Genomic DNA, 57471 nt, shown 5'->3' with positions numbered 1-57471 from the left:
TTGCCGCGCTTCCCAGATGAGTTCGGCGTAGAAGGACAGCCGCTTCACCTTGAAGGTTTCGGGGTCAACCTGTCCCACCAGATCGAAATCGACAAAGCTGTCATTCATCGGCGTGACCAGCGTATCGGCGCGCGGCGCAAGGTGGCGGGCAAAGACATCATCGCGCCCCGGCGTATCGGCGATGAAGAAATCCGCGCCTTGGCTAATCTCCGCAACTTTTGTGTCCAATTCTTCGACTGTAGTGCCGGTGAACACATCGAAAGCGGGGGTCGGCAAATCAATGCCGCGCCGTCCGGCGGTCGCCAGCCGGTTTTCCAGATAGCGGTAAAAAGTGCGCTGGCGCGGATCGAGGTCTAGCCCGACCACCTTATAGCCTTGCACCGCCAAGGCGACCGCGACATGGACCGCGCTGGTCGATTTACCGGTGCCGCCTTTTTCGTTGGCGAAGATAATATAATGTGGCGTTTGTGCTGTCATGCGATTCCGACTAGTGGTGCCCCCCTTGAACGAATTGGGCGTTCTTCTATCGGAGCCGGAACCTTGGTGCAAATCATCCGTGACGTAAAATCACTGCCAGCCGCCTTGGCGGGTCTTTCCCGCGACTTTGGCACGATTGCGCTGGTGCCGACGATGGGCGCGCTCCATGCCGGGCATATGGCACTGGTGAAAGAAGCCAAGCGCCATGCCGATGCGGTGGTCGTTTCGATCTTCGTCAACCCGACCCAGTTCGGCCCCAATGAGGATTTGGCAAACTATCCCCGGCAAGAAGCCGCCGATATTGCGCTCTTGGAAGCCGAAGGCGTGGCGCTTGCGTGGATTCCCGATGTCGCGTCCATCTATCCGGACGGCTTTGATACGATGATCCGCGTCGGCGCACTCGCCGACCGCTGGGATGGCGCGGCCCGCCCCGGCCATTTTGATGGCGTCGCGACGGTTGTGACCAAGCTTATCAACCGGATTGGCCCCAAGGTCGCGCTGTTCGGCGAAAAGGATTGGCAACAACTTGCGGTCATCCGCCGCACGGTTGCGGACCTCGATATGGCGGTCACGATTATCGGCGTGCCGACCGAACGCGCGGAAGACGGCCTCGCTCTGTCGTCGCGCAATGCCTATCTGTCCGACGCCGAGCGCGCCGCCGCGCCCGTTCTACACCATGCGATTCAGCAGGCCGCGCGCGCGATTAGCGACGGGGCGGGTGTAGCCGACGCGCTGGAGACGGCCCGCGCAGCGATCCTTTCCGGCGGCTTCAAGAGCATCGATTATGTCGCGCTGGTCGATGCCGATAGCCTTGAACCGCTCACCCGTTTTGCCGCCCCTGCACGCATGATTGCCGCCGCCCGGATAGGCACGACGCGGCTTATCGACAATATCGCGGTCGGCTGACGGGATTAATCCATGTTTTTTTACATTGGCTAAATAGCTGATTTTCAACGATTATTTGCATAAGCAAAATTAGTCACGCGCTTGTTAACCCTTTGTTGACCATAGATGGATGAATTTCATCCCATCGAAACGCAACAGGGAACAGGTTCGATGGGTAATAGCATGAAAAGCGCGGCTTTTTTGATGGAAAGCCGGATTGCAGAAGCGGGACAGGGCAAGGTCTCGGCATGTTTCGATTTAGGGGTCGCTTATTCGACCGGCTCGGGCGTCGATTATGATCTGGTCGAAGCGCATAAATGGTTTAATCTGGCGGCACTTGGCGGCAGCAAGGAAGGCCAGATATGCCGCGCGGAAATTTCGGGGGAAATGACGCGCGAGGAAATTTCGGAAGCGCAGCGTCAGGCGCGTGCCTGGCTCGACCAACTGGCCCGTCCGGTTGCGCAGCAACGCTACGCGGCCTGAACCGGCCTTCCAAAACGACCACATGCGCGGCCACATGCGCCGCATAACATATCGTCACGCCCTCCCCCGTCAGCGGGTGGGTGGACAGGGTGAGGCTTGTCTGCGGGGGCGTATAGAGACGCCTCACCCGATTTATTGCTGATGGCGGGCGGGGTAATTAACCACGGCCGTCTTTTTTATATTGCGTTGCTGGCGCGCATGAAAAAAGGCTGCCAACGCTAATCGGCAGCCCTTCTCCAGACCCAGTTGCCCCAAAAGGCAGCCTTTGGTCACGATTAATTTATTATTCCTCCAACGGGCGCTCGCGCATCCGGCCAAAGCCACGGCCTTCGCGGTTGGGACGCTGGGCGGGTGCCGCGCGTTCTTGACGCTGTTGCTGCGGTGCGGCCTGTTGGCGCTGTTGCGGCTGAGGACGAGCCTGCGGGGCAACCTGCTGACGCTGCTCCTGACGCCAGCGGCGTTGGCCTTCCTGCCGTTGGCCCTCGGGACGCTGGCCTTGCCATTGCGGACGTGCGCGCGGGGTGCCGTCGGGGCGTTGCTGGCCCTGCCATTGGCGCGGCTGACCATCCCCACGCCCTTCCCCGCGATTACCGCGCCAGTTGCGCGACGGCTGCGTTGAGTCAGGCTGGCGCTGCTGGCGGATCACGCGGCGCTGTTCGCGCTCACGGTTGCGTTCAGCCTCACGCGCGGCAGGCGCAAGATGCCCGAAACCGCGACGGTCCTTATCATCCCGGCGGATATGTTCAGGGCGCTGCACCATATTGGGCGGGCGGCCTGCGGTCGGGCGGTCATAGCGGTTCTTGTCGCGCCAGTTGCGGTCATGATTATTGCCGCGCCCGTTGCGCATCCGCCAATCGCGACGCCAGTTACCCCAATAATTGCGGTATTTCTGGTTCATCGGATAATAGCGGCCGCCACGGTCGTAAACATAAACGCCATAGCCCGGATAATAATAATTATCGTACCAGCCGCCGCCATAGCCTATGTTGGGATAGCCCAGACGGTAATCGTCATAATAATAATCGTCATAGCCGCCATAGCCATAACCGTCATCATAGCCATAGCCGTAGCCATCGTCATAATAGCCATAATCGCTGGCACCATAAATGCCGCCATCATACATGCAGCCCGACAGGCTGAACGCTGCAGCCGCAGCCAATCCTGCGCGACCCATAAGCTTGCGCGAAACCGGAAGCTTGAAAGACATTGTCATTATTCCTTCCACAAAAACCGCCCCGTGCCTCTTATTAACGCGCAAGCAGGCTATCGAATCGGCTCACTTTATCGTGACTTAATACCATATCGACTTGAATTGCGGGTGAACACAGATGTAAATCCGTATAAATTTACGCTTGTGTCAGTAAGCAGGTCCGGTAAGCTTCAACACCGGTAACAAGGCGCGAATCCGTCCTGCGGCACCTCCATCGCGCCGCTACCCGTTGGAGAGCTGAAACCCATGAGCGAACGCACGGCGATGCTGGCCGCCCATCCGCACTGGCCCCCTTTTCACAGCCGCGACGCGCTCGCCCATATCCCCGGCGAAGACGGGATGCCGTTTCTGGGCACCACGCTGGAACAGCTTAAAGACCCGCGCGCCTTCACCGCCAAAATGGTCGCGCGCTTTGGCAAGATTTTCCGGACACGCGGCTTTGGCGGCTATCAGGTGGCGCTGCTTGGCCCCGAAGCCAATGAGCTGATGCTGTTCGACCGCGACAAGATATTTTCCTCCGAACAAGGCTGGGGGCCGATTTTGTGGCGGCTCTTCCCGCGCGGGCTGATGCTGATGGATTTCGACCATCACCGCATGGACCGGCGCACCTTGTCGGTCGCCTTCAAGCCCGAACCGATGAAATATTATGCCGACAGCCTGAACGAAGGCATTGCCGCGCGCGTCCGGCAATGGAGCGAAGCGGACGGGGCGGAGATGCTATTCTACCCCGCCATCAAACAGCTAACGCTCGACCTTGCGGCGACCTCTTTCCTCGGCATTGCATGGGGGCCGGAAGCCGACCGTATCAATCAGGCTTTTGTCGATATGGTGGCGGCATCGGTCGGTGTCGCGCGCACGCCTTTGCCTTTCACCAAAATGGCGCGGGGTGTAGCGGGACGGCGTTATCTGAGCGACTTTTTCGCGCGCGCAATTCCCGAACGGCGCCAGCGCGAGGGCAGCGATATTTTCACCCAAATCTGTCATGCGGTCGATGAAAATGGCGCGCCTTTGTCCGATCAGGCGATTATCGACCATATGAATTTCCTGATGATGGCCGCGCATGACACGATTACATCGTCGGTCACATCGATGGTATGGCTGCTCGGCCAGCATCCCGAATGGCAGGAGCGGCTGCGCGCGGAAATGCTGGGCGTAGCGCAAGCGGGCGCGCCCTTGTCGCACAATGCGCTGGGGCAGTTGGAACTCACCGAAATGGCGTTCAAGGAAAGCCTGCGCATGATCCCGCCGGTCCCCGCCATCCCGCGCCGCGCGCTCAAGCCGTTCGATTTTGGCGGCTATACCATCCCTGCGGGCACCCATGTCGGCATCAACCCGACCTATACGCATAATATGCCCGAATATTGGCCGGAGCCGGAAAAATTTGACCCGATGCGCTTTACCCCCGAACAGGTGCGCGAACGCCACAAATATGCGTGGGTGCCGTTCGGCGGCGGCGCGCATATGTGTCTGGGTCTCCATTTCGCCTATATGCAGGCGAAAATCTTCTTCCACCATTTGCTGACCACACATCGCATCGTGCTGGACGAAGGCTATACCCCCGAATGGCAGGCCTGGCCGATTCCAAAACCCAGGGACGGGCTGAAAATAAGGTTGGAGAAGATTTGAGGATTTTAACGCTTATCTATTCGAAGATTGCGCATCAAAAGGTGTCTCTAATCCGATTTCTTTAAGCAACATTCTTCCCAAACCAGAAATTTGAACGGAATGTTTAAAATCGCCCTTTCGCGTATCAAATTCAGGGCTTTGGCCACGACTAGGCGAAGAATATTGTTTCTCAAGGAGGCCTAACTTCAATAGACTTTCTCGGCCTAGTTGATAAAGGTTATCTTGTTCAATCTCCTCTGGGGTGGAGCCTAAATGAATAGGGTTGGGCCGATTGATTACGTCGAATGCGTTTCGGTCTATGCCTGCAAATGATCGGCCATATGCGTTCAGAAGTGATACTTGGTCATCGTCCAGTTCACTCAACATTCTGAGCAACCTTTTTCGGCGGATTATATCGCTATCATCAGCCTTTAAGCCGCGACTTACTGCTTCAACAATTTGCTCAATTCGCTGTTGTGTTGTCGCGCGAGCTGCTTGATATCCACCTTCTTCTATAAGGTCTATCTTGTCAGCGTTCGCTGCAAGCCGGTCTTTCACATGGGCGTCAAGTTCATCTACACGACTGGCGAGCTTTCTTAGATACTCCACTATTCTGTCAGCTCGCTGCCCCGGCACAACAACGCCTATGATTTCCGCAAGTGGTCCGCCTACCAATGGAATGAGGCTCGCAACCCCTTTGCCGATTACTACAAGTTGGTCACGGAGTTGATCATCTAAATTGTCGTTCATCCGTTCACCACTAAACCGTAAAGCTTTCGCCGCAGCCGCAACTGCCGGTGGCGTTGGGATTGTTGAACACAAAGCCTGCGGCGAAATCATCTTCGACCCAGTCCATTGTGGAGCCGATCAGATAGAGGACCGACCCGCCATCGACATAAAATGTGCCGCCCGGCGTTTCGATTTTTTCGTCCATCGCGACTTCTTCGCTGACATAATCGACCGAATAGGCAAGGCCCGAACAACCGCGGCGCGGGGTGGAAAGTTTGACGCCTATCGCCCCTTCCGGCGCGCGGTCCATGAGCGCGGCAATCCGCGCTTCGGCGGCAGGCGTCAGTAAAATCGCGGCTGGGCGCGGTTTGCGGGCGGTGGTGGTTTCGGTCGTGGTCGTCATATTGGTCATCCTATCGGAGCATACTCTCTAAAGCCCCTCCTCCTTCAGGGGAGGGGTTGGGGTGGGGGCTGTCCGTCTGACGCTGCGTTTGCGGACGGCCCCCACCCCACTACGACTAAGAATTTTCAGCTTCGCTTCAAATTCCTAAGTCTCCGTTGCCCCTCCCCTAAAGGAGGAGGGGCTTATATGGTTTCCCCCTATCGTCATTGCGAGCGCCGAAGGCGCGCGGCAATCCAGAGCGGAGCTCACGCAACTCTGGATTGCTTCGTCGCTCCGCTCCTCGCAATGACGGAGGGCTTATTATCACAACATCCCCAGTTCCAACCTCGCCTCGTCACTCATCTTGGACGCATCCCACGGCGGATCCCACACCAGATTCACTTCCGCAAAACCGACGCCCGGCACGGAGCCGACGCGCAGTTCGACTTCGCCCGGCATGGATTCCGCGACCGGACAATGGGGCGTCGTCAAGGTCATGGTGACAACCGCATGGCCATCGTCCGTCACCTCGACATTATAGATAAGGCCAAGATCATAAATATTCACCGGAATTTCGGGATCGAAGATGGTTTTCAATTCCTCGATAATCGCTTCCTGCACATTGCCACCCGGCCCGCCCGCGTCGGGTTCTGCCGGTTTTTGGGCGAGAAAGCCGTCAAGATAGTCGCGCTTGCGCTCGACTTTGTCGGTCAGGCTTTCCGCTTCAAAGGGTGATGGCGCCATGACGCGCGCCTTGGGCGGGGCGGCCACTTCGGTGACTTCTTCAAATTCGATTTTGCGTTCTTCGTTCATCTGTTTTCACCCGAAAATCCGCGTGACGCGGGTAAGCCCTTTAAGCAGCGCATCGACATCGCCTTCATCGGAATAAAGGCCGAAGCTCGCGCGCGCGGTTGCCGGAACCCCAAGATGGTCCATCAGCGGCTGCGCGCAATGGTGGCCCGCGCGGATCGCGACGCCTTCTTCATCCAATATGGTGCCGATGTCGTGCGGATGCACCCCTTGCATCGCAAAAGAGACAATGCCCGCGCTATCTTCGGGGCCGAACAGGCGGATGCTATTGATCGCGCGTAACCCTTCGCGGGTCGCGGTGACCAACTTGGCCTCATGCGCGTGGATTGCCGCAACCCCGATATTTTCGACATAGCGGATGGCGGCTGCCAGAGCGATCGCGCCGGTGATATGCGGCGTGCCCGCTTCAAAGCGCGCGGGTGGCGGGGCATAGGTTGTGCGTTCGAACGTCACTCTGTCGATCATCGCACCGCCCCCATGCCAAGGCGGCATCGCGGCCAAAATATCAGCCTTGGCCCATAGCACACCGATGCCGGTCGGGCCGTAAAGCTTATGGCCGGAAAAGACGTAAAAGTCCGCATCGAGCGCCGCCACATCGACCGGCAAGCGCGGCACAGCCTGACAACCGTCAATCAGGATTTTTGCGCCGACCTTATGCGCCAAGGCGACCGCGCGCGGCACATCAAGGACGCTCCCCAGCACATTGGACACATGGGCAAAGGCGACCAGCTTATGCGCGGGCGTGAGCATCGCTTCGGCGGCATCGAGGTCGATGCGGCCATCTTGCGTCAGCGGACATACATCAATGACGGCTCCCCTGCGCTCGGCGAGCAATTGCCAGGGCACGATATTGCTATGATGCTCGAGCGTCGAAAGCAGGATGCGGTCACCCGCTTTGAGGGTCGCATTGCCCCAGCTATGCGCGACCAGATTAATGCCCTCGGTCGCCCCGCGCACGAACAGGATCTCGTTGCTCTGAGCATTAATAAAGCGCGCCACCGTCTCGCGCGCGGCTTCATAGGCGAGCGTCATATTGGCGGACTTGGCATAAACCCCGCGATGCACGGTGGCATAATCGACGCCCAGCGCCGCGAGTTCCGCGTCAATCACCGCTTGGGGCTTGAGCGCGGTCGCGGCGGTATCAAGATAATGCCAACCATCGGCAAGCGACGGGAAATCAGCGCGGTTCATCTTATGCCCCTCCCCTTTAGGGGAGGGGTTGGGGTGGGGGCTGTCAATCGGGTGCCGTCCTTTGCCGACATCCCCCACCCCACTTGCCTAAGGGCTTTCAGCCCTAAGGCGTCGTTGCCCCTCCCCTGAAGGGGAGGGGAGATTAGCGATTTGCAAACCATCACCCCAAAGCCTCCAATTTCGCCAGCGCCGCTTCCAGCATCGCATCGCCGCCATCGACCCCTTCAAACACTTCGGCGACGAACGCATGGAGCAGCAAAGTCTGCGCGATATGCGGCGGCAATCCGCGCGCCGCGCAGTAAAACAACGCGGTCTTGTCAAGCTCGCCCACGGTTGCGCCATGCGCGCACTTCACATCGTCGGCGTAGATTTCGAGTTCGGGCTTGCTGTTCGCGGTCGCGGTGCGGTCGAGCAGCATGGCTTTGACCGACTGACTCGCATCGGTCAGTTGCGCATCGCGCGCAACATGGACTTTGCCGAGCATATTGCCCACCGCCTGCCCGCCCAACACCGAACGCACCACCTGATTGCTCGTCGCTTCGGGTTCGATATGGTTCAAGGTGGTGATGATTTCGAGTGTTTGCTGGCCCGCGCCAATCTGCGCCGCCGCCAGTTCGAAATGCGCGCCCTTGTGGAGCGTCACATCGAACGTCACACGGCCAAGCTTGCCGCCAAGATTGAGCAAATGCACATCCATCCGCGCGCCCGCTTGCAGCACGATCTGATAATCGCGCACGACAACCGCGTCATCGGCTGCGTCCTGCACCAAGGACAGACTCTGCATCTCGCCCGCCGCTACGGTGAGCGTTTCGGGCGCAGCCACCGGCCACACGCTTTCCAGCGCCGAAAGGTCGGAATAACGCCATGCCTCGTCGCGTTTTGTGGGGAGGGTGAGGGTGCTCATAGCATACTCCTCCCCTGCAAGGGGAGGTGGCAGGCGCGCAAGCGACTGACGGAGGGGTACTGCCCTGTCGATAGCGTGATACCCCTCCGTCTCGGGCTCCGCCCGATCCACCTCCCCCTAAGGGGGAGGGTTTCGCGAGAAGGGATTATGGTGCGTGCAATATTCACCCCAAAATCTCCGCATAGCCTTCGCGTTCCAGTTCGAGCGCCAATTCCGCGCCGCCGGTTTTGACGATTCGGCCATCGGCCAGCACATGGACGAAATCCGGCTGCACATAATCGAGCAGGCGTTGATAGTGGGTGATGAGCAACACGCCCTTGTCGGGCGCGCGCATGATGCGGTTGATGCCGTCGCCCACGACACGCAGCGCATCAATGTCGAGGCCGCTATCGGTTTCATCAAGGATCGCAAGGCGCGGGTTGATGATGCCCATCTGCACCATCTCGTTGCGCTTCTTTTCGCCGCCCGAAAAGCCGACATTGACCGGGCGTTTGAGCATATCCATATTCATCCCCATCGCGTCGGCCTGCGCGCGCGCAAGTTTGAGGAAATCGCCGCCCGACAGCGGCTCTTCGCCGCGCTCCTTGCGCTGCGCATTCAATGCCTCGCGCAGGAACTGGACGTTCGATACGCCGGGAATTTCGACCGGATATTGAAAGCCCAGAAACAGTCCCGCCGCCGCCCGCTCATGCGGTTCAAGGTCGAGCAGATTAATTGCCTCATCGTCATTGCAAGCGGAGCGAAGCAATCCAGAGTCGTTTTGGCCGCCTTGGATTGCTTCGTCGCTACGCTCCTCGCAATGACGTAAGGGAGAGAAGATCACCGACCCTTCGGTCACTTCATAACCGGGGCGGCCCGCCAGCACATAGCCGAGCGTCGATTTACCCGCCCCGTTCGGCCCCATAATCGCATGGACCTCACCCGCATTAATGGTGAGCGACAGACCTTTAAGGATCGGCTTATCCGCAACCGTGGCGTGGAGATTTTCAATTTTCAGCATGGTATTTCCTTACACCCCCCGCGCGCGCATCAACTTCCGTGCGGTCCAAAAGGCCATGTCGCGCACGTCGCCGGGGGCGGGGAAGAGGGTGTCGATGTGGCGCTTGATCGGCATATAGGGCCACCAGTCGGTGCCGGGCGCGGGCGGGCCTTTGTCGAGGACGCCCGCGACAAATTCTTCGACCGGACCCATGCGGTTCAAGTTCGGCTCTTTCTGTTTGAAGAACGCCTTGTCGCTGTCGAGCTTGTCGGCAAACGCCTTGTCGCCCGTGTCGAGCGTCGCGCGACATTCGGCCTGATAGTCGTTCAAATCGCCAAAATCCCCGCGCGCGCGGCGCTCCAGCACATCGGCCTCGATTTCATAATCTTCGCTCAAAATGCGGATCGCCGCACTCCATGCCTGGCCATTGCTGACATCTTCCGCAAAATCCGCGAGGGCGTCCTGAATATCATCTTCGTCGTACAAGGTTTTGGTCCTGTTATTTTTGGTTTGGGTAATTAAAGCCCCTCCCCTTAAGGGGAGGGGTTGGGGTGGGGTCTATCAACATCAAGCAACGCTGCCGAAATAAACCGGAAAACACCGTCCATATTTGTCATCACATCATGGTTCGTCACATGAACGACCCGATATCCCATTTCGCCTAGCGCAGTATCACGGACACGATCGCTCGCTTCATCATGCGTGTCTCCATCCACTTCGATAACCAGCTTGGCAGACGGACAAACAAAATCGGCGATATAATATCCGATCACCTGTTGACGGCGGAATTTGAAGCCTTCCAACTGGCCGCCCGACAGGCATCGCCACAACCGCTTTTCCGGATCGGTCGGATTATTTCTCATGCTGCGCGCACGGCTCTGCAATTCATCCATTGCGGACGCGGATAGACCCCACCCCTTACCCCTCCCCTGAAGGGGAGGGGAATTGAGTTGCTTATTGTGGTCCTTGAGCTGCCAACTCATCTTGCAACTTTCTCTATGCTATTATCGCGTATCGCGGCTCTTTTCTATCTTCAGCTTTATTTGAACTTATGTTTTTTCCGCCAAGTGCCATTTTTATTTTTTGCACGTATTAATCCTTTGGTAGGCCCACTCTTCACACGAGGCCCCCCGCCGAACAGACGGTTATTGCCGTACCGGTCTGTTGATCCTTTCCCTCCGAATAAAAAAGAAAAAATACCCATTATCCCACCCTCCCTTCCAAGCTAATCCCCAGCAATTTCTGCGCTTCCACCGCAAATTCCATCGGCAGTTGCTGCAACACTTCCTTAGCAAAGCCGTTCACAATCAGCGCCACCGCTTCTTCCTGCCCCAACCCGCGCTGCATGGCGTAGAACATCTGGTCGTCGGAGATTTTGCTGGTGGTCGCTTCATGTTCGATTTGCGCCGAAGGGTTGCGCACTTCGATGTAGGGAACCGTGTGCGCGCCGCAGTCGCTGCCCAACAGCAAGCTGTCGCATTGCGTAAAGTTACGCACGCCTTCCGCATTCGGGGCCACGCGCACCAATCCGCGATAGGTGTTGTTCGACTTACCCGCACTGATGCCCTTCGACACGATGGTCGAGCGTGAGCCTTTGCCATTGTGGATCATCTTGGTGCCGGTGTCGGCTTGCTGGTAATTATTCGTCACCGCGACCGAATAAAATTCGCCGACGCTATTTTCGCCGTTCAAAACGCAAGACGGATATTTCCACGTAATCGCGCTGCCGGTTTCGACCTGCGTCCAGCTAATCTTGCTATTTTTGCCCTGACACAGCCCGCGCTTGGTCACGAAATTATAGATGCCGCCCAGACCTTCGGCATTGCCGGGATACCAGTTTTGCACGGTCGAATATTTAATCTCGGCATCATCGAGCGCGATCAGTTCGACCACCGCGGCGTGAAGCTGGTTTTCATCGCGCATCGGCGCGGTGCAGCCTTCAAGGTAACTTACATAGCTGCCCTTGTCGGCGATGATGAGCGTGCGTTCGAACTGGCCGGTATTTTCCGCATTGATCCGGAAATAGGTCGATAGCTCCATCGGGCAACGCACGCCTTCGGGGATGTACACAAAGGTGCCGTCCGAAAAGACCGCGCTGTTTAGCGCCGCGAAATAATTGTCATGGATGGGGACGACCCTGGCGAGCCATTTCCTGACCAAGTCCGGATATTCGCGAATGGCTTCGGAAATAGACAGGAAGATGACGCCCGCCTTCTTCAATTCCTCGCGGAAGGTGGTGGCGACCGATACGCTGTCAAACACCGCATCGACCGCGACCTTGCGCGCGCCTTCGACACCTGCCAGCACCTTTTGCTCTTCAATCGGGATGCCGAGCTTTTCATAAACGCGCAATATTTCCGGATCGACCTCGTCCAGACTCGACAGCGTTTTCTTCTGCTTGGGCGCGGCGTAATAATAAGCGTCCTGATAGTCGATCGGCGGAATGTCGAGCTTCGCCCATTCCGGCTCGTCCATGGTGAGCCAGTGGCGGAACGCCTTCAGCCGCCAATCGAGCATCCATTCCGGCTCCTGCTTCTTGGCCGAAATGAAGCGCACCGTGTCTTCGTTAAGACCCTTGGGCGCATAGTCGGTTTCAATGTCCGACGACCATCCATGCTCATAATCGGCAACGCGCGCGGCTGCTTCATGCGCGGCGGCGTCTTTTACGGGAGTGGTGATATTGTCGGTCATGGCTTGCAACTTTTATAAGGGGATAAGGCGGGAGGGGTATGGCGGATTGCGGCTTTCGGGCTTGCCGCTTTCAGGCCTGTCATGACAGCCTCGTCAGGGTTATGCCCTGAAGCGCCCCGCGCACCGCTTCGTTGACGAGCAGCATATGCGGCTGGGCGCGGCATTTATTTTCAAGCCCGCACTCGTGGCGGCCTTCTTCGATACAGGCGGTCATCGCAATCGGGCCTTCAATCGCTTCGATAATTTCGGCGAGCGTGACAGCGGCGGCAGGACGCGCAAGCTGGAATCCGCCGCCTGCCCCGCGCATCGAGCGCAGCAATCCGGCGGCGGATAATTTGCTCACCAATTTTTGCACGGTGGGGAGCGGAATCCCGGTTTCTTCGGCCACTTGGCCCGCATTCAAACGCGCCGCCCCGCAATGCCGCGCAATCGCGGACATCATGACTATCGCATAGTCGGCAAGGGAAGAGAGGCGCATATCGTCATTAATCCAGGCATTTAGCGGCAAACGCTCCGCCCGCATTAATCGGACTGATTCGTTCCACTTAGGGGGCATGTGGGCCGGAACGGACAGGATTTCAAGGAGAATTAGGGGTTATACCCTATAGTCTCTTGCTCGAAGGAAAGCGCGCCATGTCTCTACCCTCGCCTCCCCGCATGCCTTTCCTACTCACGGTAGGAATATTATTTTAGATAATAGTCGATCGTTGTCACCACGCGGACCTTTTTGTTGGGCGTGTCGGATACGCCATAGCCTTCGCCGGTGCCGTCGCGGGCGTTGATTTCGAAATATCCCTGGCTCGCCGATTTGATCGTGCCGACGCGCGCGCCGCTGTCGCGGGCAAATTGTTCGGCGACCTTGCGCGCATCGCGGGTAGCTTCGGCGACCATCGCGGATTTGATGTCGTTCAATTTGGTATAGCTATATTTCATCGACGAGCCTTCGGACAGGCTCACGCCCGCGCGGACCAGATCATATTGCCCGGCTGCGGCCTTTTGCGCGCGCGCAATGTCGGTGGTGCGGAATTGCATCCGCTGGTTGATGGTGATGCGCGGCACGCCTTGTTCGGTATAGCTTGACACATTGACGCCCGCCGGAATGAGCGCGTCGGCGGGAAAGCCTGCCTTGGCAAAATAAGCGCGGATGGCGGCGGTGTCGGCTTCGCTGTCAGCCTGTGCGCTCGCAAGGTCGGATGCGACCGAGGAATAGCTCAAGGTCCAGCTTGCAAGGTCGGCGACCACATCTTTTTCGGCCAATCCGCGCACCGTGACTGAACGGTCCACCGCTTTGGCGCGCACCAGCCCGTCGCCGAGCAGATAGCCGCCCGCGACCAAGCCGATCCCCGTCAGCGCCGCCGCTGCAAGGATGGTTTTGTTGCGGTCCTTGACCCAGCCGAAGCGGGCGGGCGGCGCAGAAGAAGGAGAAACAGCGGAAGTTTCGGGGAGCGGGGGAGCATTTTCGGCCATGGCGGGTTTCCCTGTAACGATGCTATTGGTAGATTTGTAACAATCCGGCCCGATAGCGGGCGCGATTGTCCTTCATTGCTATCGCTCGACCGCGCTGAATGAACGATGAACCGTGCATATATATAGACGAAACGAGGAAGTCCCCCTGTGACCAAATATCTCCACACCATGATTCGCGTCACCGACCCCGAAGCGACAATCGGCTTTTTCAAGCTAATCGGGCTGGAAGAAGTGCGGCGGATGGAGAGCGAACAGGGGCGCTTCACCCTCATCTTCCTCGCCTGCCCCGGACAGGCGGGCATCGCCGAAGTCGAGCTGACCTATAATTGGCCCGCCGAAGATGGCAGCGCGCCCGAAGCCTATAAGGGTGGCCGCAATTTCGGCCATCTCGCCTACGAGGTCGATAATATTTACGAAACCTGCCAGCGGCTGATGGACGCCGGTGTCACCATCAACCGCCCGCCGCGCGACGGGCATATGGCGTTCATCCGCACGCCCGATAATATTTCGGTCGAACTGTTGCAGGACGGCCGGCTTGACCCGCAAGAGCCTTGGGCCTCGATGCCCAATGTCGGGGAATGGTAAGATGAGTCTGGAAATCGTCCGCATCCCCGTCCTCAATGACAATTATGTCTGGCTCGTGCATGACGCGGCGAGCGGCGAAACGGCGGTGGTCGACCCTGCCGTCGCGGAGCCGGTGCTGGATGTGGCCAAGGCGCGGGGCTGGACGATCAGCCAGATCTGGAACACCCATTGGCATCCCGACCATACCGGCGGCAATGCGGCGATCAAGGAAGCGACCGGCTGCACCATCACCGGTCCCGCCGCCGAAGCCGACCGCATCCCGACGCTCGACCGCATGGTCGGCGAAGGCGATACGGTCCGCTTGGGCGAACAGGAAGGGGTGGTGATGGAAGTCCCCGCGCATACCGCCGGGCATATCGCTTATTATTTCGCACAAGACGCGGCGCTATTTTGCGGCGATACCTTGTTCGCGATGGGATGCGGGCGTTTGTTCGAAGGCACGGCGGCGCAAATGTTCGACGCGATGCAGCGGTTCATCATCCTCCCGCCCGAAACCGCGGTCTATTGCGCGCACGAATATACGCTCTCCAACGCGCGTTTTGCGGTGACGGTCGAGCCTGACAATCAAGCCTTGGCCCAGCGGCTTGCGGCGGTTGAAGCCGCGCGCGAACGCGGCGAGGCGACCGTGCCGACCAGCATCGCGCTGGAACAGGCGACCAACCCTTTCATGCGCGCAAATGATGTGGCGGAACTGGCCGAACGGCGCGCGGCCAAGGATGCGTTTTGAAGGCCACGCCTTTATAGGGCGCCTTTATAGGGATATAGCCGACAAGGAACTTTTCCCGCGATACAGCCTATATTAAGGCGAAGAGGTTCAATTTTAAGGTGGATGAGGCCTTTTGCGTTCGACAGGAGTTAGACAGATGAAACGCATTTTTCCTTGGAAAGCCGCCATCCTTGCAACGGGCGGCGCGCTCTTGCTTGCCGGATGCGCAAGCAGCGGCTGGTATGGCGGCGTCGATGGCGGCGCGGCGCAGCTTAGCGAAAAACAGGCCGCGACCATTCAGAAAGCGCTTGCAGGCAAAGTGCCGGGCGAACCGGTCAATTGCATCTCGCGTAGCGACACCGATAATCCGATCAAGGTTTCGGATGAAATCATCCTTTACCGCGCGTCGAGCAAGCTTGTGTACCGCAATGATCTGGCCGGAAGCTGTTCGGGCCTCGCCAATGGCGATGACATCATGGTCATCCGCCAGTTCGGCACCAGCCAGCAATGTGATGGCGACATCATCCGCATGGTCGACCGCATGACCGGTATGCCGCGCGGAAGCTGTTCGTTCGGGAAATTTGTGCCCTATCGCAGCGCGGCGGGATAAGGCGCATCGGCTGACAGGATTGGAAAGCCTCTCTTGCCAACGGGAGAGGCTTTTCTCTTTCGCCTTTTTTACTCTTTCCCTTTTCCAAGAAACGTGCCGCAATTATTGCGGCGTCTTGGTCGCCGCCGGTGCCGCCGGTTTTGCGTCCATCGCGTCGAGTTGGGCGAGATGGGCTTGGGCGGTGGCGGCTTCGGGGCCGGCTTGGGCCAAATCTATCGCGGCTTGCCAGTTTTTGCGCGCGCCCGCCTTATCGCCTGCACTGATCGCGATATTACCCGCTTCCAAAGCGATAGCAGGATCGCCACCGGCGATTTTGGCGGCGGTCGCAATATCATTTCGTGCGCGCGGCAAATCGCCTTCGCGCCGCGCCAAAGTGGCCGACAAGAGCCAGCCGAGCGGGTCTTGCGGGACCAGATTATGCGCCTGCTCCAAGTCCGCCTTGGCCTTCGCCATATCGCCCGCCGCTGCATAAGCGCGGGCGCGGTCGATATGCGCTTCGCCTAAAGCTTCACCGCGCAACTGGCCGCTTGTTATCGCGTTCCCCAGATAGTCGATCGCGCGCGGCGGCTGGCCTGCGAGCAAAGCTGCATTGCCCGCCTGCACCCATAATTTGCCGCTATCACCGGCCTTGGCTGTGGTCGCTTGCTGCGCGGCTTGTTCATAAGCCGTCAGCGCGGCTGCGGAATTACCCGCCTTGAATTGCGAAAAGCCCAGACATTGTTTCGCGCGCCAGCCGCCGCCCTTTTGCGCCCATTCATTGGCGCGCACGATCCCCGATTGCGCGTCTCCCGACGCAAGCCGCATACATTCGTTAAAGTCGACCTCGTCCATCGAGGGGAGGGCCGCAGGCGATTGCAGCAATAGCAGCAACGGGAAAAACATGAGATTATCCGATCAGCGCGAGCATATCCGAAACGGTCGCGAGCAAGAGCTTAATGTCCCCCTCCCGCGACAGGCGATGGTCGCCGTCCTTAATCAGGTGCGTCTGCACATCGGATGAACGCAAGGCCGCAGCAAGGCGCAGGCTGATCTCCCACGGCACATCGCTATCGGCTTGCCCGTGGAGGAGGCGCACAGGGACATCCAGCGCAATCGGGCCATCAAGCAGGTGATTGGCCTCGCCCGATTGCCAGAAGGCGGCGGTGGTCACATAAGGGTCGTCCGAATAATCGGACGGCTCTTCCAAAGTGCCGCCGCTTCGGAACAGGGCTTTTTGCGCATCGTCAAAGCCCCAACCGGTAAAGTCGGGCGCAGCGGCGATACCGACAAGTCCCTTGACCTGCGCGGGGCGGGCGAGCGCGACGAGCAGCATCAACCATCCGCCCATCGACGATCCGACCAATAGCAAAGGCGCGTCCGGCCCTAATACCGCATCGGCCACCGCCAGCACATCATCGCGCCAGCTTATGAGCGTGCCGTCGCGGAAATCGCCCTCACTCTCGCCGCATCCTGCATAATCGAGCAGCAAACAGCCCTGCCCCGCCGATACCGCCCAATCGAACAGCGCGCCCGCCTTGCTCCCCGCCATGTCGGACATATAGCCGGGGAGGAAGACGAGCGTCGGACGCGCAGGGCCGCCCGGCACATCGCTGGCGGGCGCGGTGTAGCGATAGGCCAGCTTCAGCCCGTCGGGTCGCGCGCTATAGTGGACGGGGGCAGGCGCGGTCATGCTTATCCGCCGACCGTCACCACCAGCTTGCCGATGGCGTTGCGGTTACCCAGCTCGCGGATCGCGTCCGCGCCCTGTTCGAGCGGATAGGTGGCGGTGATGCGCGGGCGGATATGGCCTGCTTCCCACATGGTGAAGAGGCGCTTCACATGGGCGCGGTTGGCTTCGGGATCGCGCGCGGCAAAGGCCCCCCAGAACACGCCGCAAATATCGCAGCTTTTGAGCAACGTGAGGTTGAGCGGCAATTTGGGGATGCCCGCCGGAAAGCCGACGACCAGATAGCGGCCTTCCCATGCAATCGAGCGCACGGCGGGTTCGCAATAATCGCCGCCCACCGCATCATAGATGACATCCGCGCCGGCAGGGCCGACCGCTGCCTTGAACGCATCGGCAAGCGCCTTGGATTGGTCCTTGTCGAACGGGGCGCGGCCATAAATCACCACTTCATCCGCGCCTGCGGATTTAGCGGCATTGGCCTTTTCCTCGCTCGAAACGGCGGCCACCACGCGCGCGCCGAACGCCTTGCCCAGCTCGACCGCCGCCAGCCCGACGCCGCCTGCCGCGCCCAGCACCAGCAAAGTCTGTCCCTGCTTCAACCGCCCGCGATCAAGCAGCGCATGGATCGAGGTGCCATAGGTCATGAGCAGCGCCGAGCCTTCTTCAAAGCTGCGGCTTTCGGGCAGTTTGAACGCATTGGCGGCGACCAGCACCGCTTGCTCCGCCAAGCCGCCATGCCCGACCAGGCCGATCACGCGGTCGCCCACTTCAAAGTCGCTCACCCCGTCACCGACCGCGCGGACAACCCCTGCAATCTCGCCACCCGGCGCGAACGGGCGCGCGGGTTTGAACTGGTATTTATCTTCGATAATCAGCGTATCGGGAAAGTTGATCGAGCAGGCTTTGACATCGACCAGCAATTGCCCCGCGCCCGCGACCGGTGCGTCCATTTCGCCGACCGCCAATGTTTCCGGTCCGCCCACCGCTTGTGACAATAAAGCCTTCATCCCGCGCCCTCTTCGCTAATTCAGTTTCAATCCGCAACCGGTGCCATAAAAGGCCTTTGTTTCGCAAGTGTTGCTTCATAAGCATCAATTGCGCCCGCATCGGCCAAGGTCATGCCGATTTCGTCCAGCCCTTCGATCAGGCAATGTTTGCGGAACGGGTCGATTTCAAATTCATAGCGGTCCTGGAACGGGGTCGTCACGCTTTGCGATTCAAGGTCGATATGGATGGGGTCGGTTTGCGCTACCTCCATCAAACGGTCGATGGCCTCTTGCGGCAAGACCACGGTGACAATGCCGTTTTTGAACGCATTGCCGGAAAAAATATCCGAAAAGCTGGGCGCGATGACCGCGGTGACGCCCATATCGAGGAGCGCCCACGCCGCATGTTCACGGCTCGACCCGCACCCGAAATTATCGCCCGCAAGGATGATCGGCGCGCCCTGATATTGGGGATCATCAAACACATTGCCGGGTTCGGCCCGCACACTTTCAAACGCGCCCTTGCCAAGGCCGGTGCGGCTGATGGTCTTGAGCCAAGCCGCCGGAATAATCACATCCGTATCCACATTCTTGCGCCCGAACGGATAAGCGCGGCCTTCAACCTGGGTAACGGGGGTCATGGTTTTTTCCTGATAGAATAGAAGATCGAAAGGGAAAGAAGAAAAATAGATACTGCGAGTAACATTAGAGTTTTTGATAATGAAAATACGTGTCTATTTTTTGATAAATATTGGGTGCGTTCCCACCATTGGCGATCCTTTCCATTTTTGATTACCAATTCGGTTTCTTCTTCGTGCAACGCTTTTTCTGCTAGTTTATTACATTTTTGCAGTGGTTTTCCGTCATTATTTTGACAGAGGGTCCAGTTAATTTCATCGGCAATGGCCCTATCTTCAAGGCTGGATGATTGGTTCAATATAGCAGCTTTTTCTGCCAGTGCCTCATTACGAGCATTTTGTGCTAAACCAAGAAGCGCAACATAAATTTTAACCGCACGAACCCATGGAGCATTGTCCGACGGTACATCCTCCAGACTTCGAGAATATGCATCTTGGATAACATGAAGGCCATCATTATCGTGTGTCACGAAAAGCAAAAGCTTCATCCCTCGATTGTAAAGTTTGCGCGTACACGATCCACCGCCCCCGTCAGGGTGCGGCGTAAGAAGATTCAAGGGATTGCGTGGCAACACCGCGGGAAGGAAAATTTTATTGCCTCCATTGTCGATGAGGCGCCCCGACAACATTCCTGATATGGTCAACTTTCCAGGCATATCCGGTCCTTTAAGCAGAGTAACCGGCTGAACGACAACTTTGTTACTGAACTCATCACCGGTCTCGCTTACAACCTGAGCCAAGACTATAAAATCCGATCTTTCGACCAATTGTGAGGTTGAAGGAGTTCTATATTCGTCGTCCAAGGAACAAGCGTGTGCAGGCAGATCTATAGCCCATAGGTATATCAAGAGTGCTGCCAGTTGCGATACGCGATTGATTATCACACCAATTCCCGCACATCGGTCAGCCGTCCTGTGACCGCCGCCGCCGCCGCCATCGCTGGGGAGACCAGATGCGTTCTTGCGCCCGGGCCTTGGCGGCCTACGAAATTGCGGTTGCTGGTGGAGGCGCAGCGTTCTCCGGCGGGGACTTTGTCGGGGTTCATGCCGAGGCAGGCGGAGCAGCCCGGTTCGCGCCATTCCAATCCGGCGTTGATGAAGATGCGGTCCAGCCCTTCTTCCTCCGCTTGCCGTTTGACCAAGCCCGAGCCCGGCACGACAATCGCCCATTTGATACTGTCCGCTTTTTTGCGGCCTTTGAGGATGGCGGCGGCGGCGCGCAAATCTTCGATGCGGCTGTTGGTGCAACTGCCGATGAAGATATTCTGCACTTCCACCGCATCCATCGGCGTCCCGGGTTCCAAGCCCATATAGGCCAAGCTTTTGGCGGCGGCTTCCTGTTTGGACGCATCGGCAAAGCTTGCGGGATCCGGCACCATGCCGGTGATCGGCACGACATCTTCGGGGCTGGTGCCCCATGTGACCGACGGCGCAATGTCGGCGGCGTTGATGACAACCACCTTATCATAGGTCGCGCCCGCATCGGTGGCGAGGCTCTTCCACCATGCCACTGCCGCGTCCCAATCCGCGCCCTTGGGGGCCATGGGACGGTCTTTAAGATACGCAAAAGTCACCTCGTCAGGTGCAATCAGTCCGGCGCGCGCACCATGTTCGATGGCCATGTTGGAGACGGTCAGCCGCCCTTCGATGCTGAGCGCGCGGATGGCGCTCCCCGTATATTCGATCACATGGCCGGTGCCGCCCGCCGCCCCCAAAACGCCGGTAATGTGCAGCACAATATCCTTGGCCGTAACGCCGGGACCGACTTCACCTTCGACGCGCACTTCCATCGTTTTGGAGGGCGCGAGCAGCAAGGTTTGGGTCGCCAGTACATGCTCGACCTCGCTCGTGCCGATGCCGAACGCCAGCGCGCCGAGGCCGCCATGACAGGCGGTATGGCTGTCCCCGCACACAATCGTCGCGCCGGGGAGCGAGAAGCCCTGCTCCGGTCCCACCACATGGACAATCCCCTGCTCGGGCGCGGTATCGTTGATATAGCGGATACCGAAAGATGGCGCATTGGCTTCGAGCGCCGCCAATTGCTGCGCGCTTTGCGGGTCGAGGATGGGCAGTTTATGCCCGTTGGCATCGAGCCGCGCGGTGGTCGGCAGATTATGGTCGGGAACCGCCAGCGTAAGGTCAGGACGGCGCACCTTGCGCCCTGACGCGCGCAGCCCTTCAAAGGCTTGCGGGCTGGTCACTTCATGCACCAGATGGCGGTCGATGAAGATAAGGCAGGTGCCATCGGGCCGCTGCGACACGATATGCGCGTCCCAGATTTTTTCGTACAAGGTGCGGGGTTTTTGAGTCATAAAATGGCCTTAATGCGCAGGCGTCACGCAATCAACCGTGATTTGTGCAAGTGCGAAGGGAAGATTGAAAGCGGCTGGTAGGGGCCGCTATATAGGACAATGAACTCTCGTCATTGCGAGCGCCGGAGGCGCGCGGCAATCCGGAGTCGCGTTAAGCCGCTTGAGGATTGCTTCGTCGCTTGCGCTCCTCGCAATGACGGGAGGGGACCACACTATCCCCTCCGTTTACGGGAGAGGCAACGGAGCCTTAATGACCCAGAGCGCAGCGAAGGGGAATTTAGGCGGAGTCGGGGAGGGCTTGGTTTACGTGACGCAAACGGACAGGCCCTCCCCCAACCCCTCCCGTAAACGGGAGGGGGGCAGTCGGTGCCCCGTCCTTCACCTCTATTTCTTCACTAGCGCGAAATCGACCTGCACGGCCACTTCGGCCTGTTCCATGCCCGGCCTTATCGGCGGGGCGGCGACGTTCGCGACCGCGTCGGCGGCCTGTTCCGCCACCGGATAGGGCATGGGCGGCGCGCCTGCCTGTCCGCCGTCGCGGATGATGAGGATGCGGTCGATTTTCAATCCTGCCGCATCGGCATAGGCTTCGGCGCGGGTGCGCGCGGCTTTATAGGCGGCGGCATAAGCAGATTTGGTCGCATTTTCGCGGTCGGACACCACCATATCCGGCCCCGACATGATGTTCGCGCCCGCCTCGGTCGCCGCGCCAATCGCCTTGGAGGCTTTTTGCCCATCCGCGTCCAATTCGCGGATACGCACCTCGATGATATTCTGCGCTTCAAACTTGCCTTTGTTCGGGCCCCAGTCGAGCCGGTTGACCGATACGTTGCGCGTGCGGATGTCGTCCTTGGCGATGCCCAGCGCCTCGATGGAAGCGACCAGCGCGTTGATCTTCCGCGCGCTCGCCTCGCTGGCCGCAGGGCCGCTGGCGCCGATGGCCGAAATGCCCGCAGTAAAACGTGCCTCGTCGGGGCGGGTTTCGGACTTGCCGCTGGCGCGTACCTGAAGCAAGGTTTCGTTGCGCTCCAGCCCGCGCGGGTCGACGACTTTTTCTGCGCAGCCGGCAAGAAAAAAAGGCACAACCAGCCATAATCCTGTTTTCATCCGCATAATCCGTCCTTTGCGTCTGGCGGGGGAAGAGACGGCGCATTTTATCGGCTTTCCTTCGCCTGTCCACCCGCCTATGGGCGGCGCCATGGAAGCCTTATTCGTTTCGACTCTCATCGTTGCCCTCGCCGAAATGGGCGATAAAACCCAGCTTCTCGCCATTGTATTAGCGACCCGTTTCAAGCGGCCCGTGCCTATTATCCTTGGCATTTTGGTCGCAACGCTCGCCAATCATGCGATGGCGGCGGGGGTTGGCATGTGGGCGTCGAAACTGCTCGAATCGGACTGGTTCAACTTTGCCGTGGCCTTCTCCTTCATCGCGATGGCGGCTTGGACGCTGGTGCCGGACAAGGAAGATGACGAAGCGGGCAAGAGCAACCGTTTCGGCCCGTTCCTCACCACCACCATCGCTTTCTTTCTTGTCGAGATGGGCGATAAAACACAAGTCGCGACCGTCGCCCTTGGCGCGCGTTTCGGAGATATGCTGTGGGTGACGTTAGGCACCACGCTCGGCATGATGATCGCCAATGTGCCTGCGGTATTTTTGGGCAACGAGCTGGTCAAGCGCGTCCCCATCCGCACCGTGCAGATTATCGCCGCACTGATCTTCTTTGTGCTCGGCCTATGGTTGCTCGCGCAGACCTTGGGGTGGCTGGGTTAAGGCCCGCTTAGACCGCGCGGTCGTCCGACAGGATTACGCCGCAAGCGGCCAGTTCCGCTTCATGGCCTTCCTCGCGCCATGTTTCGGCGAGCGCTTCGGCTTCCCATTGCTGCATCGCCGGATGGGCAAGGATATGATCAACCCACGCCTGACCCGCCCCGCCCATATCAAGACCATAAGTGCGCACACGATAGGCAACGGGCGCATAAAATGCATCGACCGCGGTAAATTCGGAGCCAGCAAGCCAAGGGCCGCCAAACCATTCAATCCCTTGCGTCCATAATTCGGTGAGGCGCGCAATATTGGCCTGAAGCGCTGGCGAGAGCGGCTTTGGCGCAACGCGCACGCCGACATTCATCGTGCAATCATTGCGCAGCGCGCCAAAGCCGCTGTGCATTTCGCACACCGCCGCATAGGCCCACGCCCGCACGGTTTCGTCCTTGGGCCAGATGCCAGGGTGGCGCTCGGCCAGATAGAGGGTGATGCCTAACGAATCCCAGATGCTGTGGTCACCATCAACCAGAACCGGCACTTGTCCGGTCGGCGAAAAGTTGCGGAACGCCTCATAGTTAGTCGCCTCTGTAAACGGCTCGATGCGGTCGTCGAACGGGATGCCAAGCGCCTTCATCAGCACCCAAGGCCGCAAAGACCAGCTCGAATAATTCCGGTTCGCGGTGATGAGGGTGTAGGTCATGATGCAATTTCCCTTTGTTGACGGATGCGCGGTCTTCAATCCGGTAAGGTCGTCACCCAAGCCGCAAGCGCCTCATGCGCGGCCTTCGCGCCGGTGCTATCTAGGATATCGGTGCCATCAAAGATAAGAGCGCAACACTCTATCTTGCCGATATCATCTTTACCGCCCGAAACCGGATTCAAACGAGGGTTGCCAATGAATCGATTGCGTCGGTTGCGCACCAGCCGGGCGGCGGCGCAGCCAGATCTCGACTTCAGACATATGGTCATCAAGCGCGATCCCGTTGGTGCCAAAATCATTGCGCCGCGCGAGCGTGCGTTTGACCTTGCTGCATAAGACCTTTTCCTGATCGTCGGGAAGTCCCCTCAGATTGACCGTACAGGCGTCATCACGCCAAAGCACGAGCGTAACCGCAAGCCCGCCCCCTTCCGGCATCAAGTCCAGCTTTGCGTCCACATCAGGCGTCATATCCGACCGCGCGTTGATGAAGAGATAGCCATAATCGGGAAGCTTGTCGGATGTCGTCCACGTAAAGCCCGCATCCTTGACCGCAAGCTTGCACATAGCGGCGCTAAAGGCCGTTGAATTATAGCGCGACGCCACGGTGCAATCTGCCACCCGTCCGTCAGGCCGGACGGTGAGCATCAACCGTGTGCCTGCATTTTCCTGTGCCGCCCAACCTTGAGCGCGTAGCCCCGCAAGATCAGGCGCAAAGCGAAGCGTCCCCATCTGGTTAATCTGCGGCCCTTCCTTGCCACGAGGCATTGGCGTGGGCGGCGGAGGCGGGGCCATTGGCGCGATGCCATATCGCGTCACGATAATCGCAGGCTCCCCCTTGACCGGCGGCGGGGGTTTTAACCCTGACCGCCCATTATCTTCGCCGATCGTCCGTTGCTCGGTCCGCACGGGCATTGGCTCAGGCAAAGGTTTGACAGGCGGCAGAAAGCGGCGCGGTGCCTTTTTAGCAGGCGCTTTTTTGGGAGCCGCTTTTTTCGCGGTCGTGCGCGCATCCAGTTGCGCTTGAGGGGCAGGCAAAGCCATACCCACGCCCAGCGCCAACAGCGCCCCTAAGCCCCAAGCCATGCGACATCGCCCGAAACCCGCCATCATTTTCTCTCCGCTCAGTCGACATATTCCGCCGTCGTTTTTTCCCGCACTTCTTCCTTGGTCACGCCCGGCGCGAGTTCGACCAGTTTGAACGGGCTGTCATGGTCGGGGCGCTGGAATACGGCCAAGTCGGTGATAATCATATCGACGACATTTTTGCCGGTCAGCGGGAGCGTACATTCGGGGATGAATTTGGGGCTGCCATCCTTGGCATTATGTTCCATCACCACGATGATTTTCTTGACGCCCGCGACCAAATCCATCGCGCCGCCCATGCCTTTGATCATCTTGCCCGGAATCATCCAGTTGGCGATGTCGCCTTTTTCATCGACTTCCATCGCGCCGAGGACGGTCAGGTCAATATGGCCGCCGCGGATCATCGCGAAGCTGTCCGACGAGGAAAAATAAACCGATTGCGGCAGCTCGCTAATCGTCTGCTTGCCCGCATTGATAAGGTCGGGATCGACTTCATCGGGATAAGGGAAAGGGCCGATGCCGAGCATCCCGTTTTCCGACTGGAGCGTCACTTCAACGCCCGCCGGAATATGGTTCGCCACCAGCGTCGGAATACCGATGCCAAGATTGACGTAATAGCCGTCCTTCAATTCCTTGGCCGCGCGGGCCGCCATTTCGTCACGAGTCCAGGGCATGGATCATCCTTTCAACTAAATCATTCAATCGGTTCGGCCCGTCAGCGGGCGGGAAAGCGGTCATTATGGCTGCGGCTCCCAACGGGTCGCAGCGGGAAAAGCGTCATCATAGCTTATGCGGTCCCACGGGCCATAGGTTGAATTGGGGAGCAGGAACCAGCCTTTGCCCCACAAAGCATAAACCGGCGTTGTGGTGGCGAGCGTGCGGCGTTGGGCAGCGGTCAGTGCCTTATCGTTAAAGGCTTGGGCAAAATCGCCAAGCTGGTCGCCGACCATCGCGACAACGCAATAGCGTTCGGCGATTTTGGAACGGCGCGCATCTTTGGCCGAACCGGTCGCATCGTCGCCTTTGAGGAACAGGGTTTCGCCATGGACGAAATCGCCCAGCCCTGCGGTCTTGAGCGTGGCGGCGGTTTGGCCTGCGTTGCGCGCTTCGCGGTTGGTGTTGACGACGACCGTGATATTGGCGGCGCGCAAGGCTTTGAGCGCATCGACCACACCCGGCATGGGCAACACTTTGCCTTCGCCGGTGCGCTCCCAATCGTCCCATATTTTGGGGTCAAAATGGGCGCCGCGTTCGGCGGCCCAGCGCGCCTGCCCCAAATTCCAGATGAGGGTTTCGTCGGCATCGAAGATCACCGCCGCCGGTTTGGTGCCACAGGATGCAAAGTGCGGGGCTTGCAAGGTCGCGCCCGCGCCCAGCACCACCGATTGCCGCTTGGCGCGATCCTCGTCGCGGGTCTTGGCAGCGGTGACGGCATATTGCGTCATCGCGTCATAAGTCTGGCGGATGATGACGCTCGCTTCGGCCGAGCCGAACAGCCATTGTTCGGCGGGGCGGATGGGCGTGACTTGCGGCGCGGCGGGCGCAGGCTCGACGACCGCAGGCAGCGGAGCGGGCGTATCCTGATGCGCCGCAACGCTCGCACAGCCACCCAGCACCATAGCGGCAACAAGCGCCGTCACCCCTGTGCTGTTGCGCATAATCTTCATGGCTGACCTCCTGCTAGCGGCGCCCGCAATTCGGGCAAGATGAACCAGCCTGCGCCCGCAAGCTTTTGCACCGGCGCGCCGATCTGGCCGCTATTGCGGGCAAGCGCGGGGGTAAGCTGGTCGCTAAAATCTTCATAACGGTCGCCCGCCATAGCGACGATGCAATTGCTGCTCGCAATCTTCCAGCGCAGCGTGTCCTTGCTATTGGATTGGCGGTCACCGACCAGATAGAAAGTATCATTGCGCTTGGCCGGACCAAGCCCCGCGACGACCAGATCGGTCGCGACCATATTGGCGTCCTTTTCGGGAACGCTCGCGACAAAAATCACCTTGCCGCCCTTTTCGCGGATGCCATCGAATAATTCGATCAGGGCATCGCTCACTGGCACGCTGGTTTCGGTGGTGCCGTCAAGATCGACCAGCAAAGCGGGCGGCATATCTTCGCATTGTGTAAAGTCCGGCTTGGCCATTGTGCCAAAGGGCGACAGCACGACCGAGCCGCTCGCGGGCTTGACGCCGGGCTTAAGCTTGCCACTCCAATAATCGGCCACGCGCGCCGCGCTATCGGGGGAGCGCAGGTCAAAACCGGCAAAGCCGGATGCGGGCGGCGCTTCGGAAATGGGGGGAACAGCGACCGCCTTACGCGGATCAAACGCATCCGCCGATACGATTTTCGGACCGCCCTCGCCTTCAAGGCCCGCCATCATCGCGCGCGCTTCTGCGGTAGCAAGGCCGGAGGCCGGCGCGCCCTTATCCGCCGCCGCATGGTCGGCAATCGCCTTGTCGGTCACCGCCGGATTGCGTTTATAGCGCGTGCGCCGGTCAAGCTCCTTCTTGCCCAGCACCGCTGCCGCGCCCACCGGGATGACCGCCGCGACGCAGCCGCCTAGGCCGGTCGCGAGCAAGGCGGACAGCAGAACCACAACAAAAGGGCGGCGCATCGACATACGCTTAGTTGACCGTGCCGGACGGCACCTGCTTCACCGCATCGGTGGGCGATGCCAGTTCGGCGTTAAAGCCTTCCATGATGCGTTCAAACGCATGGTCGGGCGAAACCTGCACCGCTTGCGCCCACGCTTGGGCGGCGTGACGCAGCGCATCGACCGCTGCCATACCGAACAGGGCCGGATCCGCGCCCAGATTTTGCGGCTCGATAATGCAAAAGGCCTGCGCGCCTTGTTGCCCCGACCACATGCGCAAAAATTCCTTATGGCTGGTCAGCCGGTCGGCGATGGAGCTGAGATCCAGCTCGCCCTTAATGTCGCCAGCCATTATGCGGTTTCCCGCTCGCGGGTCGTCACAAATTCGATTTTTTTGTCATAAGGCGCGCCGACGATCATGCGCTTCACATAAATGCCGGGGAGGTGGATGCAATCGGGGTCGAGGCTACCGACCGGCACCACTTCTTCGACTTCGGCGACACAGATTTTGGCGGCCGTTGCCATCGGCTGGTTAAAGTTGCGCGCGGTTTTGCGGAACACCAGATTGCCCGCCTCATCCGCTTTCCAGCCCTTGATGATCGCCACATCGGCAAAGATGCCGCGCTCCAATATATAGGTCTGGCCGTCAAAATCCTTATGCTCTTTGCCCTCGGCCACCTGTGTCCCGACGCCGGTTTTGGTGTAAAAGCCGGGGATGCCAGCGCCGCCCGCACGGCAGCGTTCGGCGAGCGTCCCTTGCGGGCAAAATTCGACCTCCAGTTCGCCGGACAGGAACTGGCGTTCAAATTCCTTATTTTCGCCCACATAAGAAGAAATCATCTTTTTGACCTGACGGGTGCGCAGCAATTTGCCGAGGCCTTCGCCGTCAATCCCCGCATTATTCGACGCGATGGTCAAATCCTTGACGCCGCTCGCCTGGATGGCGTCAATCAACCGCTCCGGAATCCCGCTCAGCCCGAAGCCGCCCGCGCATAAATGCATCCCGTCGAACAATAATCCGTCGAGGGCGGAGGCGGCATCGGAATAAAGCTTTTTCATCGGAAACGGTCACTTTCTGTTTTGAGAGCGCGGGTGATGGTGCGAGCAGCCATAAAAGCCGCCCCCGCCCCGGTCAACGTCCGAAACGGGACCATGCCGGTTGCTGCCGAAGGCTATAGCATAAATGACGACGCGCCGTGCGCGATCAAACTGCGCCGTCAAACGATGCAGGCAAATCCGTAACGTCAAAAACGGGGCTTTTACCCGGGAGCCAAATCGCGGCTGGCGCATTTCACCTTTATAGGGGCAGCGGTTTTCCCGGCGCTTTGTGAAAGGCGCAGAAGGATGGGCAGACAGGTGCGTTGTTAGACGCAGACTTTCTTGATCCTGAACAAAGAGCGAGACACAATCATGCCCCATAGTCAAAACGGATCAGACGGAAGCGGCCCTGCCGAGTCGCGCGGTAACACGCGCTCGCGCCCGCTTCATTCCGCGCTGCATCCGATGGAGGGCAAGATGAAATCTGTTATTTTATATGTGCATGACGACAACGGCATGGAAAGCCGGATGCAGGCGGCGCTCGATATTGCGCGCGCGGATAATGGCCATATCGAATGTGTGACCTGCAAGCCGTTGACCGCGCTGATGCTGACCGATCCGTTCGGCGCGACCTTCATGGTGCCCGAAGCCATTCAGGCGGTCGATGAAGCCGCCGAGCGCGCGAGCAATCTTATCGAAAAGCGCATGGCTAGGGAGGATGTGTCCTGGTCGCTGGTCGAAGGCGATGGCGATCCGGCGGAAATCCTTGCCAATCGGGGCCGCTTGGCCGACCTCATCATCCTGTCCTTCAACCATGACAATGACGCCGATGCGGCGATGAGCCAGTCGCTGGTCGGCGATGTCGCGCTGGCCGCGCCCGTTCCGGTGCTGGCTGTCCCCGGCGATGGCCGCCCGCTGGCGCTCACCGGCACCTGCGCCATATTATGGAATGGCAGCAAAGAGGCCGCCAACGCGATCCGCGCCGCCGTGCCTTTGCTCAAACAGGCCGCATCGGTCCATCTCGTCACCATCACCGACGAGGCACAGGAATTTGCCGCGCTCGATGCCGCGAGCTATTTGTCGCGCCACGGCATCAAGGCCGAAATCATCGCCGCCGAAAAGAAGGACGGCACCGTAATGGAAGGCCTCACCAACGCCATCGACCAATGCGAGGCAGGCTGGATCGTGATGGGGGCTTATAGCCGCGGACCTTTGCGCGAATGGCTGTTCGGCGGTGTCACCCACGACATATTATCGCGCACCCGCATCCCGCTCTTTATCGCGCATTAAGGGGTGCAATAACGGGCGCATCGAGGCGCGCAATCAGCGTCGCAACCAAGCATAAAAAAGGGCTGCCCCGTACGGACAGCCCTTTTTCTGTTTCAACCGGGTTTTGGTCAGGCGTGGTGCGTTCAGGCCGCCGCGCGGTAGCGCATCCGTTCGTCGAACACTTCTTCCGATGTGTAGGGCTTGGCGTCGGGGTCAAAGCCGGTCCAGCCATTGTCGCGATAGGCCGCGCCGCGCTTTTCGGGGTCGACCCCGCCTGCGGCGGTGAGCAAGGCTTGGACCTCGGCGCTACGGGTGGCATTGGCGCGCACCGCGACTACCGATGCGCCGCGATGCAGGGCTTCGGCGAGCGTTTCGGCATCGCTGGCGCTATGGCCCGCCGCTTGCAATGTTTCGACCACCGCTTGGCCGGTCGTGCCGCGCGCGGCGATACCGGCCGCCAGCCAGCCGCCAACCGCCAGCGGACCTGCGCCCGGAATGACCATAAGGCCCAGCGCCTCAAGCAATCCTGACGGGTTGACCGGTGCAATTTGTTCGCCCGGTGCATAGGCATGAAGGCTCATCAAATCATCGCCGCCGCGGCCGACAAGACTGATAAAGGCGGGCGAAATTTTCGATGCTTCTAACGCGCTGACCGCCTCTTTGGCGTCGCTATAGCGGTCAAAAATATAAGTATGTGTCAGCATGGCAATATCCTTGTGATCCTGCCCCCTGTTGCTGTGTCGTTAATTATCCGCCCTATTTGTAACCAAAACGTTAATTTGGCTATCAAATGCGACGAGCCGCCAAGCGGGAACGATGAACAGAATGTTGAAAAACAGGGGTTTTTTGCGGATTTTGATGCTGCCCGCGCAACGCATTTGCCAATTTTACTTGTAAAATCAAAGCTTAACCATCGCTATCCTTCGCGCACCAGATAGGCGGCGATGCTATAGGCGACCTTGCCATCGGCATTGAACAAAAATGTCTCGCACGCCTCCGCGCCGGTCTGGTTGCGGTAATGGAGCGTCAAACTGTCATGGCCGGTAAATATATCGATCAGCTCGAAATGGAGATGCTCGATCAGCGCGAGCGCCTTTGCCCAATAGGTTTCAAGCGCTTGTTTGCCCTCGACCCTTCCGTCCTCCAGCAGATTTTGCGCAGTGGGCGAGCGGAAATGCACATCCTCGGCATAATGCGCCATGATACGCGGCAGGTCGCGCGCGTTCCAGGCGGCAATCCAGTCTTGCGCAAATTGCTGCGCGGCTTCGGGTGTCATTGCGCTTTCTCCTTTGCGGTCTATAATGACCGGCCTTACAAACACACTCGATTATTATTTCCGCGCGCAATCGAATTTTTCGATTAATCATTGCGGGATTCCTCATGAGCATTTTTGTGCTGCGCCCCTATATAGGGTGTCCATCACCGGGGAACAGACAAGTTTGCGCAACGGTCGCCGCAAGGCGGTCCGCTCGTATTTTCGCTGTTTTCCGGCTGGCCAATTTTTTACACCGCAACACAGAAAGACTGTTTCTCATGGGTATCATCGGTTCCGAACTTAAGCCGTTTAACGCGACCGCCTATCATCAGGGCAAGTTTGTCGATGTGTCGGATGCCGACACCAAGGGCAAATGGTCGGTCTTTTTCTTCTATCCGGCAGACTTCACCTTCGTTTGCCCGACCGAGCTGGAAGACCTTGCCGGCAAATATGACGAACTCCAGAAAATGGGTGTTGAAGTCTATTCGGTGTCGACCGACACGCATTTCAGCCACAAGGCTTGGCATGACAGCTCGCCCGCCATCGGCAAGATCAACTATTTCATGCTGGGCGACCAGTCGGGCACGATCACCAATAATTTCGGCGTGATGCGCGAAGGCGCTGGCCTTGCCGACCGTGCGACCTTTGTGGTCGATCCCGAAGGCGTCATCCAGGTGATGGAAATCACCTCGGAAGGCGTGGGCCGCAACGCTGACGAACTCGTCCGCAAGATCAAAGCTGCACAATATGTCGCAGCGCACCCGGGTGAAGTTTGCCCGGCCAAGTGGGAAGAAGGCGCTGAAACGCTCGCTCCCTCGCTTGATCTTGTCGGCAAGATCTAAGGACTGATCCAGTCCTTACGGGCGTCGGGTCTCCCCTCCTCCCATCCCCGACCCGGCGCCCACCCTTTTTCACATATGCTGGCTTATGCCCCTTTCGCGTATCTTTAAGACTGCGCGGGAGAGGCATTAGTCGCGCCCGAACCATTTGAGGATATACCCATGCTTGACGCCACCATGACGCAACAACTTGGCGCTTATCTCGCCAATATCCGCACACCCATCGAACTGGTCGCGAGTCTGGATGACAGCGAAAAGGCACGGGATCTGGGCGCATTGCTTAATGAAATCGCCGCACTGTCCGACAAGGTGACGGTGCGCAATGACGGCCGCGCGCCCTTGCGCCCGTCCTTCCAGATCGCCCGCGTCGGCGAAGATACCGGCGTCGAATTTGCGGGCATCCCGTTGGGCCATGAATTTACCTCGCTGGTGCTGGCGCTGCTCCATGTCGGCGGCCATCCGCCCAAGGAAGAGGCCGAATTGCTGGAGCAGGTGAAAGGCCTCACCGGCAGTTTCCACTTTGAAACATTCTATTCGCTGACCTGTCAGAATTGCCCGGATGTGGTGCAGGCCTTAAACATGATGGCGGCGCTCAACCCCGCTATCCGCCATGTCGCGATTGACGGCGCGTTGTTCCAGAGCGAAGTCGACAAGCGCAAGGTGATGGCGGTGCCGACGGTGTTCCTGAACGGCGAACCGTTTGGACAGGGCCGCATGGACTTGGCGCAAATCGTCAACAAGCTCGACAGCGAAGCCGACACCAAGGCGGCCGAAAAAATCAACGCCAAGGAGCCGTTTGACGTGCTCGTCGTTGGCGGTGGCCCGGCAGGGGCAGCAGCGGCTATCTATGCCGCGCGCAAGGGCATCCGCACCGGCATCGTTACCGAACGCTTTGGCGGGCAGGTGCTCGACACCATGTCGATCGAAAATTTCATCTCGGTCCAGCATACCGAAGGGCCGAAACTGGCCGCGGCGCTCGACGCGCATGTGCGCGACTATGATGTCGATGTGATGAACCTGCAAACCGCCAAGACTTTGGTGCCTGCCAAGGAGCAGGGCGGTTATCACGAGATCGAGTTGGCCAATGGCGCGCGGTTGAAATCGCGCACGCTCATCCTCACCACCGGCGCGCGCTGGCGGCAGATGAATGTGCCGGGCGAAGATGAATATCGCACGCGCGGCGTGACCTATTGCCCGCACTGTGATGGCCCGCTGTTCAAGGGCAAGCCCACGGCGGTGATCGGCGGCGGCAATAGCGGCGCGGAAGCAGCGATTGACCTTGCCGGTGTCACCGCGCATGTCACACTCATCGAATTTATGGACGAACTGCGCGCCGATGCGGTGCTGCAAGCGAAATTGCGCAGCCTCCCCAATATCACCATCATTACGGGCGCGGAAACGACCGAAGTGGTAGGCGACGGCGAAAAGGTCACGCATCTGACCTATAAGGACCGCAAATCAGGCGAAAGCCACAAAGTCGATGTCGCAGGCATCTTCGTCCAGATCGGCCTTGTGCCGAACACCGAATGGTTGCGCGGTCCCGATGGCGCAGAAGGGGCCGTCCCATTGTCCCCGCGCGGCGAAATCGAAATCGACGCAGGCGCGCGCACGACCGAACCTGGCATCTTTGCTGCCGGTGACGTGACGACGACGCCCTATAAGCAAATCGTCATCGCGATGGGCGAAGGGTCGAAGGCGGCATTGTCAGCGTTCGATTATTTGATCCGGAATTGAAAATAGCCGGGCTTCATAAAACGGGGTTTTAAAAAATATCGTCATCCCCGACCTGATCGGGGATCCATCTCCCGCCTTTTCGGTTTGCCGAACAGTCAGGAGATGGATTCCCGCTTTCGCGGGAATGACGAGGTTTTTAAGAACGCTTACCCCCGCACCTGCCCTGTCCCACGCACCTGCCATTTATAGGTGGTCAGCCCTTCCAGCGCGACCGGGCCGCGCGCGTGCAAACGCCCCGTCGAAATACCGATCTCTGCTCCCAAACCAAACTCGCCGCCATCGGCGAACTGGCTTGATGCGTTCCACATCACAATCGCGCTATCGACCGAATTCAAAAAGCGTTCGGCGACCTCCGCATCTTCGGTGATGATTGCGTCGGTATGGCCGCTCGAATGGGCGGCGATATGGGCGAGCGCGCCGGACATGCCTTCGACCATCGCGACCGACACGATGGGGAGCAGATATTCCGTGTCCCAATCTTCATCGCGCGCGGGTTGGATACGGTCATCCAATTCCATCACCGCATCATCGCCGCGCACTTCACAGCCTTTATCCAGCAGCGCCTTTACCAGCGCGTCGGGCGCAGGATAATCCTGGTCGATGAGCAAAGTTTCCATCGCGCCGCAAATGCCGGGGCGGCGCAGCTTGGCGTTGACGGCAACGCTGGCGGCCATGTCAGGGTCGGCCGCTTTATCGACATAGCTATGGTTGATGCCGTCAAGATGCGCGAGGACGGGGACGCGTGCTTCGGCCTGCACCCGCGCGACAAGGCTTTTGCCCCCGCGCGGGATCACAAGGTCGATCAGCCCCGCCGCGCCCAGCATCGCGCCGACCGCCGCGCGGTCTTGTGTCGGCATAAGCTGCACCGCATCCGTGGGGAGGCCCGCGGCCGCAATCGCCTCCACCATCGCGGCATGGATCGCGCGGTTGCTATGCACCGCTTCGCTGCCGCCGCGCAGGATGACCGCATTGCCCGCGCCCAAACCCAGCGCCGCCGCATCCGCCGTCACATTGGGGCGGCTTTCATAGATGATGCCGATGACCCCCAAAGGCACGCGCACGCGGCTTAGCGCCAAGCCATTGGGACGGGTCGCACAGTCGATCACCTGACCGACCGGATCGTCGAGCGTTGCGACTTGCGCCACCGCATCGGCAATTCCGGCCACGCGCGCGTCATCGAGCAACAGCCGGTCGAGCATCGCTTCGCTGAGGCCATTGGCGCGGCCCGCTTCCATATCCAGCGCATTGGCCGCAATAATCGCAGGCGTCGCCGCGCGAATCGCCTGCGCCATCGCCTCCAGCGCCGCGCGCTTTTGCGCCGTCGTCGCACCCGCCAGCACCCGCGCCGCCCGCTTCGCTTTTGCGCCCATATCGGCGATGAGCGCCGGAATATTGTTGGTATCGGTCATAGCGGTGAGGGGTATGCGCAAATAGCATCGCGTGCAATGGCGGGGTGGTTACGCGGGTAACCGGATGGTGCCTAATAGCCCCTTCATTCAGACGCACCGGATTGGGCAACAAAAAAGCCCCTCCCTCTTCAGGGGAGGGGCAACGGAGACTTAGGAATTTGAAGCGAAGCTGAAAATTCTTAGTCGTAGTGGGGTGGGGGCTATCGGTTTACGTTGCGCCAAACGGACAGACCCCACCCCAACCCAGTGCACGCGAAACTGCCCCCAGCAGTTTCGGTTTATGTCGGGGACATAAACCAGTGCACTCCTGAAGGGGAGGGGCTTTTTGCTCAGCCAACCCAGCACGATCTCGCTCACTCCTGAAGGAGGAGGGGCCTCAGTTCGTTGCCTGTTCTTTCCGATCCCCTTCCCTCTTTCGTTTCAGTTGCAAGCTGTTACATCTGCCGTCCATGAGCGAGGGAAACGAAGCGATAGGGGCGGCGGCGACCGGTGGTTTGGCTGCGCGTGCGGTGGAGCCGGGGCATGGTGAAGCGGGGCTTGATGCACCGGGACATGGTCAGGATAGTCAGGGCGACCCGCACGGGGCAGCGCGCTGTCTTAATTGCGGCGCGGCGCTTGACGGGCCTTATTGCCATAGCTGCGGCCAGAAAGGGCATCTCCACCGTTCGGTCGGGGATTTCTGGCATGATTTCCTGCATAGCGTCCTCCATTTTGACGGCAAATTCTGGCGCACCTTGCCGATGCTGGTATGGCATCCGGGCGATCTCACCCGCCGCTATATTCACGGCGAGCGCGCGCGTTTTGTGTCGCCGCTGGCGCTGTTCCTGTTCGCGGTATTCCTGACCTTTGCCGCCTTCCACAATCTGGGCGGCAGCGATTTTTACGAAGGGGTGAAAGCGGGCGCAGCCGCAGACGGCGCTCCGGCCGCCGAAGAGGGTGGGCTTACCGCCAATATTGCCGAAGAACATGCACGGCAGGTCGCGGACATGGCGCGGCTGGAAACGGAGATTGAACGCGCCGCCGAGGCAGGCCAGCCGACCGAAAGGCTCACGCGCAAACTGAATGACGCCGCCGATTCCGTTACTGCAATCGAATTATTGCGCCCCGATCTTGCGCGCGAACGGGAGCAAAACAATCCCGGCGGCACCCGAATCAAAGCGCCGACCATCTATAGCGATGTGCCGCAAATCCAGCACGCGATGGAAAAGTTCAAAAAGAATCCGGAGCTGCTTTTCTACAAGCTGCAAAGCTATGCCTATAAATATGCCTGGGCGCTGATCCCGATTTCGGCGGCATGGATGTGGCTGCTTTTCCCGTTCAGCCGCCGCTATCATTTTTACGACCATATCGTGTTCGTGACCTATTCGATCGCGTTCATGATGCTGTTTGTGATTATGATATTGGTCGCGATGAGCTTCGGCGCGTCGTCCGGATTTCTGGTCCCGGCTTTCTTCATCCTCGCGACCGCGCATATTTATCGCCAGTTGCGCGGAGCCTATCGCGGTAGCCGCGGGGGCGCGATTTTGCGCACCCTTGCGGTTCTGTTCGGCTGTGTCATTGTGCTGACTTTATTCATGGCAATTCTGCTCGCGCTCGGAGGGTCATAAGACCCCGCAACCAATTCGCAGGGAAATTAGCATGACCGAATTTTTGCCGATCAACCGCCGCCTTTTGCTGCAAACCGGCGCGCTGGGGCTGGTGGGATTGTCCACCCCCGGGGCCGCACAACTCACCCGCGCGCGCGGCTTTAGCCACGGTGTCGCGAGCGGCGAGCCGACCGCCAATTCCGTCCTTTTGTGGACGCGCTATGTGGCGGATAGCGATACTCTATTGCGCGCCGAGCTTGCCGAGGATGTAGGCTTTACCAAAACACTGGCCGGGGCCGAAGCCACCGCGCGCGGGGCGAACGATCACACCGCCAAAGTCACCGTCACCGGCCTTCCCGACAATCGCTGGCTCTATTACCGCTTCGTCGCGCCCGATGGCAGTATGTCGCCGGTCGGTCGCACCCGCACCCTGCCGCTAGGCCAATGCGACCGCTTCGCGCTTGCGGTGTTTAGCTGCGCCAATATGGGCTTTGGCTATTTCAACGCCTATCGTCACGCCGCCGAGCGCGGGGACATCGACCTTGCCGTCCATCTCGGCGATTATTTTTACGAATATGGCTATGGCACCTATCCGGCAGCCAAACAGTGGGTGACGGGCCGCGATGTCCAGCCTACCCACGAAACCGTCGCGCTCGCCGATTACCGTCTGCGCTTTGCCAGCTATCGCGCGGATGCGGACCTGCGCCGCCTGCACCAGCTTTTGCCGATGATCGCGCAATGGGACGACCATGAAAGCGCCAATGATACATGGCAGGGCGGCGCGCAAAACCATCAGCCCGACGAGGGCGACTGGCAGGTGCGCAAGGCCGCCGCCATCAAAGCCTATCTGGAATGGATGCCGGTATCGGACGCGCCTTGGCGCAGCTATCAGGTGGGCGATCTTGCGACCATCCAGCTCCCCGAAACAAGGCTCACCGCGCGGTCGAAACAGTTTGAATATAGCGAAATTATTGCGGGCGCAGGCACCGGCGATATCGGCGCGGCCTTGCGCGCGTTCCGCGACGGTGCCTATCAGGATCCGTCGCGCACCATGCTCGGCAGCGAACAGGAGGCTTGGCTAGCGCGCGGGATGAGCGACAGTGTACGCAACGGCACACGCTGGCAGGTCTTGGCGCAACAGGTGATTATGGGCAGCACCAAAAGCCCGGCGGAATCATTGCAATGGCTCCCCGCCAATGCCCCCGATTATGCCAAGCAGCGCGTGCAACTGGGCGCGCTTGCGGCGCAAAACGGCCTGCCCTTCAATCTGGATAATTGGGACGGTTATCCGGCAGCCCGCGAACGGATTTATACGTTCGCGCAGGCGGCGGACGCCAATCTGGTCGTATTGTCGGGCGACAGCCATAATGGCTGGGCGTTCGATCTGGTCGCCAAGGACAGCAAGGACGGCAAGCCCGTCGGCGTCGAATTTGCCGGCCATAGCGTCAGTTCTGCCGGTATCGAAAGCTCGACCCGCGGCGTGCCGCCCAAAGACGTCGCCGCCGCCCTGCGCCGCGCCAACCCCCACCTCAAATGGTGCAACACCGAAAATCGCGGCTATATGAAAGTCAGCTTCACCCGCGACATCGCCGCAAGCGAATGGGTGTTCATGGACACCGTTCTGGACCGCTCGGCAGCCGTCAAAGGCAGCGAGAGCATGATGGTCAAGCGGGGCACGAATAGGTTGGTTGCGGGGTGATTGGGTGGGGTAATTCTTGACGAAACGGATATTTCCACTTATATGCGCAACCACAGTGTTAGTGATTAGAAATCACCAAGGGGCATCCTGCTGCAACGGGGTGCCCCTTTTTCTATGTCTGTGATTTCCGTGGAATATTGGAGGAAGGCACTGCAATGCCTTCCTCCTCACCAATTATTTGGAACGTGTCACTTCAACGATTTTCAGCGTTAAAGTGGCGATTGCAACGCACAGCAGTGCAATCATTATTACAGTGTTAGCTTCGATAGAAATCACCTCCAGTCTGCGACATCATTTGGCGATGAGCCATGCCGCACATCGGTGATAGCCCGACCGGCGCGCCACGTAAGCCGGTAAAATCAAGAAAATTACTGCCCTTTCCCTCCACCCTTTCAATATGATACCTTCCGCAACGGTCGCGCATATCAAGGAGAAACATGATGCCCGGAGATCTGGCGATTGTGTTGAGTGGCGGCGGTGCGAAGGGGGCGTTCCAGGTGGGGGTCCTCGACGAGCTTATTACCAAACGCAAAGTGAAACCCAAAATTGTGGTCGGCACTTCAACCGGCGCGATACAGGCGCTCGGTGTTGCGCAAAATGATGTGCCGGGGCTGGTCGCGCAATGGATGGGGCTTAAGGGTAATAGCGACATTTATACCAAGCGGCCCTTGGGCGTAGGTGGGGCGTTGCTCGGCGAAAAGGCGATTTATAGCTCCGCACCGCTCAAGAAAATGCTCAAAACCTTTGCCGATGACGACAAGGTCAAACGCTCGAAAATCGAGCTGCGGCTGGGCGTCGTCAATCTGGGGACCGGTCTGTTCCGCACCATCGACCAGAAAGTGCCGGGCCTCCATAATTGGGTCTATGCAAGCTGTGCGATGCCGCTCTTTTTCGATCCGCTGCTGACCCGGGCGAGCGATGGCACCGAAGAACAATGGGTCGATGGAGGGGTGCGCGATGTGACCCCGCTCGGCACCGCGCTCGATTTCAATCCACGCGGCGTCATTGTCATCCGCGCGTCCCCCAAAGCCGAGGTCGGCGCGGTGCGCACCTATGGCAATCTGGTCGATATTGCGTTGCGCGCGGTCGCGATCCAGCAATCCGAAGTGTCGATGAATGACCTTGCCAATGCGACGATGATCAACGACCTCATCGCCGCGCGCGAGGTGCAGTTTCGGCTGTTGGAAGCGCAAGGCATTACCGGTTCCGCCGCCCATGCGCTGCTCCAGCCGTGGGATTTGCAGCTTGCCAAATATCGCTTCGCGCCCATCCGCATTATCGAGCCTGCGCAGGAATATTGCGACACACTGGAATTTAACCCCGCCAAAATCCGCACCGCAATGGAGGCCGGGCGGCAGGCGGTCGCGGATAATTGGGCCGCATTGCAGCCATTGTTGAGTTAACCGAAAGGGCGCGCAGCTTTTATGCTGCGCCGCCGAACACCGATTTGGTTTCGAGAAATTCTTCCAGCCCGTAAATGCCCCATTCGCGGCCATTGCCCGACATTTTATAACCGCCAAACGGCGCTTTATTGTCGAGCGGCGCGCCATTGATATGGACCATGCCGGTGCGCAGGCGACTGGCGACGTTGCGCGCCTTGTCGGCATCGCCCGACCAGACATAGCCCGACAGGCCATATTCGCTGGAATTGGCGATTTCGATGGCTTCATCGACATCCTTATAGGTCATGATCGACAAGACTGGTCCGAACACTTCTTCGCGCGCGATGGTCATGTCGGGGGTGACTTTGCCGAAAATGGTGGGCTGGACGAACAGGCCCTGTTCAAGACCGGCAGGCTTGTCCGACCCGCCGATGATAAGTTCGGCCCCTTCGGCCTTCGCCCCGTCGATGAGGCTGACGACGCGCTTATACTGGTTTTCATTGGCGATGGGGCCGATGCGGGCATCGTCCTGAGGCTGGCCGACCGACACTTTTTCCGCAACCGCAGCCGCAATCGCCTTGACCGTTTCATAGCGGCTTTCGGGCACCATCATGCGCGAGGGCGCGTTACAGCTTTGGCCCGAATTATTCATCATCGTAAAGACGCTGTTGGTCACCGCCTTTTCGAAATCGGCATCGTCGAGCAGGATATTGGCGGATTTGCCACCCAGTTCGAGCGCGACGCGCTTGATCGTATTGGCGGCATTGGCTGAAATCGCAATGCCTGCGCGGGTCGATCCGGTAAAGCTCACCATATCGGCATCCTTATGGCCGGTGAGCGCATTGCCGATCGCCGGGCCTTCGCCGTGAACAAGGTTGAACACGCCTTTGGGGAGGCCCGCCTTATCAACGATGTCGGCGAAAATGGCGGCATCGAGCGGCGCGAGTTCGGAGGGTTTCAACACCATCGTGCAACCCGCCGCGAGCGCGGGCGCGACCTTGCAGGCAATCTGGTTCAATGGCCAGTTCCACGGTGTGATAAGCACCGCAACGCCAATCGGCTCCTTGCGCACCAGCGTCGTCCCCATCGCTTCTTCAAAGTCGAATTCTTCCAGAACGCGGATGGTTTCCATAAAATGGCCGATGGCGGACGGGGCCTGCTGTTTTTGCGCCACGGACGTCGGGGCGCCCATCTCCGCCTGAATGGCGGCGGCCAGCTCGTCATTACGCTCGATCAGCGCGGCGAGAATGGCTTTCAAATAGCCCAGCCGTTCTTCGCGGCTGGTTTCGGACCAGGCCGGAAAGGCTGCTTTCGCCGCCGCAATCGCGCGATCGGCATCGGCTTCATTGCCGAGCGCCACCTTGGCAACGCTTTCCATCGTCGCCGGGTTGATGACATCGCGCGTCGCCTGCCCCGAAGGCTCCACCCATGCGCCATCAATATAGAATTTGCTGGTGTCGGCGGTGAAGTCGGTCATGGGAACATCCTTTTTCGAGTCGGCTGGCAAGAGGTTGCGCGGGCCATATTGCCGTCCGGCATCGCACTTGTCGATTCCGCACGCCCCGCTACCGTGGCACACTACTGACACATGTGTAAAGAGAGGATGGGGCGGGGATGCCCACTGCTTTTCGCATATGAGCAGCCGCCTCTTGCGATTTATCCCTTTTTCGTCTATTTTTAATATGAAAGGGGATAAAGGCATATTTATGATAGAGTTATCTCCGCAGCAGGTGCAGCAAAAGATTAATTGCGAACAGGTTTATACCGCTTACCGCGCGGCGCAACAGGATTATTCTGCCCGCTTCAAAGGCTCGATGGCTTGGAAAAAGGTCAACGGAAAATCCTATTTATACCGAAAAACAAAAAAAATATGGGTCAGCCTTGGTCCGGAAACGGATGAAACGCGCACCATTTATCAATCCTTCACGGACGGGCGGGAGCAGGCCAAGCATCGGTTGGAAACGCTCAAAACAAGACTGGCGGAAATGGCACCGGTGAATGTGGCATTGCGGTTAGGACGCGTCCCCTTGCTTGCCGCGCGGATTCTGCGCCGCCTGGATGCCGAACATATATTGGGCAAAGGCTTATGCGTCGTCGGCACCAACGCGCTCTATGCCTATGAAGCAATGGCGGGCATCCATCTGGACGGGAGCCAGTTGGCAACGCTGGATATTGATCTGTTGTTTGATGCGCGCCAATCGCTCAAAATTGCATCTTCCGCGCTGAATGAAGCAGGGTTGTTGGGGCTGTTGCAATCGGTCGATCATAGTATCCAACCTGTCGCAGCAAATAGCTTCAGGGCCGCCAATCGCGATGGCTATCTTATAGATTTGATAACGCCGCTCACGCGCTTTGCCGCAAGTTCCGGCACCCCCCCGCGCGTGTCGGACCATGCTGCCGACCTTCTGCCTGTAGAAATTGCCGGTCTGAAATGGATCGAAAGCAGCCCTATGGTCGAACATATCGTCATCGACGAAAAAGGCTTTCCCTTGAATATGGTGGTGCCGGACCCTCGTGTGTTTGCGATGCACAAGGCATGGGTTGCCCAGCGCGATGACCGCACGCCTGAAAAGAGTCGCAGGGACAGGTGGCAAGCCGACATTGTTGCGGCACTTGTCGTAAAATATCTCCCTCATCTCGACTTTACCGGCACTGAGTTGATGGCGCTTCCTGCCCCTGTGCGCGAGACGGGCATCATGCTGCAAGACGAAGCGCGGCAAAAAAAATCATTGGGTTTTTGGGATTATTAAATCCCTTTTATCCGTTTCTCGGCGAAAGTTTAAAGCGCGTCCCGTTGCTGTCGCTTTCCACCAACTCCAGCCGTCCGCCATAGGCTTCGGCCAAGGAGCGGGCGATGGCGAGGCCTAGGCCGGTGCCGCCGTCGGCGCGTTTACTGGTGAAGAAGGGCTCGAAAATGCGCTCTCGGTCGGCGGGGGCGATGCCGGGGCCATTGTCGGTGAAAGTAAGGCCGCGATTGGATACGGCAATGTGCAAATTGGTCGCGCCCGCCTGTTGGGCATTTTCGATGAGCGTGGTGATGATGGCCTCGACGGCATCCTGGCCGATCCGCATCCGCATCCCGTCGCGCGGGAGATTATAGGTGAAGGAAAAACCGTCGCGTTCATATTGTTCCGCTATCGCGTAAACGGCATGAAGCGGGTCGGCGATAGCCGTATCATCCCCCGGCTGCATATCCGCCTTGGCCAAATCCATCATCCGTTTGACGAGGCGCGAGAGGCGTTCGCTATCGGCCTGCATATTGCCGAGGAAGGTGCGGCGTTCGGCATCGGTCATCTCGCCACCATGATCTTCGATAAGTTCAATCGCGCCGCTAATCCCGGCGAGCGGGGTTTTGAATTCATGGCTGACCGAGGCGGCAAAGTCGCGCAAGTAACGCGAACGCCGCGCGATGGCGGCCTCCATCGTGCGGAAATCGGCGTAAAGTTGCTCGATCTCGGTGACTTTGAGCGAAGGGTTATCGGGGATTTTGCCTTGGCCTGCCGCGAGGATGCGGCTCGCTTCGGAGAGGCGCTCGACAGGGCCGACGATGGTGCGCGCCAAGGTCGCCGCGAGCAGCATGAGAAGCGCGAGAACGACCACCGCCGCGAGCGCCAGCCCGTGCCGTTCTTCCCATAAGGAATCGAGCAGCACCGGCGGCGGGCGCAGGACGAGCAGTGCGCCGAGCATCGGCAGGGCGGCGGCCAGCAATAATGCCCCGAACAATAAGGTGCGTAGCCTTAACTCCGGCCAATGGCGGATGATGAAGGCTTTGAGCAAGCCGGGCGGCGCAGCCGCGCTCATGCGTCTCCGCTGCAAGACCCGAGCCGGTAACCGACGCCGGGCTTGGTTTCGATGAGGTCCGCGCAGCCCACCGCGATGAACTTGCCGCGCAAATTGCGCACATGGCTGTCTATCGTGCGGTCGGTGATCGCAAAGCCCGGGCCGTGCAGCCGGTCGATAATATTGTCGCGGCTGAATATTTTGGACGGCATCGACACGAGCGTGCGCAATATGGTGAATTCGGTCGCGGTGAGGCTGACCTCTGCCCCGCGCCAGATCGCGGTCCAGCCTTCAGGGTCGAGCGTGAGCGCGCCATGCTTTAGCAAGGCGGCTGTTTCGACCGCAGGCGGCTTGGCGGCGGTGCGGCGCAGGATGGCCATGCTGCGCGCAACCACCTCGCGGGGCGAGAAAGGCTTCACCACATAATCATCGCCGCCCAGTTCAATGCCAAGGATGCGGTCAATCTCGTCATCGCGCGATGACAGGAACAGGATCGGCACGTCGCTGTCCTGCCGCAGCCGCTTGCACAGGTCGAGCCCGTCCATGCGCGGCATATTAATGTCGAGGACGAGCAGATCCGGGGCGTGGCGCTGCGCCATTGCCAGCGCCTCCTCGCCATCGCCCGCCTCCAGCGTATCCAGCCCCGCCTTGGTAAAGGCGAAGGTTAGGAGCTGGCGGATATGCGGGTCATCATCGACGATCAATATGGTGCGCGGCATAGGACACATCACCATGTTTAGGGCGCGGCTGTCAATTTGCGGCAGAGGGGCGGGCGTGATTTTAGCGTGAAACATGAAGGGGCTCCTTTGCGGGCTGGTGGGATCGGGTGCTGTGTTCGCGGACCTTAGCGGGCGGGGGAACCGGTCCCGGCGGCGGCGAGGGCGTTTTGCTTTTCTGCCCTGCCGCTTTTCCTCCCCTGCAAGGGGAGGTGGCTTGCGCGTTAGCGCAAGTCGGAGGGGTGTCCCCCCGTCGAGAGCGTGTCACCCCTCCGTCAGACGCTACCGCGTCTGCCACCTCCCCCGCTTGGGGGAGGATGTGTGCGGGCGGGGCATTTCCATCCACCGGTCCTTCGATGGGGGCCGCCGAACCGGTGATAGGGACAGGCGGGATCGGGTTGCCGTCGCATTGATAGTCCCCCGAATGGTCGTCGGGACTGACCTTGCCGCGCGCGGCTTCGGCTTTGGCCAGTCGCCCGGCATTGCGCCAGGTCCAGAAGTATCGGGTTTGATCACGCGTGACATCTGACTGGACCTTGTTGCGGACTATGGTGACGCGCGCGCGGAAAGCGGGGGCGAGACCCTCCCGTCCTTCAAGTTCCACCAGCGGAAGCAAGGCCGACCCGCGCAGCGTATCGAGATAGCAAAGGTCGAGCGCCGCACCTTTGCCGCCGACTTCCTTGGCATGGCGCACATTCCACTGCGCTGCCATCGCGCCGGTATCGACGAAGCAATAGCCGAGCAGCACTATGCCTGTGGCCAGCAGATTGGCATTGATGAGCCAGCTTGCATTTTTGTCGCGCAGCATCCGCCAGCAGATGAGTGCAAGGCCGACCGCCACCAGTGCCATCCACACCAGCGCGGCGATGCGCCACTGGGTCAGCGAATAGACGCTGATATAATCCAAAGTGCGCTCGATCGACGATCCGACCAGCAGGATATTTTGCGCAATCCACAGGACCAGCAGGCGGCGGACGAACGGATCGCGCGCGCTTGTCGAGCCGGGCCGCAAGGTAATGAGCGTGAACAGCCCCGCGAGCAGCGCGGTCACGATCAGCGGATAGGCGCCGCGATGCGCATATTCAGCCAGCGTCATGCCGTCGGGGAGCGGGGTCAGACCCGACAGATAGACAAGGTCCATGCCGTTCTGCATCAGGAATAACAGGTTGAACGCGACGAGCGACAGGCGCAGCGATTGCGGCGTGACCCCCGGAATAGCGACATCGCCGCGGCCTTCGGCCGTGCCCGCCACACGCCTTGGAAGCGCAGGCCGCAACAGGCTCCACGACAGCCAGAATAGCAGCGCCCAGATGATCATGCGCGCGATTGTCTCTTCGCGCCACACCGGTAGATGGAGGCGCATCAGCCAGCTTTCGAGGACCGGATTGGCGGCGGCAAACAAGGTCACAAAGGCGATGCTGCCGATAAGCGGCAGGACGAGCGCGGGGAGGTGGCGGGTGAAGCGTCCGCTTTTGCCCATCCGCCGCTGCTTGCCGCGCAGCTTCAGCCACAGCGCAAGGTCGAGGAAAGGTGCAAAGAACGCGCGCACGCCATGATAGCCAAGCCGCTGGAACCATTGCCAGCCATCGCCGCCTTTGGCCGCAAGCGGGGCCAGCGTCATGACGCCAGCGGCGACAAGGAATAAGAACGCCGCAAGCGGGCCGGGGTCGAATATCAGCGCCAGCGCGGTAAGCGCCGCTATGGCTGCGGCCCCCCAAGCCATCCTGTTGCTGACAAGGCCTGCCCGTGCCGCAACGATTGCACCGAGCAAGACGGCGGCAAATAAACCGAAGCCGCTCCCCAATTGGGTGTAGCGCCAGAATATCAAATCGCCCGCGATGATGACGGCCAAAGCCGCGACCAGCTTGACCAGCACCCCGCCCCGCGCCGCCAGATTATTGCGCCCCGAACGCCCGACCATAAAAACTCCCATTTCCGTTGAACCGGAAGGGAGGGATAGGGCGCGGCCAAGCAGGCGCTACGCTGCGCCTTGCCGAAATTTAAAGGCCATGCTGTGCAGATCATGTGCAGCCGGCCCGCCCCACTGCATAAATTTTGCCGCTTTCCTATAGCTTCACTCTTGGGCAAGCTGCCTTTTTCCGCCCGCGAATCCTATGACATCCGGAACAACATCGGCGCGGCATTTTTCAAGAATGACAGGAAAAATATGCTATGCCCGCACCCCTTCATAATCTTATCCATGGCTGGCTCGCGGCCCGCTCGGTTGCGCGCGGTCTGCCTTTACCGGTTGCCGATCGCGGCGGGTATCGCGTCGATAGCGGACTCGACACAGAAATCCGCCGCTGGGTGTTCCCCTATGTTTGTGACGGGCTGAAACAATTGGGGCGCGAAATCAATGCGCCCTTCCTGCCGTTAAAATTATGCGGCGACGGTGCGGCCTTGATGGCGTGTCTTCCCGACCGCTGGCAGTTGGAGCCGCCGACATGGTTTATGCGCGGCGGCGGCGTCATGACCGCACCCGCTTTGCCATCCGGCTATCGGGCCGAAACCATGCGCCAGGGCGCGACGGTTTATGTGCAGATTAACACGGCAAGCGGGGATGTGGCGGCGAGCGGTTATGCGGCCTATTATGGGGCCACAAATCAAGGGGACACAAATCAGCAGACGCCGCATCAGGGGCCTGTCTTTGTTTATGACCGCATCATCACCGCGCCCGCGCACCAGCGCAAAGGTTTGGGGAGCGCGGTGATGGCGCGGCTACAGGCGGCAAAACCGGAGGCAGGCTGGACCGAATTGCTGGTCGCCACCAGCGAAGGCCGCGCACTGTATGAAAGGCTCGGCTGGACGCTGCTGTCGCCCTATTCCACCGCCTTTATTCCGGCGGAAACGGTTGCGGAGAGGGAGGCAGGAACAGAGGCGGGCGCGCGCACCTGCCCCCCGCACAATAAACGCGATAGCGTGTGAACTATGTGAACTTGTAAAATCGGGCACACGGAAGCGCCCGACCTGAAATGCAATTATCTTATTGCTTTTATAGATATTTCTTGCGCAACCGTAACGCCACCGTCCAGGTGCTGCGCACATACAGGCCGATCAGGATGAGGCCGATGGTGAAAGCGAACGCATCGAAAATGGTGAAATTGCGGATGCCGACCGGCACCGGTCCCAGCGCCCACATCGCGATGGTGAGCGCAATCAGCAGGAGGCGCAATTCGGTCGGTCCCGCGCCCGCATGGGCCAGTTGGAACTCGCCCATCACCTTGGCCGAAATGAAGGTGTGGATCGCAAGGAGGAGATAGCCGAGTAGCGGAATCGTCGCGATTTCAAACTCCATATAGGGCGTAAAACCAAGCCCGCCGACTATGCAGATAATCGCCAGCGCATCGACACTATGGTCGATAAAATAGCCATAATCGGGACGCTCTATCTTGCGGAAACGCGCAAGACTGCCATCGAGCGAATCCCCGAACCAGTTGATAAAATAGGCCGCGACCGACAGCCACAACCAGTTGCGGTCCCATGCCGACAGGACATAGCCCGCGCCGATCAGCACCGCGCCCAGAAAGCCGAGCGCGGTCATCTTGTCCGGCGTCGCCCAGCGCGGCAACCGCGCGCACAGCCAATTGAGGATGCGCCGCTCGCTGCGGGCCAGCACATTGCCTTGCAACCGCTCAACCGGCGTCATCTGGGAGGTAATTTTATCCTGATACATAATGGGTAATCCGAACTTCAATGCGGCAAGCGCGCCAATAAGGCACCGCGCGCCGGAAACGCACCGCCTTGCGCCTCCCGCCGCCCAAGGGCAAGAGCGCATGACATTTTTGTTGCAATAGCGCGTCCAAACGGGGGCAGCGCACGATGGCGCGAGCGGCGCTTTCGAATGGTCAGCCTGCGTGCAATAAATCCCTGAAGATTGCGGTTGCTGTGGCTATAGCATCCGGCGGCCCATCCTGAACGGGCAAAGCGTCGGCTTGGTCCAACTCGTAGCGGATAAAGCTGTCAACATCCGTGAGCCGCGCGCCCAGTTCCTTTTCGCGCGTTTCGCTCTTCGCTTGCACCAGACTGTCAATCTGCGAGATCATGTCCGCAGAGAGATCGCATCCTGCGACCAATTGCTGCAAATTCATCGGCGGCCGCACGCCGGGGTTGAGCCGCATATGCCGGATAACCAACGCCGGACGCAGCGCGTAAAAATATTTCTTGGCCGGGACCGGACCATCTTCGGACAACCAGCGCGCCGCCGCATTAATACCGACATTGCGATAATGATGTCCTAGGGCGCGCGGATTAAGGACGGCATCGGCGAGCGCCTTTATCCGCGCAACGACAGGATCATCGGGCCGGTAACGGATAGGGCTGTCCATCCACTCGCCCAGCGTGGCGTTGGATTTCAGTAACAGGTTGAGTGCCTTGCGAATATCCCAGCCATTGAGGTCAATCTCGTCGACAATCGGCTGTTCGATCACATCGCGCCCCGGCGTCAGGCCCAGATACCATTCACGCTCGCGCACATATACAAAACGTATGTCATAATCACTGTCGGGGGAAGGAAAGCCCCATGCCCGCGAGCCGGATTCGATGGCCAGAAGAAAGCGCACCCCTTCGGATGCTTCAATCCCTGCCAATCTTGTTTCCACTTCCGCGCGCACGGCCGGTGCGATTGTATCGATATTGATCATTATGCCCTTATGCGTCCTCAAGCGGAAAGGGGCCATAGCCCAAGCAGCACACCCTGCCCCTCCGCTCCGTTAGCGCGGCAGCTTATAGGCTTTCACATAATCGCCCGCTTTGGTGCCGACCGAACCGTGACCGCCCGCGACGATCAGCACATATTGTTCGCCGCCTTCTTCATAACTCATCGGGGTCGATTGGCCGCCTGCGGGGAGCCGCGCTTGCCAGAGCTGTTTGCCGGTGGTGAGGTCATAAGCGCGCAGATAATTGTCGACCGCCGCGCCCAGAAAGACGACGCCGCCGCGCGTTATCATCGGCCCGCCAATACCCGGCACCCCGACCTTAAAGGGAAGAGGCAGCGGGGTCATATCGCGCACGGTGCCGTTGCGGTGCATATAGGCAATCTTGCCGGTGCGCAGGTCCGCGCCCGCAACATAGCCCCAAGGCGGCGCTTGGCACGGCACGCCGAGCGGCGACAGGAACGGCCCCATCACCACCGCATAAGGCGCGCCGTCATTGCGGTTCAGCCCTTGCTCGCTGCCCTTTTCGCCTTGCTTGACCGGCGGCACGTCGGCGGCGGGAACGAGGCGCGAGGTGAAGGCAAGATAGGTCGGCATCCCGAACATCACTTGCCGTTCGGGATCCACCGCGACCCCGCCCCAGTTAAACACCCCGAAATTGCCGGGATAGACCAGCGTGCCTTGCAAGGAAGGCGGCGTATAGCGGCCTTCATAGCGCAGTTGCTGGAACTGGATGCGGCAGGCAAGCTGGTCGAACATGGTAATGCCCCACATATTCTTGCCGGTCAGTTTGGGCGGGTTAAAGCTCAACGCCGAAGATGGCTGGGTCGGGGCCGTATGGTCTTCGGGGATAGCCCCGCCGGGCGCTGGCCGTTCGGTGACAGGCAGGACAGGCGCGCCCGTGCGGCGGTCCAGCACATAAATATCGCCCTGCTTGGTCGGGCCGACTAATGCCGGAACCACGCCACTTTTGGTGGTGATATCAACGAGCGACGGCTGGGCAGGAACATCCATATCCCACAGATCATGATGCACGGTTTGCCGCACCCAGCGCGCTTGGCCGGTGTTCAAATCGAGTGCGGTAATCGAGGACGCATATTTCTCCACGCTTGCGCTGCGCCCCATGCCAAGCTGGTCGGGCGTCGCATTGCCCAAGGGCACATAGACAAGCCCCAACGCTTTGTCCGCGCTGGGGGTCGACCACATATTGGGCGAATTTTTGGTATAGGTCTGCCCTTCGCTAATCGGCGCGGTCTGGTCGGGATTGCCCGCATCCCAATTCCACACAAGCGCGCCGGTTTGCGCATCGAAAGCGCGGATAACGCCCGACGGTTCATCGACCGAATAATTGTCATTGACCGCGCCGCCGACAATGATCTTGTTCGCGACAATGAGCGGGGCGGATGTCGAATAATAATAGCCGGGCTTGGGATAGGGCATCCCTTTATAAAGGTCGAGCGTGCCCGCATCGGCAAAGCCGGGACAAATCTCGCCGGTCGCGGCATCAAGCGCGATCAGCCGCGCGTCGGCGGTCGGCAGATAGACGCGTTCAGCACAGGGCTGCCCCGCCGCAACGCTTGCATCCTTATAATAGGATACGCCGCGACAGGTTTGATGCTGGCGCGCGGCCTCCAGACCGGATTTGGCATCAAAGCGCCATTTTTCCTTGCCGGTTGCCGCATCAAGCGCAATCGCCAGATTATGCGGGGTGCAAAGATAAAGGGTCGAGCCGATCTTGAGCGGTGTCACCTGATAGGTGGTTTCGCTCACATCATCGGGGCCGCGTATATCGCCGGTGCGATATGTCCATGCCTCTTTAAGCGCGGCGACATTGGCGGGGGTAATCTGGTCAAGCGGCGAATAGCGGTCACCAAAAGGCGTGCGCCCGTAAAAATGCCATTCGCCCGCCGGAAAATTATCGCCCGGATTGGCCGCCGCCAGCTTTTGCGTGCCGAGCTTGCCATCAAGATTATAGGGGTCATTGACCATCGAAATCCCGGCGACAATGATCGCGGCGAGGACGGCGGCAAGGAGCGGCGGCTTACCGCTTTTGCCCAGCAACCGGCGGGTGATGAAAGGGAGGAGCAGCCAGATGCCAAGGACGATAATCACGCCGCCGCGCGGGCCGAGCGACCACCAGTCAAACCCGGCTTCCCACAGCGCCCAGACGAGCGTGCCATAAACGAGCGCGGCATAAATCCACAGTGCCGCCATGCGTTGCCGCCACAAGGACCAAGCGGTCGCGAGGAATAATAGCCCCGCAATACTATAATAAAAACTGCCGCCCAGCGCCGCGAGCCACAAGCCGCCTGCGCCCACGCCAAGGCCGATCAGACCCAACAGGATTGCGGTTATTTTCCCCATGATCCCCTCCCGGACTTCATCGGCCATGCGGGCTGTCCCGCACGGCGCGATGAAGGGCTAACCCCCGAAAGCGGGTTTTTGTTCCTGAACCGGCAGCAGGGCGGCGCAGGAAAGGTCATTTGACGCGGGCGATTATTCGACCGGTTCCACTTCGGCCGCCACCGCAGGCACCGGCTTGAAATCGCGCACAAAGCGTTCGAGCAACCGCACGCCCCAGCCCGCTGAGCCCTTGTCGGTCCAGCCCATATTGGCCATGTCGATATGCGCCCAAGGCGTCGTCGGGGCGACAAATTCGCCGATGAAATGCGCGCCAATCCCTGCGCCAGCGCCCGATCCACCGCCATTTTTCATGTCGGCATAGGTGGATTTAAGGTCGGTGGCGTAGCTCGGATGGAGCGGCAAGCGCCACACATCTTCACCGGTCGCCTTGCCCGCCGCATCAATTTGCGCCGCAAGCGCATCATGACGCGAAAATAGCCCCGCATATTCGCCGCCCAAGGCCGTGCCGACCGCGCCGGTCAGCGTCGCGACATCAACCACCGCCGCCGGTTTCAACCGCGCTTCGGCGTATGAGAGCGCGTCCGCCAGCACCAATCGGCCTTCGGCATCGGTCGAGACAATCTCGATGGTCTTGCCGTTCATCGCGCGCAAAATGTCGCCGGGGCGCACCGCGAGGCCGCCCGGCATATTTTCCGCCAGCGCAGACACCGCAATCACATCCACCGGTGCGCGCGCTTCGGCCAAGGCCAACACCGCGCCGGTCACGCTCGCCGCGCCCGACATATCGAATTTCATATTGCCCATATTGGTGCCGGGCTTGAGGCTGATGCCGCCGCTGTCAAAGGTGATGCCCTTGCCCGCCAGCACAACCGGCCCACCGGCAGGAGCGCCGGTCCCACGATATTTGACGATGAGCATACGCGGCCCGCGATTCGATCCGCGCCCGACGCCAAGGATCGAGCCCATGCCAAGCTTTTGCATGGCGGCGGGGTCGAGCACCTCGATGCTCACACCGGGCAAACCGGCAAAGGCCGAGCGGGTGCGCTCGACAAAGGTTTCGGGGTAGATGACATTGGCCGGTTCGTTGGAAATATCACGGGTCCATGCCATTGCGCGCGCAAGCGCCTTGCCGCGCGGGGCATAAAGGCTGCGCACATTTTGCACGGCATCGGACACGAGTGTGACCGGACCATAAGACGCTGCCCCGCTATCCTTGCTGCGGTAAAGATCGGCGCGATATTCGCCCATGCCGAAGCCGCTGGCAAAATCGCTCGCCTGATCTGCGGGGAGGCCGTGGGTCAGGAGGGCGACCGCGCCTTTATCTTTGGCGATGGCTTGGGCGGCCTTGATCCCCGCCGATTGCAGCGCGCTGCTGTCCGGCTTTTTGCCAAGTCCGACAATATAGATGCGGTCCCATGCGCCGAGCCCACGCAAGTTAAGGTCGGCCCCTTTGCCATATTTATAGTCAGCACTGGCGAGGGCGCGGGCAATCGCGTCCTTGGTCGCGGCATCGAGGCCGGTGGCGCGAGCATCAAGGTCTGCGGCATTGGCGAGCGGGAGAACCAGCGTGCCGCTATTGGCGGCAAGCCGGTCGGCAAAGGCGATGTCGCTAATCTTTTGCGCAGCCGCCGCGTGCGGTAAGCCCGCCGTCGCCACCCGATCCGCGCGGGATGATGCTGCCGTTTGGGCCTGTGCCGGCATAGCGGTGAGCGCCAAAAGCGGCAAAGCGGACAAAAGCGAACGGCGGATCATAATCTCTCCTGAAGATGGCTGATGGATGTAATAGTTCCGGTGATAGCGCGGGTGATGCCGAGATTGAAGCGGCGCGGCGAAGAAAACATTGTGCCCGCTGATTTGGCGCTCCGTGGTTCGGCGGATATTATCCGGGCGGCAGCGTTCCGACCGCCGCACCACAATATCTTGTGCTTGGCCACGCGAAACAGAGGAACGGCTGATTTGAGCCGAAAACACCCCCTTAGCTTCGCAAAGTTCGGGCAAATCGGCATATTTTTGATCCACAATATATGGTGTGCGGCACGGTGGCACGGCGTGGCGCGGCGGCAGGGCGCGGCGGCACGGCACAGATTGCCGGCGGGCAGGCGATAATGATGATCGGACATGAGCTTACCTTTGCCCGCCAGCATGGAAAATGCGGCATGTGTAGGACAGCAGAAAGTGGAATGAGGGGAGGCCGCACAATGGCCCGCCTAGGTTGGCCGTTGTAAACGGACAGCCGCGACGACATCGTTAGTGCGTCGAGAAAATTTGGAAATCTGCCTACGCCGCCAAACTGACCCACTCCTATCGTCATTGCGAGCCGCGAAGCGGCGCGGCAATCCAGAAGCAGCCCCACGCAACACTGGATTGCCGCGCGCCTACGGCGCTCGCAATGACGGATGTTGGGGGAATGTGTTGGAGAAAACGCAAAAGTCTGAATTCCGACAAGAATAAAGTCGGAACGACTCCAAAAACAAAAAAGCCGCCAGCGAAAAACTGACGGCGTTTCAATATGTTCGGTTGGTTGCGGGAGTAGGATTTGAACCTAGCGCAGGCGACTGGATTGCCGGGGGCAATCCACAAAGCCGAGCCTTCAGGTTATGAGCCTGACAAGATCGCGCATTAACGCTCGTTCCGAGGAGGGCCTCGGCACAACAATATGTGGGATTTTAAGGAATAGAAATGTTTCACGGCATTGGTTGCGGGAGTAGGATTTGAACCTACGACCTTCAGGTTATGAGCCTGACGAGCTACCGGGCTGCTCCATCCCGCGCCACCAATGTTAGACTGCTTTCACAGCCCGGAAGCTTTTTGTTTTACGCCTCGCTTTCGCGAAGCTTAGGCGGGCTGCTCCATCCCGCGCCATCAAAAATATATGGGTATTCCCCATATCAACTGCAATCCAAAGGCTTGCAGAAACACAAAAAAGGCCGACCGGTTAAGGTCAGCCCTTCTAGTCGTCCCGAACCAAGGGCTCAAAACAACTTTGACTGTGAATGGGTTTATATCCGTTTCACTCATATGCACCGGCTTTAATGCCTGGCGACGACCTACTCTTCCAACGCTTAAGCGGTAGTACCATCGGCGCAGTCAGGTTTCACGTCCGAGTTCGGGATGGGATCGGGTGGGGCACTGACGCTATGGCCACCAAGCAATAAAGCAGGTGCATATCAGTTAGCGGGTTTTAATCGATGCGATGGATCACATGGTGTGATCATCTAACCATTATCGGGCTGCGATTTGAATATTCATCACCGCCGACACTTCTGTTTTACCAGAATTGTCATTGATGGTGGGACTTCAAACGCGAAAAGAGCAATTAGGACCGGTTAGCTCCATACATTACTGTACTTCCACACCCGGCCTATCAACGTGGTGGTCTTCCACGGCTCGATGAAATCTTATCTTGAGGGAGGCTTCCCGCTTAGATGCTTTCAGCGGTTATCCCGTCCATACATAGCTACCCTGCTGCACTCCTGGCGGAATGACAGGTACACCAGAGGTATGTTCAACCCGGTCCTCTCGTACTAGGGTCAACTCCTCTCAAATTTCGACGCCCACGGCAGATAGGGACCAAACTGTCTCGCGACGTTCTGAACCCAGCTCACGTACCACTTTAATTGGCGAACAGCCAAACCCTTGGGACCTGCTCCAGCCCCAGGATGTGATGAGCCGACATCGAGGTGCCAAACGATTCCGTCGATATGAGCTCTTGGGAATCATCAGCCTGTTATCCCCGGCGTACCTTTTATCCGTTGAGCGATGGCCCTTCCACGAGGGACCACCGGATCACTATGACCGACTTTCGTCTCTGCTCGACTTGTCAGTCTCGCAGTCAGGCAGGCTTATGCCATTGCACTCTAACAGACGGTTTCCAACCGTCCTGAGCCTACCATCGCGCGCCTCCGTTACTCTTTAGGAGGCGACCGCCCCAGTCAAACTACCCGCCACAGAGGGTCCCAGTACCGGCTAACGGCACGTGGTTAGACATCAGAAAACAACAGGGTGGTATTTCACCTAAGGCTCCCCCGGAACTGGCGTCCCGGATTCATAGCCTCCCACCTATGCTACACAGTTCTTTCCTAATGCCACTCTGAAGCTGCAGTAAAGGTGCACGGGGTCTTTCCGTCTAACCGCGGGTACTCCGCATCTTCACGGAGAATTCAATTTCGCTGAGCATATCCTGGAGACAGTGGGGAAGTCGTTACGCCATTCGTGCAGGTCGGAACTTACCCGACAAGGAATTTCGCTACCTTAGGACCGTTATAGTTACGGCCGCCGTTTACTCGGGCTTCAATTCGGAGCTTGCACTCCTCCTCTTAACCTTCGAGCACCGGGCAGGCGTCAGACCCTATACGTCGTCTTGAAGCCGACTTAGCAGAGCCCTGTGTTTTTGCTAAACAGTCGCTACCCCCTGGCCTGTGCCCCCAACAATTGCTTGCGCAAAGGTTGGGCCTCCTTCTTCCGAAGGTACGGAGGCAATTTGCCGAGTTCCTTCAGGATACTTCTCTCAAGCGCCTTGGTATACTCTACCATCCCACCTGTGTCGGTTTAGGGTACGGTCTATATGGAGGGGCTATTTCCTGGAACCACTTCAAAGCCTGATCAATCCAATAAGACCAGACAATTTACGTGATCCGTCACACACCTCCAGGTACAGGAATATTAACCTGTTTCCCATCGACTACCCCCTTCGGGCTCGTCTTAGGGGCCGACTAACCCTGCTCAGATTAGCTTTAAGCAGGAACCCTTGGGATTTCGGCGACAGGGCATCTCACCCTGTTTATCGCTACTCATGTCAGCATTCTCACTTCTGATACCTCCACGGTCGGTTACCCTTCCGCTTCATCAGCTTACAGAACGCTCCGCTACCGCTCATGCATACGCATGAACCCTAAGCTTCGGTGCATCACTTTAGCCCCGTTACATTTTCGCCGCAGGAACCCTTATTTAGACCAGTGAGCTGTTACGCTTTCTTTAAAGGATGGCTGCTTCTAAGCCAACCTCCTGGTTGTTTTGGGATTCCCACATGCTTTCCCACTTAGTGATGACTTGGGGACCTTAGCTGTAGGTTAGGGCTGTTTCCCTTTTGACGACGGACCTTAGCACCCGCCGTCTGTCTGCCGAACTAAACTCGTTGGTATTCGGAGTTTGGTTAGAATTGGTAGATCTCGCGACCCCCGCATCCATCCAGTGCTCTACCCCCAACGGTAACCATTCGACGCTCTACCTAAATAGATTTCGCGGAGAACCAGCTATTTCCCGGCTTGATTGGCCTTTCACCCCTAAACACAACTCATCCGATAATTTTTCAACATTAAACGGTTCGGTCCTCCAGTGGGTGTTACCCCACCTTCAACCTGGTCATGCCTAGATCGCCGGGTTTCGGGTCTAATACATCGTACTCAAGCGCCCTATTCAGACTCGCTTTCGCTGCGCCTACACCTAACGGCTTAAGCTTGCACGATACATTAAGTCACTGACCCATTATACAAGAGGTACGCGGTCACACCCTAAAGATGCTCCCACTGCTTGTAGGCAATCGGTTTCAGGTACTATTTCACTCCCCTCATCGGGGTGCTTTTCACCTTTCCCTCACGGTACTGGTTCACTATCGGTCATGTACGAGTATTTAGGCTTAGAGGGTGGTCCCCCTATGTTCAGACAGGATTACACGTGTCCCGCCCTACTCAAGTCCGTCTTGATCATTTTCGCATACGGGACTGTCACCCGCTATGGTCAAACTTTCCAGAATGTTCTGCTAATTTACAAGACGGCACTGGCCTGGTCCGCGTTCGCTCGCCACTACTAACGGAATCTCGGTTGATGTCTTTTCCTCCAGGTACTGAGATGTTTCAGTTCCCCGGGTTCGCTTCACCAAGTCTATTTTATTCAACTCGGTGATATCCTTCCCATTTAACTCCCGCACTGGCCGAAGCCAGCAAAGAAATTAAATGGTGAGGATGGGTTTCCCCATTCGGAAATCGTCGGATCAAAGTTTGCTCACAACTCCCCGACGCTTATCGCAGCGTGCCACGTCCTTCATCGCCTGTACATGCCAAGGCATTCACCAATTGCCCTTACCTCACGTTTGAGAGTCCACACCACCAATGACAATGCTGGTATTGGTCGCAAGCGACCGCCACTCGGCAAAACACTGCCACGGCATTGGTGCAGAATATTAATTTATCTCAGCTCGATAATTGAATTCATCAAAGACCCTGTAAGCTTTCACTTACAGTCTATTTAATATAAATTCGTTGTGATTGCAGATTATCATCCACACAGGGCAAGCCCCGTA

At 59.0% G+C, this 57471-nt stretch carries 53 protein-coding genes, 1 tRNA gene and 2 rRNA genes (1 of these 56 only partly in view); 15 read left to right on the top strand and 41 right to left on the bottom strand.

Annotated elements, in window-relative coordinates; all coding sequences use genetic code 11:
- Positions 1–477: the 5' portion of a division plane positioning ATPase MipZ gene (locus DMP17_RS11710; protein WP_337829253.1), read on the bottom strand. Its footprint begins 354 nt before the window's first position; 477 of the gene's 831 nt are visible here — the first part of the coding sequence; its start codon is at positions 475–477; the stop codon falls past the left edge of the window.
- Between the two features lie 66 nt (positions 478–543).
- Here DMP17_RS11710 and panC point away from each other — a divergent pair, with 66 nt between their 5' ends.
- Entirely contained in the window at positions 544–1383 is an 840-nt protein-coding gene (gene panC / locus DMP17_RS11705; protein WP_337829786.1) for a pantoate--beta-alanine ligase, read from the top strand.
- A 105-nt stretch (positions 1384–1488) separates the two neighbouring features.
- A complete protein-coding gene (locus DMP17_RS11700) occupies positions 1489–1845 on the top strand; it encodes a hypothetical protein (RefSeq protein ID WP_337829252.1) in 357 nt (118 codons plus the stop codon).
- A gap of 283 nt (positions 1846–2128) precedes the next feature.
- Here the strand turns inward: DMP17_RS11700 and DMP17_RS11695 are convergent, their stop codons facing one another.
- A complete protein-coding gene (locus DMP17_RS11695) occupies positions 2129–3052 on the bottom strand; it encodes a hypothetical protein (protein WP_337829251.1) in 924 nt (307 codons plus the stop codon).
- Positions 3053–3301: 249 nt separating this feature from the next.
- Between DMP17_RS11695 and DMP17_RS11690 the strand changes: the two genes are divergently transcribed.
- A complete protein-coding gene (locus DMP17_RS11690) occupies positions 3302–4681 on the top strand; it encodes a cytochrome P450 (RefSeq protein ID WP_337829250.1) in 1380 nt (459 codons plus the stop codon).
- Between the two features lie 12 nt (positions 4682–4693).
- Here the strand turns inward: DMP17_RS11690 and DMP17_RS11685 are convergent, their stop codons facing one another.
- The 11 genes from DMP17_RS11685 to DMP17_RS11635 all read right to left on the bottom strand — a co-directional run bounded on the left by DMP17_RS11685 (position 4694) and on the right by DMP17_RS11635 (position 13813).
- A complete protein-coding gene (locus DMP17_RS11685) occupies positions 4694–5410 on the bottom strand; it encodes a hypothetical protein (RefSeq protein WP_337829249.1) in 717 nt (238 codons plus the stop codon).
- A 10-nt stretch (positions 5411–5420) separates the two neighbouring features.
- Positions 5421–5792, bottom strand: coding sequence for a HesB/IscA family protein (locus DMP17_RS11680; protein ID WP_337829248.1), 372 nt, complete (start codon positions 5790–5792; stop codon positions 5421–5423).
- Positions 5793–6095: 303 nt separating this feature from the next.
- On the bottom strand, positions 6096–6584 hold the full coding sequence (locus DMP17_RS11675; RefSeq protein ID WP_337829247.1) for an SUF system Fe-S cluster assembly protein: 489 nt from the start codon (positions 6582–6584) through the stop codon (positions 6096–6098).
- Positions 6585–6590: 6 nt separating this feature from the next.
- Complete coding sequence (locus DMP17_RS11670) at positions 6591–7772, bottom strand: cysteine desulfurase (protein ID WP_337829246.1); 1182 nt, start codon at positions 7770–7772, stop codon at positions 6591–6593.
- Positions 7773–7932: 160 nt separating this feature from the next.
- The gene (locus DMP17_RS11665) at positions 7933–8676 is read right to left on the bottom strand and encodes a SufD family Fe-S cluster assembly protein (protein ID WP_337829245.1); all 744 of its coding nucleotides are present in this window, start codon (positions 8674–8676) and stop codon (positions 7933–7935) included.
- Positions 8677–8839: 163 nt separating this feature from the next.
- Complete coding sequence (gene sufC / locus DMP17_RS11660; protein ID WP_337829244.1) at positions 8840–9676, bottom strand: Fe-S cluster assembly ATPase SufC; 837 nt, start codon at positions 9674–9676, stop codon at positions 8840–8842.
- A gap of 9 nt (positions 9677–9685) precedes the next feature.
- Entirely contained in the window at positions 9686–10141 is a 456-nt protein-coding gene (locus DMP17_RS11655) for a hypothetical protein (RefSeq protein ID WP_337829243.1), read from the bottom strand.
- 47 nt (positions 10142–10188) lie between these two features.
- On the bottom strand, positions 10189–10548 hold the full coding sequence (locus DMP17_RS11650) for an endonuclease domain-containing protein (RefSeq protein ID WP_337829242.1): 360 nt from the start codon (positions 10546–10548) through the stop codon (positions 10189–10191).
- A 310-nt stretch (positions 10549–10858) separates the two neighbouring features.
- A complete protein-coding gene (gene sufB / locus DMP17_RS11645) occupies positions 10859–12346 on the bottom strand; it encodes a Fe-S cluster assembly protein SufB (RefSeq protein WP_337829241.1) in 1488 nt (495 codons plus the stop codon).
- Between the two features lie 79 nt (positions 12347–12425).
- Positions 12426–12869 carry an SUF system Fe-S cluster assembly regulator gene (locus DMP17_RS11640; protein WP_337829240.1) on the bottom strand — a complete coding sequence of 148 codons (444 nt, stop codon included), beginning with the start codon at positions 12867–12869 and terminating at the stop codon, positions 12426–12428.
- A 161-nt stretch (positions 12870–13030) separates the two neighbouring features.
- Positions 13031–13813 (bottom strand): SIMPL domain-containing protein, encoded by a 783-nt coding sequence (locus tag DMP17_RS11635; protein ID WP_337829239.1) that lies wholly within the window; start codon positions 13811–13813, stop codon positions 13031–13033.
- 147 nt (positions 13814–13960) lie between these two features.
- On the opposite strand from DMP17_RS11635, the gene DMP17_RS11630 reads away from it, so the two are divergent.
- The 3 genes from DMP17_RS11630 (at position 13961) to DMP17_RS11620 (ending at position 15714) form a co-directional block, all read left to right on the top strand.
- Positions 13961–14398, top strand: coding sequence for a VOC family protein (locus DMP17_RS11630; protein WP_337829238.1), 438 nt, complete (start codon positions 13961–13963; stop codon positions 14396–14398).
- Between the two features lies 1 nt (position 14399).
- Entirely contained in the window at positions 14400–15125 is a 726-nt protein-coding gene (gene gloB / locus DMP17_RS11625) for a hydroxyacylglutathione hydrolase (protein WP_337829237.1), read from the top strand.
- Positions 15126–15261: 136 nt separating this feature from the next.
- Positions 15262–15714: a hypothetical protein gene (locus tag DMP17_RS11620; RefSeq protein ID WP_337829236.1), complete on the top strand. Its 453-nt coding sequence runs from the start codon at positions 15262–15264 to the stop codon at positions 15712–15714.
- 102 nt (positions 15715–15816) lie between these two features.
- Here DMP17_RS11620 and DMP17_RS11615 read toward each other — a convergent pair whose 3' ends face one another.
- From DMP17_RS11615 to DMP17_RS11585, 7 genes are all read right to left on the bottom strand, one after another.
- Entirely contained in the window at positions 15817–16596 is a 780-nt protein-coding gene (locus DMP17_RS11615; RefSeq protein WP_337829235.1) for a tetratricopeptide repeat protein, read from the bottom strand.
- Between the two features lie 4 nt (positions 16597–16600).
- A complete protein-coding gene (locus DMP17_RS11610; protein ID WP_337829234.1) occupies positions 16601–17383 on the bottom strand; it encodes an alpha/beta hydrolase in 783 nt (260 codons plus the stop codon).
- Positions 17384–17385: 2 nt separating this feature from the next.
- Positions 17386–18387: an NADPH:quinone oxidoreductase family protein gene (locus DMP17_RS11605; protein ID WP_337829233.1), complete on the bottom strand. Its 1002-nt coding sequence runs from the start codon at positions 18385–18387 to the stop codon at positions 17386–17388.
- 26 nt (positions 18388–18413) lie between these two features.
- Positions 18414–19007, bottom strand: a complete 594-nt coding sequence (gene leuD / locus DMP17_RS11600; RefSeq protein ID WP_337829232.1) for a 3-isopropylmalate dehydratase small subunit — start codon at positions 19005–19007, stop codon at positions 18414–18416.
- Complete coding sequence (locus DMP17_RS11595; RefSeq protein ID WP_337829231.1) at positions 19004–19807, bottom strand: hypothetical protein; 804 nt, start codon at positions 19805–19807, stop codon at positions 19004–19006. Before DMP17_RS11595 ends, leuD begins: the two co-directional genes overlap by 4 nt.
- A gap of 77 nt (positions 19808–19884) precedes the next feature.
- Positions 19885–21315, bottom strand: a complete 1431-nt coding sequence (leuC, locus tag DMP17_RS11590) for a 3-isopropylmalate dehydratase large subunit (RefSeq protein WP_337829230.1) — start codon at positions 21313–21315, stop codon at positions 19885–19887.
- A gap of 384 nt (positions 21316–21699) precedes the next feature.
- Positions 21700–22428, bottom strand: coding sequence for an SIMPL domain-containing protein (locus tag DMP17_RS11585; protein WP_337829229.1), 729 nt, complete (start codon positions 22426–22428; stop codon positions 21700–21702).
- A 10-nt stretch (positions 22429–22438) separates the two neighbouring features.
- Between DMP17_RS11585 and DMP17_RS11580 the strand changes: the two genes are divergently transcribed.
- Positions 22439–23086 (top strand): TMEM165/GDT1 family protein, encoded by a 648-nt coding sequence (locus DMP17_RS11580; protein ID WP_337829228.1) that lies wholly within the window; start codon positions 22439–22441, stop codon positions 23084–23086.
- A gap of 7 nt (positions 23087–23093) precedes the next feature.
- On the opposite strand, the gene DMP17_RS11575 is transcribed toward DMP17_RS11580, so the two are convergent.
- The 7 genes from DMP17_RS11575 to DMP17_RS11545 form a co-directional block, all read right to left on the bottom strand.
- Positions 23094–23780 (bottom strand): glutathione S-transferase family protein, encoded by a 687-nt coding sequence (locus DMP17_RS11575; protein WP_337829227.1) that lies wholly within the window; start codon positions 23778–23780, stop codon positions 23094–23096.
- 159 nt (positions 23781–23939) lie between these two features.
- Positions 23940–24890: a hypothetical protein gene (locus DMP17_RS11570; RefSeq protein WP_337829226.1), complete on the bottom strand. Its 951-nt coding sequence runs from the start codon at positions 24888–24890 to the stop codon at positions 23940–23942.
- Positions 24891–24901: 11 nt separating this feature from the next.
- Complete coding sequence (locus DMP17_RS11565; RefSeq protein ID WP_337829225.1) at positions 24902–25537, bottom strand: CoA transferase subunit B; 636 nt, start codon at positions 25535–25537, stop codon at positions 24902–24904.
- 63 nt (positions 25538–25600) lie between these two features.
- Entirely contained in the window at positions 25601–26530 is a 930-nt protein-coding gene (locus DMP17_RS11560; RefSeq protein ID WP_337829224.1) for a 5'-nucleotidase, lipoprotein e(P4) family, read from the bottom strand.
- A complete protein-coding gene (locus DMP17_RS11555; RefSeq protein ID WP_337829223.1) occupies positions 26527–27471 on the bottom strand; it encodes a hypothetical protein in 945 nt (314 codons plus the stop codon). The genes DMP17_RS11560 and DMP17_RS11555 overlap by 4 nt, the downstream gene beginning before the upstream one ends.
- 10 nt (positions 27472–27481) lie before the next feature.
- Positions 27482–27802: a DUF5076 domain-containing protein gene (locus DMP17_RS11550; RefSeq protein WP_337829222.1), complete on the bottom strand. Its 321-nt coding sequence runs from the start codon at positions 27800–27802 to the stop codon at positions 27482–27484.
- Complete coding sequence (locus DMP17_RS11545) at positions 27802–28509, bottom strand: CoA transferase subunit A (protein WP_337829221.1); 708 nt, start codon at positions 28507–28509, stop codon at positions 27802–27804. Before DMP17_RS11545 ends, DMP17_RS11550 begins: the two co-directional genes overlap by 1 nt.
- Positions 28510–28830: 321 nt before the next feature.
- Here DMP17_RS11545 and DMP17_RS11540 point away from each other — a divergent pair, with 321 nt between their 5' ends.
- Positions 28831–29778 carry a universal stress protein gene (locus tag DMP17_RS11540; protein WP_337829220.1) on the top strand — a complete coding sequence of 316 codons (948 nt, stop codon included), beginning with the start codon at positions 28831–28833 and terminating at the stop codon, positions 29776–29778.
- Positions 29779–29900: 122 nt separating this feature from the next.
- Here the strand turns inward: DMP17_RS11540 and DMP17_RS11535 are convergent, their stop codons facing one another.
- Together DMP17_RS11535 and DMP17_RS11530 are read right to left on the bottom strand one after the other, a co-directional pair.
- The gene (locus DMP17_RS11535) at positions 29901–30461 is read right to left on the bottom strand and encodes a hypothetical protein (protein WP_337829219.1); all 561 of its coding nucleotides are present in this window, start codon (positions 30459–30461) and stop codon (positions 29901–29903) included.
- Positions 30462–30673: 212 nt separating this feature from the next.
- Complete coding sequence (locus DMP17_RS11530; RefSeq protein WP_337829218.1) at positions 30674–31033, bottom strand: nuclear transport factor 2 family protein; 360 nt, start codon at positions 31031–31033, stop codon at positions 30674–30676.
- A gap of 104 nt (positions 31034–31137) precedes the next feature.
- Between DMP17_RS11530 and ahpC the strand changes: the two genes are divergently transcribed.
- Positions 31138–31854: an alkyl hydroperoxide reductase subunit C gene (gene ahpC, locus DMP17_RS11525; RefSeq protein ID WP_443217855.1), complete on the top strand. Its 717-nt coding sequence runs from the start codon at positions 31138–31140 to the stop codon at positions 31852–31854.
- A 159-nt stretch (positions 31855–32013) separates the two neighbouring features.
- Positions 32014–33585: an alkyl hydroperoxide reductase subunit F gene (ahpF, locus tag DMP17_RS11520; protein ID WP_337829217.1), complete on the top strand. Its 1572-nt coding sequence runs from the start codon at positions 32014–32016 to the stop codon at positions 33583–33585.
- Positions 33586–33731: 146 nt separating this feature from the next.
- Here the strand turns inward: ahpF and DMP17_RS11515 are convergent, their stop codons facing one another.
- Positions 33732–34994 carry a glutamate-5-semialdehyde dehydrogenase gene (locus tag DMP17_RS11515; RefSeq protein ID WP_337829216.1) on the bottom strand — a complete coding sequence of 421 codons (1263 nt, stop codon included), beginning with the start codon at positions 34992–34994 and terminating at the stop codon, positions 33732–33734.
- 449 nt (positions 34995–35443) lie between these two features.
- Between DMP17_RS11515 and DMP17_RS11510 the strand changes: the two genes are divergently transcribed.
- The 3 genes from DMP17_RS11510 (at position 35444) to DMP17_RS11500 (ending at position 39682) form a co-directional block, all read left to right on the top strand.
- On the top strand, positions 35444–36601 hold the full coding sequence (locus tag DMP17_RS11510) for a DUF3667 domain-containing protein (protein WP_337829215.1): 1158 nt from the start codon (positions 35444–35446) through the stop codon (positions 36599–36601).
- A 31-nt stretch (positions 36602–36632) separates the two neighbouring features.
- Complete coding sequence (locus tag DMP17_RS11505) at positions 36633–38279, top strand: alkaline phosphatase D family protein (protein ID WP_337829214.1); 1647 nt, start codon at positions 36633–36635, stop codon at positions 38277–38279.
- A gap of 440 nt (positions 38280–38719) precedes the next feature.
- On the top strand, positions 38720–39682 hold the full coding sequence (locus tag DMP17_RS11500; protein ID WP_337829213.1) for a patatin-like phospholipase family protein: 963 nt from the start codon (positions 38720–38722) through the stop codon (positions 39680–39682).
- A 19-nt stretch (positions 39683–39701) separates the two neighbouring features.
- On the opposite strand, the gene DMP17_RS11495 is transcribed toward DMP17_RS11500, so the two are convergent.
- Positions 39702–41138 carry an aldehyde dehydrogenase family protein gene (locus DMP17_RS11495; protein WP_337829212.1) on the bottom strand — a complete coding sequence of 479 codons (1437 nt, stop codon included), beginning with the start codon at positions 41136–41138 and terminating at the stop codon, positions 39702–39704.
- 157 nt (positions 41139–41295) lie between these two features.
- Between DMP17_RS11495 and DMP17_RS11490 the strand changes: the two genes are divergently transcribed.
- Complete coding sequence (locus tag DMP17_RS11490) at positions 41296–42411, top strand: nucleotidyltransferase domain-containing protein (RefSeq protein ID WP_337829211.1); 1116 nt, start codon at positions 41296–41298, stop codon at positions 42409–42411.
- Between the two features lie 7 nt (positions 42412–42418).
- Here the strand turns inward: DMP17_RS11490 and DMP17_RS11485 are convergent, their stop codons facing one another.
- From DMP17_RS11485 to DMP17_RS11475, 3 genes are all read right to left on the bottom strand, one after another.
- Positions 42419–43462: a sensor histidine kinase gene (locus tag DMP17_RS11485; protein ID WP_337829210.1), complete on the bottom strand. Its 1044-nt coding sequence runs from the start codon at positions 43460–43462 to the stop codon at positions 42419–42421.
- On the bottom strand, positions 43459–44160 hold the full coding sequence (locus DMP17_RS11480; protein WP_337829209.1) for a response regulator transcription factor: 702 nt from the start codon (positions 44158–44160) through the stop codon (positions 43459–43461). The genes DMP17_RS11485 and DMP17_RS11480 overlap by 4 nt, the downstream gene beginning before the upstream one ends.
- 61 nt (positions 44161–44221) lie before the next feature.
- On the bottom strand, positions 44222–46078 hold the full coding sequence (locus DMP17_RS11475; protein ID WP_337829208.1) for a DUF4153 domain-containing protein: 1857 nt from the start codon (positions 46076–46078) through the stop codon (positions 44222–44224).
- Positions 46079–46329: 251 nt separating this feature from the next.
- Here DMP17_RS11475 and DMP17_RS11470 point away from each other — a divergent pair, with 251 nt between their 5' ends.
- Positions 46330–47082 carry a GNAT family N-acetyltransferase gene (locus DMP17_RS11470; protein WP_337829207.1) on the top strand — a complete coding sequence of 251 codons (753 nt, stop codon included), beginning with the start codon at positions 46330–46332 and terminating at the stop codon, positions 47080–47082.
- A gap of 67 nt (positions 47083–47149) precedes the next feature.
- Here the strand turns inward: DMP17_RS11470 and DMP17_RS11465 are convergent, their stop codons facing one another.
- From DMP17_RS11465 to DMP17_RS11435, 7 genes are all read right to left on the bottom strand, one after another.
- The gene (locus DMP17_RS11465) at positions 47150–47830 is read right to left on the bottom strand and encodes a CDP-alcohol phosphatidyltransferase family protein (protein WP_337829206.1); all 681 of its coding nucleotides are present in this window, start codon (positions 47828–47830) and stop codon (positions 47150–47152) included.
- Between the two features lie 172 nt (positions 47831–48002).
- Complete coding sequence (locus tag DMP17_RS11460) at positions 48003–48797, bottom strand: nucleotidyltransferase domain-containing protein (RefSeq protein WP_337829205.1); 795 nt, start codon at positions 48795–48797, stop codon at positions 48003–48005.
- 69 nt (positions 48798–48866) lie between these two features.
- Positions 48867–51173 (bottom strand): glucose/quinate/shikimate family membrane-bound PQQ-dependent dehydrogenase, encoded by a 2307-nt coding sequence (locus tag DMP17_RS11455; RefSeq protein WP_337829204.1) that lies wholly within the window; start codon positions 51171–51173, stop codon positions 48867–48869.
- Between the two features lie 132 nt (positions 51174–51305).
- On the bottom strand, positions 51306–53192 hold the full coding sequence (locus DMP17_RS11450; RefSeq protein ID WP_337829203.1) for a leucyl aminopeptidase: 1887 nt from the start codon (positions 53190–53192) through the stop codon (positions 51306–51308).
- A 674-nt stretch (positions 53193–53866) separates the two neighbouring features.
- Positions 53867–53943, bottom strand: a tRNA-Met gene (locus DMP17_RS11445).
- A gap of 264 nt (positions 53944–54207) precedes the next feature.
- Positions 54208–54322, bottom strand: a 5S ribosomal RNA gene (gene rrf, locus DMP17_RS11440).
- A 147-nt stretch (positions 54323–54469) separates the two neighbouring features.
- Positions 54470–57264, bottom strand: a 23S ribosomal RNA gene (locus tag DMP17_RS11435).
- Between the last annotated feature and the right edge of the window lie 207 nt (positions 57265–57471).

It is taken from the genome of Pseudonocardia sp. TMWB2A (genome assembly GCF_017312135.1).
Note: the sequence above shows the minus strand (reverse complement) of the source record. Positions and strands in the feature narration are given on the sequence as shown.

Coding starts and splice junctions, on each gene's coding strand:
- DMP17_RS11690 (WP_337829250.1), top strand. CDS start 3,302: ATGAGCGAACGCACGGCGATGCTGGCCGCCCATCCGCACTGGCCCCCT.
- DMP17_RS11620 (WP_337829236.1), top strand. CDS start 15,262: ATGAAACGCATTTTTCCTTGGAAAGCCGCCATCCTTGCAACGGGCGGC.
- DMP17_RS11475 (WP_337829208.1), bottom strand. CDS start 46,078: ATGGTCGGGCGTTCGGGGCGCAATAATCTGGCGGCGCGGGGCGGGGTG.
- DMP17_RS11575 (WP_337829227.1), bottom strand. CDS start 23,780: ATGACCTACACCCTCATCACCGCGAACCGGAATTATTCGAGCTGGTCT.
- DMP17_RS11605 (WP_337829233.1), bottom strand. CDS start 18,387: ATGAAGGCTTTATTGTCACAAGCGGTGGGCGGACCGGAAACATTGGCG.
- gloB (WP_337829237.1), top strand. CDS start 14,400: ATGAGTCTGGAAATCGTCCGCATCCCCGTCCTCAATGACAATTATGTC.
- ahpC (WP_443217855.1), top strand. CDS start 31,138: ATGAGCATTTTTGTGCTGCGCCCCTATATAGGGTGTCCATCACCGGGG.
- DMP17_RS11680 (WP_337829248.1), bottom strand. CDS start 5,792: ATGACGACCACGACCGAAACCACCACCGCCCGCAAACCGCGCCCAGCC.
- DMP17_RS11495 (WP_337829212.1), bottom strand. CDS start 41,138: ATGACCGACTTCACCGCCGACACCAGCAAATTCTATATTGATGGCGCA.
- DMP17_RS11550 (WP_337829222.1), bottom strand. CDS start 27,802: ATGGCTGGCGACATTAAGGGCGAGCTGGATCTCAGCTCCATCGCCGAC.
- DMP17_RS11480 (WP_337829209.1), bottom strand. CDS start 44,160: ATGCCGCGCACCATATTGATCGTCGATGATGACCCGCATATCCGCCAG.
- DMP17_RS11635 (WP_337829239.1), bottom strand. CDS start 13,813: ATGGCCGAAAATGCTCCCCCGCTCCCCGAAACTTCCGCTGTTTCTCCT.
- DMP17_RS11465 (WP_337829206.1), bottom strand. CDS start 47,830: ATGTATCAGGATAAAATTACCTCCCAGATGACGCCGGTTGAGCGGTTG.
- leuC (WP_337829230.1), bottom strand. CDS start 21,315: ATGACTCAAAAACCCCGCACCTTGTACGAAAAAATCTGGGACGCGCAT.
- leuD (WP_337829232.1), bottom strand. CDS start 19,007: ATGACCCCCGTTACCCAGGTTGAAGGCCGCGCTTATCCGTTCGGGCGC.
- DMP17_RS11615 (WP_337829235.1), bottom strand. CDS start 16,596: ATGTTTTTCCCGTTGCTGCTATTGCTGCAATCGCCTGCGGCCCTCCCC.
- DMP17_RS11565 (WP_337829225.1), bottom strand. CDS start 25,537: ATGCCCTGGACTCGTGACGAAATGGCGGCCCGCGCGGCCAAGGAATTG.
- sufC (WP_337829244.1), bottom strand. CDS start 9,676: ATGCTGAAAATTGAAAATCTCCACGCCACGGTTGCGGATAAGCCGATC.
- DMP17_RS11700 (WP_337829252.1), top strand. CDS start 1,489: ATGGATGAATTTCATCCCATCGAAACGCAACAGGGAACAGGTTCGATG.
- DMP17_RS11460 (WP_337829205.1), bottom strand. CDS start 48,797: ATGATCAATATCGATACAATCGCACCGGCCGTGCGCGCGGAAGTGGAA.
- DMP17_RS11515 (WP_337829216.1), bottom strand. CDS start 34,994: ATGACCGATACCAACAATATTCCGGCGCTCATCGCCGATATGGGCGCA.
- DMP17_RS11670 (WP_337829246.1), bottom strand. CDS start 7,772: ATGAACCGCGCTGATTTCCCGTCGCTTGCCGATGGTTGGCATTATCTT.
- DMP17_RS11695 (WP_337829251.1), bottom strand. CDS start 3,052: ATGTCTTTCAAGCTTCCGGTTTCGCGCAAGCTTATGGGTCGCGCAGGA.
- DMP17_RS11485 (WP_337829210.1), bottom strand. CDS start 43,462: ATGAGCGCGGCTGCGCCGCCCGGCTTGCTCAAAGCCTTCATCATCCGC.
- DMP17_RS11665 (WP_337829245.1), bottom strand. CDS start 8,676: ATGAGCACCCTCACCCTCCCCACAAAACGCGACGAGGCATGGCGTTAT.
- DMP17_RS11560 (WP_337829224.1), bottom strand. CDS start 26,530: ATGAAGATTATGCGCAACAGCACAGGGGTGACGGCGCTTGTTGCCGCT.
- DMP17_RS11470 (WP_337829207.1), top strand. CDS start 46,330: ATGCCCGCACCCCTTCATAATCTTATCCATGGCTGGCTCGCGGCCCGC.
- DMP17_RS11650 (WP_337829242.1), bottom strand. CDS start 10,548: ATGGATGAATTGCAGAGCCGTGCGCGCAGCATGAGAAATAATCCGACC.
- DMP17_RS11570 (WP_337829226.1), bottom strand. CDS start 24,890: ATGATGGCGGGTTTCGGGCGATGTCGCATGGCTTGGGGCTTAGGGGCG.
- DMP17_RS11490 (WP_337829211.1), top strand. CDS start 41,296: ATGAGCAGCCGCCTCTTGCGATTTATCCCTTTTTCGTCTATTTTTAAT.
- DMP17_RS11535 (WP_337829219.1), bottom strand. CDS start 30,461: ATGCTGACACATACTTATATTTTTGACCGCTATAGCGACGCCAAAGAG.
- ahpF (WP_337829217.1), top strand. CDS start 32,014: ATGCTTGACGCCACCATGACGCAACAACTTGGCGCTTATCTCGCCAAT.
- sufB (WP_337829241.1), bottom strand. CDS start 12,346: ATGACCGACAATATCACCACTCCCGTAAAAGACGCCGCCGCGCATGAA.
- DMP17_RS11510 (WP_337829215.1), top strand. CDS start 35,444: ATGAGCGAGGGAAACGAAGCGATAGGGGCGGCGGCGACCGGTGGTTTG.
- DMP17_RS11505 (WP_337829214.1), top strand. CDS start 36,633: ATGACCGAATTTTTGCCGATCAACCGCCGCCTTTTGCTGCAAACCGGC.
- DMP17_RS11500 (WP_337829213.1), top strand. CDS start 38,720: ATGCCCGGAGATCTGGCGATTGTGTTGAGTGGCGGCGGTGCGAAGGGG.
- DMP17_RS11530 (WP_337829218.1), bottom strand. CDS start 31,033: ATGACACCCGAAGCCGCGCAGCAATTTGCGCAAGACTGGATTGCCGCC.
- DMP17_RS11610 (WP_337829234.1), bottom strand. CDS start 17,383: ATGACCGCGCCTGCCCCCGTCCACTATAGCGCGCGACCCGACGGGCTG.
- DMP17_RS11455 (WP_337829204.1), bottom strand. CDS start 51,173: ATGGGGAAAATAACCGCAATCCTGTTGGGTCTGATCGGCCTTGGCGTG.
- DMP17_RS11585 (WP_337829229.1), bottom strand. CDS start 22,428: ATGCGGATGAAAACAGGATTATGGCTGGTTGTGCCTTTTTTTCTTGCC.
- DMP17_RS11685 (WP_337829249.1), bottom strand. CDS start 5,410: ATGAACGACAATTTAGATGATCAACTCCGTGACCAACTTGTAGTAATC.
- DMP17_RS11640 (WP_337829240.1), bottom strand. CDS start 12,869: ATGCGGGCGGAGCGTTTGCCGCTAAATGCCTGGATTAATGACGATATG.
- DMP17_RS11545 (WP_337829221.1), bottom strand. CDS start 28,509: ATGAAAAAGCTTTATTCCGATGCCGCCTCCGCCCTCGACGGATTATTG.
- DMP17_RS11555 (WP_337829223.1), bottom strand. CDS start 27,471: ATGCGCCGCCCTTTTGTTGTGGTTCTGCTGTCCGCCTTGCTCGCGACC.
- DMP17_RS11675 (WP_337829247.1), bottom strand. CDS start 6,584: ATGAACGAAGAACGCAAAATCGAATTTGAAGAAGTCACCGAAGTGGCC.